Origin of the sequence: Hoeflea sp. 108, from assembly GCF_000372965.1 — a bacterium.
Taxonomy (GTDB): domain Bacteria; phylum Pseudomonadota; class Alphaproteobacteria; order Rhizobiales; family Rhizobiaceae; genus Aminobacter.
Genome location: NZ_KB890024.1, coordinates 3767089 through 3822391, shown reverse-complemented (window position 1 = coordinate 3822391; position 55303 = coordinate 3767089). Strand labels below are relative to the sequence as shown.

Below are 55303 nucleotides of genomic sequence, written 5' to 3'. Positions count from 1 at the left end.
GCGTCGTCGACCAGGTTCAGCTCGAGGGCGAAGAACAGAAGATGCGCGCTGGCATCGGTCATCTTCTCCTGGATATCGCCGTAGAGCTTGGCACGCTTGGGGTCGGAGGTGTCGCCGGCATAGACCAGCCCGGCGTAGGAGACGACCCGGCCGACCAGTTCTTCAAGCGCTTCGTAGGTCTGCATGGCTTCGCCGAGCTTGCCTGCAGCGCCGCGCCCGGCCTCGACAGCGAGCGTGCCCTTCCAGCGCGCCTCGAAGGCAACGGCATCGGCCGAAGCCTTTTCCAGATCGCGCGCCAGTTCAGGCGCATCCATGCCGGCATAGAGGTCGGCGAGGTCCCATTCGGGCAAGTCACCAAGCCCGGCCGCGGCCCCTGCGGCAGCGGTGGCCTGCATCTCCTGCCCGGAATTCCAACGCATCGCGCTTCCCTTTCACTTCCCAGCCGTCGACTCAAATCTAGTGCATGGCCCCGAAAATCGGAATCGATTTTCAGAAGGAACCATGCACCACCTTAAAGTCCCGGAGCATCCTTTGCGCGTCCAAAAAGGACGCTCTGCGCCGTAAGGGATTCGTTCACCGGCTTTTTTGAAACCTTATTTAGGACCCTGTGCCAGGATGATCCACATCCAAACGGTATCAACGGGCGTATTCCGGACATTCATGGCAGGTTCGATTCTCATAGTCGATGACGATCCCGTACAGCGACGCCTCGTCGACGCAGCGGTGACCAAGTTCGGTCATTCCGCAATCGCCGCCGATGGCGGGGAGGCGGCGCTGCAGGTGCTCGACGGTCCGCGTGGCGGCGACATCGGCGTCATCATCCTCGACCTGTCCATGCCCGGCCTCGACGGCATCGGCGTTCTCAAGGCAATGCGCGAGCGCGGCATCGACGTTCCTGTTATCGTCCAGACTGCGCAGGGCGGCATCGACACGGTGGTGTCGGCGATGCGCAACGGCGCCTTCGACTTCGTGGTCAAGCCGGCATCGCCGGACAAGTTGCAGGCAGCCATCACCAATGCGCTGAAAGTCGAAGCGGTCGAGGACACCGTGCGGCGCACGGTGCGCCGTGGCAGCGGACTCTTGACCTTCCGGGATCTCGTTACGCGCAGTCCAGCGATGGATCGCGTGATCCGGCTCGGTCAGAAAGCGGCGGCCTCGAACATCCCGATCCTGATCGAGGGGGAGTCAGGCGTCGGCAAGGAACTGGTGGCGCGCGCCATCCAGGGGTCCGGCGAGCGCCGTTCGAAGCCGTTCGTCACTGTCAATTGCGGGGCCATTCCCGACAATCTGGTCGAAAGCATCTTGTTCGGCCATGAAAAGGGCTCGTTCACCGGCGCGACCGAAAAACACACCGGCAAGTTCGTCGAGGCCAACAATGGCACGCTGTTTCTCGACGAGATCGGCGACCTGCCTCTCGACGTGCAGGTCAAGCTGCTCCGGGCCGTGCAGGAAGGCGAGGTCGATCCGGTGGGCGGCCGTTCGACGGTCAAGATAGACATCCGACTGATCTCGGCGACGCATCGCAACCTTCTGCAGCAGGTCAAGGACGGCAAGTTCCGCGAAGACCTGTTCTACCGCCTCAACGTCTATCCCATCTTCGTGCCGCCGTTGCGCGAGCGCCGCGACGACATTCCGCTGCTCGTCGGCCATTTCATCTCGCGTGTCGCACCTGCGAGTCCACGCGGCCGGGTGCCGGCGATCTCGGAGAATGCGCTGGCGCTGCTTCAGTCATATGACTGGCCGGGCAACATCCGACAGTTGGAAAATGCGGTGTTCCGCGCCTGCGTCCTGTCGGAAGGCGATGTGCTGACCGAAGACGAGTTTCCGCAGATCCGGGCACAGGTCGAAGGTGTTGTCGATCTCGGCGGTACGGACAGGGTTTTGCCGGCTGCACCAGCAAAAGCTGATGGCGCCGCGACTCAGGTTGCCCCGTCCGCTGTCGAGAAGGCGAGGCCGGGTACGCTTCGGGCGCTCGACGAGCGCGGCAATGTGCGGACGCTGGCCGATGTCGAGTTCGAGATGATCCGGCTCGCCATCGAGCACTATAACGGCCAGATGAGCGAGGTCGCGCGGCGACTGGGAATCGGTCGCTCGACGCTGTACCGTAAGCTTAAGGAATATGGAATCGATCCGGATACGGGTCGCGCCGAACGGCTTGCGTCCTGACGCGATTTTTCCGGTTTGTTCCGAATTAAAGCTTGCGTGTCGCTTGCGTGCCGCATTGCCTGCGGCGCGAAGCCCTTTTCTTTAGCGTTATTTTAGCTCTATAAACCAGCGGTTTACCAAGAAATGCGGCGATTCCATTTTGCTGGGATATCGCCACGGTGTTACCGCATTTCGCCTTCAATAAGCAGTGATTAACCATTAGGATCGATATTCGGACGCGAATCCAACAGCGTGTCCGGGCTTCAAATCCGGGGACAGATGGCAGCCTAACAGGGCCTTTTGATTTGAATAGGATCGAGAACACCGAAGGGCGTCACTCGAAATCGAATGCATGGCAAAAGTGGCTTACAGCCGCGATGCTGAGTTTTGGTTTCCTGACAGCTTCCCAGGCCACGGCCTCCGCCGAGACGCGGACACTCAAGCTTTTTTACACCCACACGGGTGAAAAGGCTGAGATCACGTTCAAGCGTAATGGCAAGTACGATCCGGCCGGCCTCAAGAAGCTCAATCAGTTCCTGCGCGACTGGCGTCGCAACGAGCCGACCAGGATGGATCCGCGTCTGTTCGACGTGGTCTGGGAGGCTTATCGTTCGGTCGGCGCCACCGACTACATCTACATCGTTTCCGCCTATCGCTCGCCGGCAACCAACTCGATGCTGCGCAGCCGCTCGGCCGGCGTGGCTGAGAAGAGCCAGCACATGCTGGGCAAGGCCATGGACTTCTTCATTCCCGGCGTGCCGCTGAAGAAGCTGCGCGACGCCGGCCTGCGCGTGCAGGCAGGCGGCGTCGGCTACTACCCGCGTTCGGGCTCGCCCTTCGTCCATATGGACGTCGGCAATGTGCGCCACTGGCCGCGCATGAGCCGCCAGGAACTGGTCTCCGTCTTCCCGAACGGCAAGACGCTGCACGTGCCGTCCGACGGCAAGCCGCTGCCCGGCTTCGAGCAGGCGCTTGCTTCCTACCAGGCCCGCAAGTCGAGCGGCGACCTGGTGCTCGCCAGTGCAGCTCCTGCCAAGCGCAGCGGCGGCCTGTTTGCAGCGCTCTTCGGCGGTGGTGCCGACGAGGACGAGGACAACGGCGATACCGCGGCGGCTCCGGCCCCGAAGACCAGGGCTCCGGCCACGCAGGTGGCGTCCGCGCAGCCGGCCAAGCCGCTTCCGGGCATTGCCATCGTCGCGCCTGAAAACGCCCAGCGTGCCGAACTGCCGCAAATGGCTGACCAGGCACCGGCGCAGGACGCGCCTGAGACCATCATCGCCGCATTGCCGTCGCGCAGCGTGCCGCTACCGCTCAGCGCACCGCGGCCGCAGGCCGAAGTGTCGACGGAAGTTGCCATGGCAGCGCCCGAGAACGTGCCGTTCGGCGCAGCCTCGGCACCGCTCGACGCTCAGGCAGGCCCGGTCGAACAGCAGATCGCAGCCAATGTGCCGCTGCCGAGCTGGCGTCCGAACTACACGCCGCCGGCCGAGCTCAAGCCCGCAGCCGAAGGCGGCGTATTGATGGCACTGGCAAGCGACGATGCTCCGGCCATGGCGGCCGATGCCAAGATGCCGCTGCCGTCCTCCCGTCCGCAGGGCATGTCGGTCGAGGCAGCACTTGCCGCCGCCAACGACATCCCGACCGAGGACGACACCGCACAGGGCGAATATTCGGTCGCGGCCCTGTCCGAGGCCCAGCCTGAGCCGCGTTCGGTGTTCAACGAGCCGGCGCCTGCTGCTGCTCCGGCTGCCGTGATGACGTCCGCGCCCGCCGCTGACGCGGTTGGCACCTCGGCCAAGACGACGCGCAAGGCATCGCGCCCTGTCGCCCAGGAAGCCAAGCCCGAACCGAAGCCGGTCGTGGTTGCCGCCGCCCCCGATGCCGCCCGCTGGGCGCTGCGCAGCGGCGAGCAGGTGGTGACGGTGACGACCAACACAAAGGCTCCGGGCTTTGCCTACAATCTGGTCCGCACTGCGCCGAAGGAAGTCTATACGGCTGGCTTCCAGCAGGGCAACGACCAGGCGAGCGCCGCCCATCGCTTCACCGGCAACGCCGTGAAGTTCCTCTCGGTGGCCCGCTTCCCGACCAACTGATCCGACGTTCCGGACACGCATGAAAAAGCCGCGCTGGATGCAGCGCGGCTTTTTCGTCTGGAACGTCCCGGTCTCCATTCCCAACGGGAGGAGAGGGGCTGGCCTCAGTTCTTGCGCAGCGTGTTCGCCTCGGCGGCAAGCGCCTCGATGCCGGCCCAATCACCTGCCTTGACCATGTCATCGGGGGCAACCCAGGAGCCGCCGACGCAGACGACGTTGGGCAGGCTGAGATAATCCCTGGCGTTCTTGGCCGAGATGCCGCCGGTGGGGCAGAACTTCACGTCCGATATCGGCGAGGACAGCGCCTTCAAGAAAGGCGCGCCGCCGGCCTGCTCTGCCGGGAAGAATTTCAGGAAATCGAGGCCGGCCTCAAGTGCACCCATGATCTCGCCGGGAGTGATGGTGCCTGGCAGCAGCGGCACGTCGCTCGGCGCTGCGGCCGCGATCAGCTCGCGGGTCAGGCCTGGGCTGACAATGAATTTCGAACCCGCCGCAACAGCCTCGTCGAACTGGCGGGCGTTGAGGATGGTGCCGGCGCCGACGATGCAGTCCTCGACTTCGGCGGCGACGCGGCGGATGCATTCCAGCGCCCCGGGGGTACGCAGCGTGATCTCGATGGCCCTCAGGCCGCCGCGGGCCAGGGCACGCGCCAGTGGAACGGCGTCGTCCACACGGTCGATCTTCAGCACCGGGATGACCGGCTGGCCATCCAGCAGCGAAAGCAGTTTCTGGGTCTTGCTGGTCATGGCAGTCTACCTCTGTGGATTTTTCAACCGATTTAACAGACGTGTTCCGACGAGTCCACGAGCACCGTAAGCGACACGATGATGCGGGCCGTATCAGCCGAAGAGCCAGGTGCGCAGCTTCGACCAGAGACCTCCGCCTTCGCCGCCCAGCGCCTTGCGGATGGCAGCCTGTGTGCGCTCGCCAGCGATGCCGTCAGCCGTTAATCCATGGTCCGTCTGGAATCTCTTGACCGCTGCTCCGGTTCCCGGGCCGAAGATGCCGTCGGTGTCGACGGGGTAGCCGAGCATCACCAGCGCCTCCTGCAACTCGGTGACGAGCTCGCCGCGCGAACCGACATTCATGGTCTGGTCGCCGGGGGCGGGACCGTCGATCTGCCGCCGATACGCCTCGGCCAACTTCACATGGTAGTTGTTCTTGCGGAAGCCGGGGCCGTTGTAGCCGTGACCGACGGCCTCCCAGTCGTGACCGTTCAATGCGTCCGTCAGCCCGGCCTTGTCGAGGTAACGCGCCATCAGCCGGGCCTGGCCCGCCGCGCCCGAGCGCGCCTCGGTCACCAATGCGTCGACATCGGCAAAACCCAGCCATTGCCAGTGCGCGCCCATCACCTGGCCGAGACCCCAGGAGGTCGATTCATAGGCGGCACCGTGATCGATGGCAGCGGCCCGGCCGAGCAATTGCCAGCGCGCCGCCTGTCCGCGCGGATTGGCGATATCGCCTGCGTTGGGAGAGGCGAGGCCGGCGGCGCGGGCGTGATCCTGCTTGTCACCGGTAAGGCGCCGGTCGAAATAGTGGCCCTCGAAGCGGATCAGCGGCTCGTTGCGACCTTCGACCTTGGCAAAGACCTGGCCGGCGCTCTCGATCTCGGCAATGGCGAGCAGCGCTGCCGGCTCGAGCCCGAATTCCTTCGCCGCCTTTTCGATTTCCGCCGCCGTATGCCTGCTGAACATGCGCCTTGCCTCCGTTGAGCCACTGCCATTCGGCCCGGTTTTGGCAGGCGTGGAAAAGCAGCGTGGCAATTTTTGCGGTCCGGCCATCCAGCGCGTGCGGAGCCGAATCATCAAGCGATTGTAATCCTTTCACTTTCCGTCTTGCGTTGAAAAAAGTGAGGCAAGGCGCTAGTGCCTGCCGCCATGACCCTTTCCACGCCCGCCCCCCTTTTTCGCGTCGCCGCCCTCTACCGCTTCTGCCGGCTGGAGCGCTACGAGGCGCTGCGCCAGCCGCTTGCCGCCTTCTGCTGCGCGCGCGGCATCAAGGGCACGCTGCTGCTGGCGTCGGAAGGCATCAACGGCACGGTTGCCGGCACCGAAGGCGCGATCGGGGAACTGATCGCCTTTCTCAACGAGCAGCCGGAATTCGTCGGGCTCGACGTCAAGTATTCGAGTGCGGCCGAGATGCCGTTCCATCGCATGAAGGTGCGGCTCAAGACCGAGATCGTCACCATGGGCGTAGAGGGCATCGACCCGCTCGGCAGTGTCGGCGCCTATGTCGCCGCTGCCGACTGGAACGCGCTGATCTCCGACCCCGATACCATCGTGATCGACACGCGCAACGACTATGAGGTGTCGATTGGTACCTTTGCCGGTGCCGTCGACCCGCAGACCAAGAGTTTTCGCGAGTTTCCAGCCTGGGTGGAGGGGCATCGCGGCGAGCTCGAAGGCAAGAAGGTGGCGATGTTCTGTACCGGCGGTATCCGCTGCGAGAAGGCGACGGCCTATGTGAAGTCACTCGGCATCGACGACGTGTTCCATCTCAAAGGCGGCATCCTTCGCTATCTCGAGGATGTGCCTGCCGAAGACAGCCTGTGGGAAGGCGAGTGCTTCGTCTTCGACGAGCGCGTGTCGGTGTCCCATGGCCTGGCAGAAGGCGAGGCGGAACTGTGCCGTGCCTGCCGCCATCCGCTGAAGCCCGAGGAACTGCTGTCGCCGAAGTTCCAGGCCGGCGTGTCCTGCCCGCATTGTTTCGAGGCGCGCAGTGACGAGGACCGCGCCCGCTATGCCGAGCGCCACAAGCAAGTAGAACTTGCAGAGAAACGCGGTCAGGGCCGCCACATCGGCAGTTGACCTGGAGCATCGTGCCCCGACGCTCGCCAATTCGGCCGGCGTCATTGTAATGTCGCGATCGTCCGCCTACCTCAACGCGACAGTCACAACCGGAGGCACACATGTTCGACCCTAAGAAGCTGCTCGACGATCTTCTCGGCTCCAAGATTCCCGGCACCGACTCCACCGTGCGCGACAAGGCCGGGCAGGCGACCCAGCTTGCCAAGGACAATCCGCTGGCCGCAGGCGCGCTGGTCGCCGTGCTGCTCGGAACCGGTGCTGGCCGGCAGGTCACTGGTACGGCGCTGAAGGTTGGCGGCTTGGCTGCCATCGGTGGCCTCGCCTACAAGGCCTACCAGAACTACAAGGCCGGCAATGCTCCCGAGCAGACCGCTGCCGCACCAGAAGCCGAGCCGCAGCTTCTGCCGCCGCCATCCAACGATTCTTTCCATCCCTCACAGGCACCGCAGGGCGAGACCGAGTTCGCGCTGACGCTGATCCGCGCCATGATTGCCGCCGCCAAGGCTGACGGCCATATCGACGAAGACGAGCGCAAGAAGATCGGCGACAAGCTCAGCCTTTCGGGCATCGGCTCCGATGCCGAGCAGTTCCTGATGCAGGAACTCAATTCGCCGCTCGATCTCGACGCCATCGTTGCTGCCGCCCAGACCGAGGCGCAGAAGGTCGAGCTTTACACAGCCTCGCGTCTTGCCATCGACCCCGACACCCGTGCCGAGCGCGGCTATCTCGATCTGCTCGCCGGCCGCCTGCAGTTGCCGGACGCGCTGGTCGACCACATCGAGGCGACGGTTTCGAGCGTCAAGGTGCCCGCTGCACCGGCTGCACCCAGCGCCAACCCGAGCGTCAATCCGCGCTGGTAGGCGCTTCAGGGGGGCGCCGGAATGTCCTTAGAAGGCGATTTTTCGCGTTAAGGATTTGTTAACCGAGCAGGCGCATCCTTTTCTTACTCGGATCGGCTCTCCTCCTCCCAAGCACGGTTCGATGAAAAACTGGGCGGTCGCCAATGACCGCCCTTTTTCTGTGAGCGACAAACTGCTCCAGTTCCCATTCCCGGCATATCGTCTTTCTCGGCCAAACTGGTTTGCTTCCGGCGGCGCGCTAAATTACTGACATCGTGACGGTCGTCGGGCCGGATGCGGGCAGGGGAGAAGGCAGCCATGTCGAGCAACAGGGTCGCGGTGGTCACCGGCGCGGGCAAGGGCATCGGCAAGGCGGTGGCGACTGCATTGCTCCGCGATGGCTGGAACACCGTGTTCTGCGGCCGCAACCGGCGCGCGCTCGATGACGCGATAACGGATGCCGGCAAGACCGACGCACGCGCGCTTGCGGTGGTCTGCGACGTGACCAAGCCTGATCAGGTTGACGACATGTTCGAGACCATCACCGAAGCCTTCGGCCGCGTCGACCTGCTCTTCAACAATGCCGGCATGGGCTACAAGGCTTCGACCATCGACGAGATCCCGGTCGAGGCCTGGAACGAGGTGGTGGCGGTCAATCTCACCGGTTCGTTCCTTTGCTCGAGAGCTGCATTCGCAGCGATGCGGCGGCAGGAGCCTATGGGCGGACGCATCATCAACAACGGGTCGGTCTCGGCCCATGCCCCGCGCCCCGGCTCGGTGCCCTACACCGCGACCAAGCATGCGATCACCGGCCTGACCAAGACGTTGGCGCTCGACGGCCGTCCCTTCGACATCGCCTGCGGCCAGATCGACATCGGCAATGCGCTGACCGAAATGGCTGTGCCGATGACCGTCGGCGTCCAGCAGGCCGACGGCTCGATCGCGGCGGAAGCGGTGATGGACGTTGCCCGCGTCGCCGAGGCCGTGGTCTACATGGCCGGTCTGCCGCTCGACGCCAATGTGCTGTTCATGACGGTCATGGCGACGAAGATGCCGTATGTCGGGCGGGGGTGAACAACTTCAGAGAGTCTGTCGTTCGTCCTTAACCTCTAGGTAGCGGTTTTCATGCCTAATCCCCCGGTCGATCACGGAGGTTGGGATGAGCTGGCAGTTCTCAGATCTTATCGATCTGAAGGCGCTCCTTGTCATTGCGCTCATCTTCATACCGCTTGAGGCGTTGATCCCGCACCGTCACGAGCAGAAGACGTTGCGCAGCCATTGGCTGAACGACGCCTTCTACATGTTTTTCAACGGCATTTTGATCAAGGCCGGCCTGCTCGTCGTGGTCGGTGGAGCGCTCGTCCTGATCGGATATCTGATCCCGGACAGTGTCGGCCAACTGGTCCAGTCGCAGCCGGTATGGCTGCAGGCGATCGAGGTGATCGTCATCGCCGACATCGGCTTCTACCTGGCGCACCGCGCCTTTCACGCATTCCCCTTCCTGTGGCGGTTCCACGCGGTCCACCACAGCATCGAGGAGATGGACTGGCTGGCGGCGCATCGGGTGCACCCGGTCGACCAGGTGTTGACCAAGTCTGCGTCCTACCTGCCGATCTTCGCGCTTGGCTTCTCACCGGCGGCCATCGGCATCTATGTCCTGATCTATCAATGGCAGGCGCTGCTGATTCATTCCAATGTGCGGATCAATTTCGGCCCGCTCAGATGGATCGTGGCGTCGCCGCAGTTCCATCACTGGCACCATGCCAACGAGCGGCAGGCCTATGACAAGAACTTCTCAGGACAGTTGTCCTTCCTGGATGCCATCGGCGGCACGCTCTACATGCCTGACAGGATGCCGTCCAAATATGGAACCAACGACCCGGTTCCGACAGTCTATCACGAACAGCTCGCCTATCCGTTCGTTGCGAACAGGCCGCGGCCGAAGGGCCTCGCCTCAGCCGTTGGAGATAACCAGCAATGACCAGTCGTCTGGAAGACCTGCTTGGCAAGAGCCTGATGATCGCGATTTTTCTCTATCTGGCGATCAAGCAGGCGCACACCATCGTTCAGACTGTCCTGCTTCGCGACCAGATCGATCTCTGGCCATTCCTGCTCGCAAGCCGGATTTCAGGTTTGGCTTTTCTGACGCTGATCGTCTTTCTGACGGTCATACGTCGCGCGCCGAAGAATGTATCGGCAGGCATAGAGCCAAGGGTTACGGCCATCGCAGGCACCTTCTGCCTGATGTTCCTCGCCGTGGTGCCGACAGGCGATCCGGCGCCGGAAATCATGATCGCCGCCGCCTGCCTCGCTACGCTCGGCACGATTTTGTCGATCTGGTGTGCGATCCATCTTGGCCGCTCGTTCTCGATCATGGCCGCGGCACGCCATCTGGTGGTGCAGGGACCCTATTCAATCGTCCGGCATCCGCTCTACGCTGCCGAGGCAGTGGCATCGCTGGGAGCAGCCCTCGGCGGCTGGTCCGTCTGGTCGGCACTGCTCTTTGCGGCCTGGTGTGGACTGCAATATCGCCGCATTCTGAATGAAGAAGCGATCCTGCGCGCAACCTTCCCGGAGTATGACGACTATGCCCGCCAGGTTCCGCGGATCATTCCGGGACTGGCGGCCTATCGACCCGGAAAACTCACTGCCTAGCCAGGAGCAGCGGCGAGGCTGCTGCCGTTACCTCGCCAGAAACGCTTCGATCCGCTCCAGCGCGCGCAGGATGTTCTCCTCCGAATTGGCGTAGGAGAGCCTGATGTAGCCTTCGCCAAGGATGCCGAAGTCGGGGCCGCCGATCAGCGCCACGCCGGCTTCCTCGAGCAGCGCCGACGCCAGCTCCTTGGCCTGCCAGCCGGTCCTTTCGATGTTGGGGAAGGCATAGAAAGCACCCTTGGGCGTAATGCAGGAAATGCCGTCGATGGCGTTGAGCCCTGCGACGACGATCTTCCGCCTGGCGTCGAAGGCGCGCATCATCGCGCCGACGTCGTCCTGCGGTCCGTCTATGGCGGCGATTCCGGCATATTGGCTCGGCGCGTTGACGCAGGACCAGCAATTGACCGCAAGCTTGCGCACCTTGTCGTAGAGCCGGCCGCTTTCGGGCCCGTTTGGCCAGATCGACCAGCCCATGCGCCAGCCGGTCATCGCCCAGGTCTTGGACCAGCCATTGAGCACGATCAGCCGGTCGCGGATTTCGGGGAAGGCAAGCAGCGAGGTGTGGCGCTCGCCGTCATACGTCATGACGTCGTAGATCTCGTCCGACATGATCGCGACGTGAGGGTGGGCTTCCAGTCCCCTGGCCAGCTTTTCGATCTCCTGGCGCGGGGTTACGCCGCCGGTCGGATTGGCGGGTGAATTGAGGATCAGAAGCCGCGTCCTGGGTGTGATCAGCGACAGCGTTTCCTCGGCCGAGAAAGCAAAACCATTGGCCTCGCGCATCGGCACCGGCACCGGCGTTGCCCCGGTGAACTCGATCATCGACCGGTAGATGGGGAAGCCCGGATCGGGATAGAGGATTTCGGTGCCTGGTTCGCCGAACATCAGGATGGCGGCGAACATGGTCGGCTTGCCGCCGGGCATGATCATGACGCTTTCGGGCGACACCTCGACGCCAGTGGTGGCCAGCGTTCGCCGCACGACGGCTTCGCGCGTCACCAGCAGGCCGTTGGCAGGTGTGTAGCCATGGTGACCATCGCGCAGCGCCTTGATCGCCGCCTCGACGATGTGCTCGGGCGTGCGGAAGTCGGGCTGGCCAATGCCGAGATTGACGATGTCGCGGCCCTGATGGGCAAGGGCCGTCGCACGCGCGAGTACGGCGAAGGCGTTCTCTTCGCCGAGGCGGTCGAAGGCGGCAATCGTTTGGAGCATTGCGGGCATCCGTCTGGTTCTGTCGATGTCTTTGGATTCTTGCGAGAGTGAGGCCCGAGATGTCAAACACATTGGAGGAATTCTTGTCCGGGAACCTTGAGGATTGGAAGCCACGGCCGCGCCCCGAGCGCGTTGCCCTTGATGGCCGCTATGTCCGGCTGGAGCCGCTGGATGCGGCAAAGCACGGCGAACGGCTGTTCGAGATGGCGACGGCCGAGGACGCAGAGGGCCGCTTCCGCTGGCTGTTCGACACGAAACCCGGCACGCGGGCCGATTTCCAGCCCTGGCTCGACAAGTCGGCGGCAAGCGAAGACCCGCTGTTCTTCGTCGTCATCGACAAGGCGAGCGGCAAGATGGCCGGCCGCCAGACACTGATGCGCATCGATCCGGCTCATGGCGCCATCGAGATCGGCAACATCTACTGGAGCGACATCGTCGCGCGAAAACCCGCTGCGACCGAAGCGCAGTTCCTGTTCGCCCGTTACATCTTCGACCTCGGCTATCGACGCTACGAATGGAAGTGCAACAACCGCAACGAGCCTTCCAAGCGTGCCGCCGAGCGTTTCGGCTTCAAATTCGAAGGCATTTTCCGTCAGCATATGGTTGCCAAGGGCGAGAACCGCGACACCGCCTGGTATTCGATCATCGACACGGAGTGGCCGGCACTCAAGCAGGCCTATGAAGCTTGGCTCGATCCCGCCAACTTCGATGCGGCAGGCCAGCAGAAACGCCGGCTCGAAGATTATCGCGCCGATTTCGGAGCCTGAGCCCAGGCCCTGTGCGACAACAGGCCCGCCGTCTGCTGTTGGCGGGCCTGACATTGGGCGCTATGAAGCGGACCTCAGCGGATCGTCCGCAGCACCACAGCCGAGGCACAGCCGATGGACACCAAGACCCGCAATGCCGCCGTGGCAGCAGCCTGGATCATGATCGTCTTTGGCCTCGCCGCCTTCTTCATGCCCAAGGTCATGCTGGCGGTTGGCAACTATTCGACCATTGCCGCTGGCGCCATCGCGGTGCTGTTCGTCATCGCCTTCTTCGGCGTGTTCTGGCTGCGCGGGCGCAACCAGCGCAACAGCGGCAACTGAGACCGGCGCGTTTTCGCGCCACGCTTCGTCTTTTGGTCCAGCGCAAATTCCTCGCGGAAAGTTGCGTCAAACCTTTCCTGAAATGATCCTACTCGGCGGCGCGTGCCTGTGCACCGCTGGCCATGGGCATGGCCAGCTCCGCCCTCAATCCGCCGCCGGGCCTGTTGCGCAGCGTCACCTCGCCGCCGAAGCGACGGGCGATGTTGCGGGCGATCGTCAGGCCCAGGCCGAAGCCGCCGGTCTGGCGGTTGCGCGACCCTTCGATGCGGGTAAACGGCCGGAACATCGTTTCCAGCTGCGCCTCGGGGATACCGGGGCCGTCGTCGTCGATGGCGAGCAGCACCCGGCTTTCGTCATGCGATAGCGACAGCCGCGCCTTGCCGCCGTATTTGACGGCATTCTCGACCAGGTTGGTAATGCATCGGCGCAGCGCGATTGTCTCGCCCATGCAGATCAGGCCGCGTGCATGCTTGCGGGCCCCGTCGAAGGTGACGTTGGGGTTGGCGTCCGCGATGGAATCGACGAGCGACCAGAAGTCGATGCGCTCCGGGGCCTCGCCTCTTGCCTCATAAGTGGCGAAGTCGAGCACGGACGACGAGATCGCCTCGATGTCGGCCAGGTTCTGCATGAGGGCTGCGCGCAACGGGGATTTGCGCAACAGTTCCAGGCGCAGGCGGATGCGCGTCAGCGGGGTCCTGAGGTCGTGGGCAAGGGCCGCGGCAAGCAGCTCGCGGTCCTCGACATATTCGCGCAGCCGCGCCTGCATCGTGTTCACTGCGCGGGCGGCGGAGGTGTATTCGCTGCTGCCATGTTCAGGCAGCGGCGGGCTCTTGAGATCGTCGCCGATGCGGCGGACAGCACGTTCGAGGGCGCGGTAAGGCGCTGTCAGCCGGCGCAGGGCCCAGATCGATAGAAGCACGACAAGGCCTGCGACCGAGCCATAAAGCGGCAGGCTGTCGATGTTGAGGAGCGGGCTAAGCGGCGTCGCCTTCAAGGTGAAGTTCAGCCACTGGCCGTCCTTGAACTCGATCGACACGATGAATGTGTCGGTGGTGGTGAAGTCGGAGGAGAGGTCGACGAGCTCGCGCTCGACATTGCCCATGTCGGGTTCCGGCTGGAACGTATGCTGGCCGGCATCGGCCTTGGCCTTCTCGCGGCGCACCCGCGCTTCCTCGACGCCATATTTGGACAGGCGGCCGACGATGATGTCCTCGAGCTCGGCCATCTCGTCGTCGACGGGTATGGACGAGGTGATGGCGGAGGAATCGGTGGTCGTCAGCACGTGCGGCGGCACCGACAGGCCGGCGGCGATGCGCGTTCGGTCCTCCGGCTTTTCCGCATACATCAGCTTGGTCAGCGACAGGGCCCGGTCGTTGAGCCGCAACAGATCGAGCATGTTGTTGGAGGTTGTGCGCTCGCGCGAGACGATCGAGAGCGTCGAGACCTGGATGGCGAGCAAGCCGGCAATGACGATCAGCAGGACCCATGCAGGCAGGGACCTAGGCAGAAGCCACTTCATTCGGCCGAGACCTCGGGCACGAACTGGTAGCCGCCGCCACGCACGGTCAGGATCAGCTTCGGCGAGCGCGGGTCGTCCTCCATCTTCCGCCTGAGGCGGCTGACGAGGATGTCGACGCTGCGGTCGTAGCTGTAATCGCCGTTCTGGTTGGACAATTCAACAAGCTGTTCGCGGCTCAACACGCGCTGGGCGCTGCGAACCAGCGTGTGCAGCAGGTTGAACTCGGCGGTGGTCAGCTCGACGCGGACCTCGTCTGGCCGCAGCAGCCGGCGGCGCGATGCGTCGAGCGCCCAGCCGGCAAACTTGAACAGCTGCGGGACCGGGCGATGGGTCGTGCCCGCAGCGCTGGGCCGGCGCAGGACGGCGCGGGTGCGGGCCAGAAGCTCCCGGGGATCGAAGGGTTTCGGCACATAGTCGTCGGCGCCCATCTCCAGGCCGACGACACGGTCGATTGTCTCGGTGACGGCGGTCAGCATGATGATAGGGATCTTGGAATGCATGCGCAGGTCGCGACAGATGTCGAGGCCGCTCTTGCCCGGCAGCATGACGTCGAGAATGATCAGGTCGACGGGCGCGCGGCGCAACGCCGCCTGCATCTCGTCGTCGTCGCGGGCCGTCGACACGCGCATGCCGTGCTTGAGGAAGAACTCCTGCAGCAGGTCGCGGATCTCCTTGTCGTCGTCGACGATGAGAATGTGGGCGTCGGCTTTCAATTCATCTGTTTCCGCATCTGCGCTGCACGGCATCCTTTCGGACATTGGCAAAATAAGGTCCGCAGCCCGAATTGACCAGTGAACTCGCGCCCGGGGCGCACAGAATTCCGGCTGTTACAATCCAGAAACAAAACTCTGCAAACCGGAAAAACAGCCGACAAGCCGGTCGGCGATAACAGCCTCACTGCTTCAGTGGTTGAGGAAATCGGAACCGAAATGCGGAAACTTGTGACCAGTTCGACGATCGTACTGCTCGCAGCGCTTTCGCTTGGTGCTGCCGATGCCGCGACGCAGACGAAAGGCACGATCACCCGGACCGATCGTTGCAACAAGCTGCAGCAGCAATTCGCTGACGAAATCACCGGACATGCCGAGGCGAAACGGGCCGCCGAAGCAAAAGCTCTTCAGAAAAAGGCGATGAAATTCTGTGCCGGCAACCAGCAGGCCCAGGGCATCCGCGCCTATGCGACAGCGCTGAAGATGCTTGGAGTGCAGCCGATCGAACCCTGATCGGCACTCTCCTGACAGCCCCCTTGTGCAAAAGGAAACTGGACATGACCACCAACAAGCCTCTCCTGACCGCCCTCGGCCTTGCCGTTGCCCTGGCCTTCTCGGCGCCCGTGCTGACCGCCAGCTCGGCAAACGCTGCTGGCGCGACCGCTGCTGCTCCCGCCGCCGGCCAGGCGACGACCGCGACCACCCCGATGGTGAAGAAGGTTGTCCATCACAAGAAGGCGCCGCATCACAAGAAGGCCAAGCACCACAAGAAGCACAAGAAGGCCGCTGCTCCGGCTGCAAAGAAGACCACGATGTAACAACCCGAGCCACGCGGTACGTGGCAAAAATTCCGCCCTGGCAGCCGCAACTCCAGGGCGGATTTTTCATGCCTTGATGACAGGATCGTTGCCGGCCGGCGTCACGCCATGGCCGGCATTTTCATGTGCGGCTCAGGCCTTGAGACTGGCCGCAAGCAGCACCAGGCCGAGCAGCATCACCAGGGCGGCGCCGCCGATCTCGATGGCATTGTGGATGCGGTTGCCGGCGCGGCCGTTGCCGGCAACGGCAACCGCCCAGTTCTTGGCGGTGACGGCCATGATGGCGAGTGCGGAGACGGTGATCGCCGTTCCCAGCGACATGGCAAGGACCGACAGGATGCCGCCGGCCCAGAGGCCGTTGAGGAAGGCGAAGCTGAGCACGATCAGCGCGCCGGTGCAGGGGCGGATGCCGACGGCGGCAACCGCCGACCATGCCGTCTTCCAGTCGAAATGCTTGCCTTCCAACATCCTGGGGTCAGGCGCATGGGAATGCCCGCAGGTCGAGCAGACTTCGCCCTCGACGTGAGCGTGGCCGTGGTGATCGTGGCCATGGTGAGCGTGCTCATGATGATCGTGCGAGTGGTCATGACCGCAAGTGGCGTGGTCGTGATCATGGCCATGCGCGTGGGCAGCCGACAGACTGTGAACAGGGGCAACACCTGCCAGGCCGAAGGCCATCGGCTTGAGCTTCTTCCACAGCAGCCAGGCGCCGAAGGCGGCGATCAGCGCGTAGCTCACCGTTTCCAGGAACCATGTCGCATTGGTCATCGACACCGAAGTGCCACGCAGTACCAGGAAGACGAGCGTCATCAGCACGATCGCCGTCAGGCCTTGGAGGAAGGCCGAGACGAAGGACAGCATGATGCCGCGGCGCAGAGCGACTTCGTTGGCCAGCATGTAGGACGAGATGACCGCTTTGCCATGGCCAGGCCCGGCGGCATGGAAGACGCCGTAGGCGAAGGACAGGCCGACCAGCACCCATACGCCGCCGCCGCCGTCGCGCATCGCCTTCAGCGCCCCCGTCAGCGACCGGTAGAATTGCTGCTGGTGGAGGTTGATCCAGTTGAGCAGTCCGGCGAACAGGCCGGTCGAGGGCACGGTCGCCTCGTTGGTGCCGATGCCGAGCGAGCTCTGCGCATGGGCAAGGCCGGAAAAATGGCTGAGCACGTAGCTGATGGCGAGAAGCGCGAAAATCACGCGGACGGTCGTCTTCTTCACTTGGTCACCCCTAGGCCTTGCAGTTCAATTCCAGTTTGGTGGCGAAGATCTTGCTCATGTCGGTGCCGGCCGGATCGTTGAAGAAGGCTTCGGTCAGGCTCGCCTGGTTCTGGGCGATGGCCTGGTCCGGATCGGGGCGGATCACCTGTCGCGTACAATTCGCAGGCAGGTCGGCGACCGTCATGTTGGCGTCGTCGGTGAAGTCGATTGCCGTATAGAAGGTCGGATCGTAGACGCCGAAGTCGAGCTTGCCGGAGAGCTTCAGCGGCTCCTTCGGCTCGGTCTCGAACAGGATGATGAGCTGCTGGTCCTCGAAGGTGGCCATGAGGTTGGCCGGGGGCTTCATCGCCACGTCCTTGCCGTCTGAAGTCACCACCTGGAAGTAATTGAATTCGCCGATGGATTCGAACACCGTCTTCGACACTTCGGCCAGTTCGGCGTCATCGAGCTTGAGGTCGGAGTTCTTGTCGAACTCCATCAGCACTGTGCTTGAGAACAGGTCGTCGAAGCGCCAGAGGTGGCGCAGCGACTTCACCGTCTTGTCGGGATTGAGCATGACATCCAGCCGCGCCTCGGCGAAGACGTGCGGGTGCACGCTGGCCGGTATCGTCATGGCCAGCAATGCCGCCGCAGAAGCGGCGAGCATCGCGGTTCGGGTGTTCAGAATCATCGCGCTGTCGGTCCGGAATTCGAGTGGTGCCGACAGTTACCAGAAAGCGGGCGAAAGTGGGACCGGGTGCCTCACTGCTTGAGATGGTCGCAAGGGTTGACCTTGAACCATTGCACCAGGAAGTCGACGAAAACGCGGATCTTGGCGGGCAGGTAGCGCCGGTGCGGGTAGACGGCGAATATGCCGCCGCCTGACAGACGGCGGTCGTCGAGAGCCGGCACCAGCCGCCCCGCCTCGATGTCGGGTGCGGCGATGAAGTCGGGCAGTATGGCGAAGCCGAGGCCGGCAACCGCGGCAGCACGCGCCGCCATGGGACTGTTGACTTCCATCGGTCCGCTTACCGAAACGGTCATGGTGTCGCCGGTATCGCTGGTGAACGGCCAGTTGGACAGCCAGCGGCCGTTGGTGTCGATGATGCAGGGGATGTTCGCGAGGTCGGTCGGGCGCTGCGGCATGCCGTATTTCGCGATCAGCTCAGGCGAGGCGCAGAGCCTGATGCCGAAGGGCGCCAGACGGCGGGCGATCAGCGACGAGTTCTCCAGCCTGGAAATGCGGATGGCGAGGTCGAAGCCTTCCTCCACCAGGTCGACAAAACGGTCATCGAGGTGGATTTCGAGCACGATGTCGGGGTGCTCCTTGGCGAAGTCGATCAGCGAATGGCCGATGGGTGCGTCGGCAAAGGTGCGCGGCGCAGACAGCTTGACGCGGCCACGCACGTCGCCTGAGGATTCGCGCACCGCATCGGCCAGGCTGTCGACCTCGCGGATGATCTCGGAGGCGCGGCGATAATAGGTGTGGCCGGCTTCGGTCAGCGAAAACTGCCTCGTCGTGCGGTTGAGCAGAAGCGCACCAAGCTCGTCTTCCAGTTCGCGCACATATTTGGACAGCAGCGCCTTGGAGCGGCCGATCTTGCGCGCCGCGGCAGAGAAGCCTTCGGCCTCGACCACGTCGATGAAGGCGCGCATCCGGGTGAGTGTGTCCATGGTGCCTGCGGTCTCGTTCAAAAATTGGCTACGACGACGCTAGGATTGTTCACACCTGGGGGTCAAGGGTCATGAGGTGGAGGCTGTCGTGCCAGGCGCGTTGGCGGGACGGTTCAGTTCGAGACCTGGGTCCTGACGGCGTCGAACCGGCCTGCCGCGAGATCCTTCTTGCTCATCGTCAGGACCAGGGTGTCGACATCGCCGAACATCCAGCCCATCAGGTTGCTGGTGGGCAGTTCGAGAAGGTCCACATCCTTGTCGAGGTCGAACTGGTGGACATAGCGGAACGGGATGTGGCCGATAGTTTGACCCGGATTTCTACTTGCCGGAAGCTTCCAGGATCTTGCGCGCCAGTTGCACGAGTGCGAGGTCGCTGCCGGCGGGGCCGAGCAGCGACAGGCCGAACGGGGCGCCATCGACCTTGCCGAACGGCAGTGTGATCTGCGGGAAGCCCGACAGGCCCGAAAGGCAGAGCAGCCGTAGCGCCCGCTCGCGATAGGCGAGAAGGTCGTCGTTGGTGCCGTCGGCCATGGGGGCTGCGCCCGGCACGGTGGGCATCACCAGGATGCCGTCGTCGCCGAGCAGGCCGGCAAGTTCCCGGCGGAACCGCCCGCGCTTTTCCGTCTCGGCGGCATAGGTCGCCAACTCGATCGTGCGGCCGAATTCGAAGCGATCCTTGACGCCCGGGCCGAGATGGCGGTCGCCGGACGCGATCCAGGCGCCATGCTCCTGCCAGGCCTCGTAGGCCTGGATCCGGCGGAAGCTCCAGTAGAGCTCGTCGGAGGACTGGCTGAGCGGAGCTGCGGTCGAGATCGTACCGACGGCCTTTTCGGCCAGCTTGCACATGCGGCCGTATTCGGAAGCTTCGGCTTCGTCCAACGGCAGGGCGTCGAGCGCCTCGAGCCTGATCGGCCGGGTGAGACTGCCGCCATGCGTGTCCTTGGCAACCAGAACCTTCGCAACAGTTTCATAGACGTCGATGTCGCGGGCAAACCAGCCGAACGTGTCGAGGCTTGGGGAGAGCTTCATCGTGCCGTCGAGCGAGATCAGCCCGTGGGTGGTGCGCAAGCCGATGAGGCCGCAGAAGCTGGCAGGTGCGCGGATCGAGCCGCCGGTGTCGGAGCCGATGGCGATGTCGGCAAGGCCGGCTGCGACGGCGGCGGCCGAGCCCGATGACGAGCCGCCGGTGACGCGGTCGGGAGCGGCAGGATTGATCGGGTGGGGGAAGTGCGCGTTCTGGCCCATCAGCGAGAAGGCAAGTTCGTCCGTCTGGGTCTTGCCGACGAATCGCGCGCCGGCTTCGAGAATCAACTGCACCGACGGGGCGGTCCTTTCGACGAGATGGCCCTTGGCCGCCCTATCCGGGTTGCCGCAACCGGTGACGAAGCCGGCGACGTCGTAGATGTCCTTCACCGCGAGGCGCAGGCCTGCGAGACTGCCGGATTCCTTATTGGGAACAGTGGTTTGCGGAACATCGAGGAAAGCGTTGAAAGGATCGGACGTCACGAGCATTGTTTGAAACCTGTGTACGATCCCGGCAGCATTGTTCGATGAACGTAATTTTTCAAGCCGGGGTCCGATTTTCGATTGATTGTGACGGACGAGGTGCATATATCCCCGCTTGCCCAAAGTCGCACGTGCCTGTGGGCGTCCCCCGAACCTCGAATGGCGAGGATTTCGGGACGGTACCCGGGAAGTAACGAGCCCGGTCGGTTCAGCGGCCAACCGCCGATCCGAGGACGTCTTGAAGCAACGACGGTGCGGGCCTTTCTGGTTCTCTTCCGGCTGTCCATAAGCCGGGGTTACTGAAGAGGCACACCTTCATTGCCGGCAGTGCGGACGGGTCTCCCATCCAAGCCAAGGCAGACAAAGCGAGCAGTCGCCGCAAGGCGTTCGCTCACCGCCGCGTGACAACGCGTTCATGGTTCCGGGATCTCCACAGGCCGGACTCGTGGGCAGTCGTCATGCACTTTGTCCACTGCGGGACAGACCGGTCGAGGGACGACCGCTCCCGCTGCTTGAGCTTTGCGCGGAGGCGTCCGCGCGAATGGAGAGACCTATGGCCACTCAGCGCATCCTCGACTTCCTCGCCACCCGCCGTCCGAACGGCCCCTGCCTCGTCGTCGACCTCGATGTCGTGCGTGACAATTTCCGCGCCTTCGAGAAGGCCCTGCCTGAATCCAAGATCTACTATGCCGTGAAGGCAAACCCTGCGCCGGAAATCCTGCGCATGCTTGCCGGCATGGGCTCGTCCTTCGACACCGCTTCGGTGGCCGAGATCGAGATGGCCATGGATGCCGGCGCGCCGGCCGAGCGCATCTCGTTCGGCAACACCATCAAGAAGGAGCGCGACATCGCGCGTGCCTTCGAACTCGGCATCCGCCTGTTTGCCGTCGACAGCGTCGAAGAGGTCGAGAAAGTCGCCCGCGCCGCGCCCGGCGCCCGCGTGTTCTGCCGCGTTCTGACCGATGGTGAAGGTGCCGAATGGCCGCTGTCGCGCAAGTTCGGCTGCGTGCCGGCGATGGCTGTCGACGTGCTGCGCCTTGCCAAGTCGCTCGGGCTCGACGCCTATGGCGTGTCGTTCCACGTCGGCTCGCAGCAGACCGATCTGACCGCCTGGGACCGTGCGCTGGCCGACGCCAAGATGGTGTTCGCCAAGCTCGCCGAGGAAGGCATCATGCTCGGCATGGTCAACATGGGCGGCGGTTTCCCGACGCGCTACCTCAAGGACGTGCCCGCGGCCCAGGCCTATGGCCAGGCGATCTTCGAGTATCTGAGCAAGCACTTCGGCAACAACATCCCGGAGACGATCATCGAGCCGGGTCGCGGCATGGTCGGCAACGCCGGCGTCATCAAGTCGGAAGTCGTTCTGATCTCGAAGAAGGCCGACAACGACAATGTGCGCTGGGTGTTCCTCGACATCGGCAAGTTCGGCGGCCTCGCCGAGACGATGGACGAGGCGATCCGCTACCCGATCGTGACGGCCCGCGACGCGGATGAAAAGAGCCCTTGCGTGCTCGCCGGCCCGACCTGTGACTCGGCCGACGTCATGTACGAGAAGGCGCCGTATCCGCTGCCGCTGTCGCTGACCATCGGCGACGAGGTGCTGATCGAAGGCACCGGCGCCTACACGACCACCTACTCGGCGGTCGCCTTCAACGGCTTCGAGCCTCTCCGATCCTACGTGATCTGACGGCTCGCAGCGGCCTCCGGGCCGGAGCCGATCAGATCACCCCGACGGGCGAGCCTATGGCGCGCCCGATCGGGTTCGCTTGTGGAACAGATCTCCGCTCGTGAAGGATCGCGGAAATGAACATCGAAGACGTCACCAAAACCTCGCCCGATATCGTGATCGTGGCTGAAACCATCCCAGACATCGCCGCGCGCGAAGCCCTGCTCGACCGGGCGATGGGCCCGAAGCGGCGCAAGAAGTCGTCGGAGAAGCTGCGGCGCGGCCGTCGACCGTCCGAGGGCCTTGCCTTCGTCGCACGCGACGAGGCGGGTACTGTGGTCGGCACCGTGCGCCTGTGGGACGTGCGCCTGGGCGAGGGCGGTCAGGCGGCGCTGCTGCTCGGCCCGCTGGCGGTCGATCCCATGGTCAAGAGCGCCGGCATCGGCTCGGCCTTGATGCGCCATGCGGTTGCCGAGGCCGCGCGGCTTGGCCATCATGCAGTGCTGCTGGTCGGCGATGCGCCCTATTATGCCCGCTTCGGCTTCACCGCCGACAAGACCGGCTCGCTCGCGATGCCGGGGCCCTACGAGCGCGAGCGCTTCCTGGCGCTCGAACTCATCGCAGGGACGCTCGACGATGCGAGAGGCGTCCTCAAGGCGGCCGGTCGCAAGGTCAAATCCGAGCGGACCCGCCTCGCTGCCTGAGCGGCAGCGCTAACCTCTATTCCAGGATCGGCTGCGCGTCGGAACGTCCGCCGCGCGGCCTTGGCCTGTCGATGCAGTCGGGCGAAGGTGTCGTCGCTGGGCCGCCGCGACAATCCAGCGGTTCGGGAAAGGTCGGGCGCGAGGGGCGGGGTTCGCTGCGCGGGTTGTCGATGCAGTCGGGCGATGGCGTTGTTGCCGGACCGCCCCGGCAATCTATCGGACCGGGATAGGTAGGGCGTGAAGGGCGAGGCTCGCCGCGCGGCCATTTGCGCGGAGGATCGCGCCAGTCGCGCGGGTGGTTGCGTGGATAGTCGCGCCAGTCGCGCGGTGAATCCCATGGTCTCGGTGTATGCCTTGGTCCGTCCCAGCCGCGCGGGCTGTGCCGCGGCCCGTCCCAGTCGCGAGGGCCGTAGCGGTCTTCGACGCAGCCGGCCAGCAAGGCCGCGCATGTCATCGCCGCGGCCACCATTGTCTTGCGCTTCATCGTCATCTTCCAGATCGGTCCCTTCAGGCCAAGGTCTGGCGCAATTTGATTGCGGGTGCATTGCGACGGATCGGTGGAAGCAATAGGCCCGGACGCCAGGTCACTGGTTGGATGCGCCGCTGCCGGGTGCAGATGGTGCTGGAACTCTCAGGGCAGAAGCGGCATCGCTTGCCCAGTGGTTCCTCGGGGCCGGTGGAAAGCAGGTCGGTCCGGGAGTCCGGTTGGGGGCCTTGGCACAGTCCTGCGAGCCGGCGACCGGCTGGTCCGCATTGCTGAGACGGATCTGGGGCTGAGCAGCCTCTTCATCTTCGGACCGCCCGATCCAGCTGGCGCAACCGCTTGATGCGGTGATTGAGATCAGCAGTGTCGCAAGCAGCACATGGCGACGGCCTGTTCCACGGCAAGGGCCGGTGGAGCGCTCATTCGCCAGTTTCGATGAATGTGAAAGGTATTTCCCGTTCATATGCGTCTCCGGCTCAACTCTGTCGAGCGGGGAGTGGACGCAAACGGTTATGCGGACATTACAGCGTTGCTGCCGGTGTCGGTAAATTCCGGCATGACCCTGATGTCAGGCCGAAGCGTGGCCGGTATGGCCTCAGCAGCTTCGGGGTGCTGCCGGGCAGGCGTTCTTGTCTGCTGCCCCGCGGACAGGTGTCGCGGGGCAGGGAACCATGCGGATGCCTGTCAGCCGAGCAACTTGCTCAGGCCCATGGCGACAGTCATGTCGCCCTCGACCTTGATCTTGCCGGTCATGAACGCCATCGTCGGGTTCAGGTCGCCCGAAATCAGCGACTCGAGATTGTCGAGCGACAGCTTGATGGTGCAGTCGGCCGGGCCGTCGGTGGTCGACAGCGTGCCGCCGTCGATGACGATGACGCCGTCGGAACCGGTGTCGAACTTGACCGAGCGGTCGAAGCCCGAGCTTTCCACCTTCGACTTGATCTGGTCTGCGACTGCCTGAATGCTCATGGAACTCTCCTGATTTCCTGAAATGGCGCTCGCGCGGCTTGCGGCGCGGCGCTCCGCGAAACGCTCTATCTCCTGAGGCAATCCTGACGGAAAGGCGTTTTGCGCCTTTTTCCCGCAATTGCTTCACCTCCCCGGACAAACCCGGACAGGCCGGCCGCGTCACAGGACTGGATAAACCTATAGCGTTCGATTGACGTTTACGTCAACGTAGTTTTGACGATGAAAGCATCGACCCGTCCTCGACACAGCTGTCGAGGACGGGTCGCAAAAAAAGCCGACTTGATATCAGTGGGCAGGTGCGGGGGCTGCTTCGCCGTGGCCCGACGGTGCTGCCGCTTCGGCGGACTTGGCGGCCTCCGCGGCTGCAGAGCGCTTGCGCACTGCGTTGTCGCGAACGTCGTCGGGGGTCAGGAAATCGATCTGCTCGACCAGCACTTCCTGCACCATCTTGTCGCCGATGCGCTGGTTGATGCTGTCGCGGATGCCATTGCGGAAGGCATCGAGATCGATCTTGTCGTACTGGGTGAAGTCGATCTGCGGGTTGCCGTAGAGATAGCTGTAGACCTGGTCGGTCAGGAGCGACGCCACCGGAATGGACATCTTGGCGACCTGCTTGGGCTCGACCGTGTAGACGAGCCGCGTCAGGAAATATCCCTCGACGCGCTCGCCCTTCAGAAGCGGCACCGAAATCACGTCGGTCTTGACGTAGTCGAGGCCGCCCAGCATCGGCTTCTTGTCCTCGGCGGGGGGCAGGCTGGCTGCCGCCTGGAAGGAATAGAAGACCGCGCCGAGCGTCGCGGCGACGATCCAGAGCGCCGCAACGATGAATTTGATCACCGCGCCCACCCGAATTCATTGGCCGAGTAGGTACCGTCAGCTTCGGAACGCTGGATGGCGTCCTTGAGCAGGCCGGCGACTTCGCTTACGGCACTGAGATGGGCGAGGATGGCGCGTTCGTTGGCCACCAGCTTGTCGCGCAGGCGTTCGACGCCGGTCCTCAGCTCGATCGGGAATTCGCCCTCGACGACGCCCTTGGTGGCGCGGGTGAGCTCATAGAGATAGCGGCTCTTGCGTGCGTTGGACGCCTTGATGTCGAAGCGCACGTCGGTGCGGATCGCAGCGGTCTCTTCCTCGACGGCATCTTCGATGCGGCTGAGGATGACGCTGATGTTGCCGGGCCGGACCGCCGCTTCGGCGACGTCGGTGTTTGCAGGCATGCTTGCCCTGTAGTCGGCGAAATCCGTCATTTGTTACCCTCTACGATCTGTGTCAGTTGCGGAGCCGGCCTCGCCGCCTCCGAGCGACTGGACCATCTTCCGTTGCATTTCCTGGAGCATGGCGGTCGTCTGGCTCGCCTGCTGATCGAGCGCGGCCTGGTCGGGACCACCGGTCACGACGCCGACGGAAACCGCCTTGTCGTTCTTCATATAGTGGTCACGCATGAGCGACCTGGCGATGCCGATGCCACCGGCGTCGGCGGTGGCATTGGCCATCTGCTCGGCCATCATCGACTTCCACATGTCGCCAGCCATGCCCTTGCCGTAAACACTCTCGGTGTTCTTCGGCATCATGTTCTCGATGAAGGTCTGAAGCACCATCGCTTCGAAACGCTTCATGCCGGCATCAGGAGCTGCCTTGTCCGGCTGGCGCGAGGCGCCCGCGCCGAAAGCCGCCTCGCCGAGCGAGAAGGCGCCAGCGACGTTGTTGGTACGGTTGACCAAAGCGGCGCGCGCGGCCTGGACGCCCGACGGCTCTACGGCCTTGGCAACGTCCAGAACAATGTCGCTTGGGGGGGAGATGGCCAAAGCTGGCTCGCCTTTCCGGTTTCGTTACTGTTGATTGTGGAGGGTCAAGCTTGCCGCAACCTTACTTGCCGTCACCACGGCGACGTGGGGCCATCCATGTGCGCAGGGGACGCCGTAAGGCGTTGAAACCGTGAACAATCTCTTCCGAAAACCGGTTCCGATCCCCAGGGTCATTCGCTCGACTTTCTCTCGATGATTTCAAGGCGTTCGCGGTCGGCGCTGTCGCGTTCGTCCTGGCGGCGGACGTCGCGATAGGCACGTTCGACCATGTTGGTGCGGGCGGTCGCTGTGGCGACCTTGCCGGCCTCGTGGCTCGCCAGGCCGAGATTGATCTGCTTGCGGGCAAGCGCTGCCGAAATGCGCCGATGATAGAGATCGGGGAACAGCTCGGCCATGTCCTGGGCGTTGCCGAAGCTTTCGGTCAGCGCCTGGGCTTCGGCCTCGGCCGCCACCGCCTGGGCGACATAGCCGGCGTGGCGCGTCTCATGCAGCGCCTTCAGCTGTTCCTGCACCACCACCAGCTTCTTCAGCCTGTCCTTGCGCGAGGTCATGGCTATCTCCCCAGGGTGATGTCGCCGAAGCCGTCGGCGAACAGGCTGAGCATGGTGCCAATGCCGAAATAGACCAGGATCAGGCCGCCGGTGACGACGAAGGGCAGCGAGATGAAGTAGACCGGGATCTGTGGCGTCAGCTTGTTGACGAAGCCGATCGTCAGGTTGATCAGGATGGCATAGGCGATGAACGGACTGCCGAGCCTGAGCACCACCATGAAGCTTTCCGACAGCGTGTCGGTGACGTCGACGAGGGCCGCCTGCGGATTGAAGAACAGGTTGATCGGGGCGACCTTGTAGGAGGCGACGAGCGCCCGGATGATCTCGTGGTGGAAATTGAGGGTGAACAGCAGCAGCAGCGCCGCGATCGAGATGATCGAGGCGAGCGGTCCTTGCGGCTCGTTTTCCTCGATGGCGTGGCCACCGACGCTGTTGAAGCCGATCAGCATGGCGACGCCGTTTCCCATGAACATCAGCGCCAGGATGTAGAGCCTGGCCATCAGGCCGATCAGCCCGCCGATCAGGAGCTCGGAAGCGATCATCGGCATCAGGATGCCGGGACGGGCGTCGACGAAGGGAAAGATCTGGTCCCACAGATGCACCAAAAGGCCGCCGGTCGCGGCAACCGCGACGAACAGCCTGATGTGGGTGGGCACGCGCACGCTCGACAGGCCGGGCATCAGCATGAAGCAGGCGCCGATGCGGCAGAAGGCGAGGAAGGCCGCAAGGACGAGCCCTTGCGCTGACGCATTCATGAGATGGTTCCGAGCACGCGCAGTTCGACGCCCTTGGCGATCTCGACATGGCTGAGCACCGGAAGGGTGGGGAACAGGCGCTCGATGATCATGCGGACGTAAGGACGCGCGTCGGGCGCGGTGACGAGGACGAAGCGTTCGCCCGCCTCGAGATGGGTGCGGATCGCCTTCGAGGCGTCCTGGCCAAACTCCTCGAGCTGGCGCGGGTCGATGTCGAACTCGCGCACCTCGCCCTTGGCGTCGCGCTTGAGGCTCTGGTGGAAAGCGAGGTCCCAGCGGTTGCCGAGACGCAGCACCTTGAGCGCGCCGCCTTCGCTGAGGTCGCCGCAGATCTGCTGGGCCATGCGGATGCGGACATGTTCGACGATCTGCTCGGTGCGGCGCACATGCGGCGAGATTTCGGCGATCGCCTCGATGATGAGGTGGAGGTTGCGGATCGAGACGCGCTCGGCGAGCAGCAGCTTGAGCACCGCCTGGAGCCCCGGATAGGTGATGTGCGATGAGCAGATCTCGTCGGCGAGCTTGCGGTATTCGGGATCCTGGCGCTCGAGCAGCGCCTTCATGTCCTTGTAGGACAGCAGCTGCGGCAGGTTGTTGCGGATCACCTCGGACAGGTGAGTGAGCAGCACCGACATGTTGTCGGCGAAGGTGAACTGTTCGCGCTTGAGATCCTCGGAGAAGGAGTCGAGCACCGAGAACGCGCGCATGCCGAAAGCCGGCTCGCGCACTTCCTCGCCCGGAATGTCGGGCAAGTCGCGTGAACCGAGCAGCACCATGATCTCGCCGACGCGCATCTGGTATTCGGCGACGACGGTGCCGTGGATCTTGATCTGATAGCTCTTGGGCGGGATCGAGAAGTCGTCGGTAAGGCGCACCTCCGGCACGACGAAGCCGTATTGGGTGGCGAACTTCTTGCGCATCTTGGCCATGCGGAAGGCGAGTTCCTGGTGGGTGGCGAGCAGGCGCGTCGACAGCTGCTTGCCGATCAGGAGCTCGATCTCGGCGGTGGCGAGCGATGCCTTCACCGAATTCTTCTCTTCCTCGACTTTCTCGGCCTCGACCATCTGCTTTTCGGCCTCGGCCTCGGCCAGGCGGCGCTTGTGCTGCATCGGGATGACGTAGGCCAGTGCCGCCATGCAACCGGCGAGCGTGATGAAGGGAAACATCGGCAGGCCGGGCATCAGGGCCAGCATGACCAGCAGGAAGGCCGCGACATACAGGGCGCGGGGATAGGCGCCGAGCTGACCGAACACAGCCTGGTCGGCCGAGCCGCGGGTGCCACCCTTGGAGACGAGCAGGCCGGCGGCGAGCGAGACGATGAGGGCCGGGATCTGGGTGACGAGACCGTCGCCGACCGACAGCTTGATGAACACGTCAGCGGCTTCGCCCATGCCCATGTCGTGACGGAAGTAGCCGATGGCGATGCCGCCGACGATGTTGATGGCGGTGATCATCAGGCCGGCGATGGCGTCGCCGCGGACGAATTTCGAGGCACCGTCCATGGAGCCGAAGAAGGAGCTTTCCTCCTCGAGTTCGCGGCGGCGCAGCTGCGCCGTCTTGTCGTCGATCATGCCGGCCGACAGGTCGGCGTCGATCGACATCTGCTTGCCGGGGATGGCGTCGAGGGTGAAGCGCGCGCCGACTTCGGCGATACGCGTCGCACCCTTGGTGATGACGATGAAGTTCACCACGATGAGGATCAGGAAGACGATCAGACCGATGACGAAGTCGCCGGACATCACCAGGTTGGAGAAACCCGAGATGACGTAGCCGGCGGCGTGGGTGCCCTCGTTGCCGTGCGACAGGATCATGCGCGTGGTGGCGATGTTGAGCGACAGGCGCAGCATCGTCGCGATCAGCAGGACAGTCGGGAACGACGAGAAGTCGAGTGGTCGCTGGATCCACAGCGCCACCATCAGGATCAGGACCGAGATGGCGATGGAGAAGGCGAGGCCGATATCGATCAGGAAGGCCGGGATTGGCAGGAACAGCACCGCCAGGATGACGATGATGCCAAGGGCGAAGAAGACGTCGCGACCGCTCTTGGTCGCGCTGCCAGTGCCCGAGATGGTTTCGCTGATCGCCATGCTTTACCCGATCGAATCCTGCCGCGAGCCAATGCCACGGCTGGCTGACCTTATTGCGTCAAGCTTGCGCGAGGGTGGGAGGCCGGGAGGTGGCTGTTGGCTTGGCGCCAAACCTCACCGCCACGCTCGTTTTCGCGCCGGGAGAATGCCGTCACACTTGTTACTCTCCGCTGCCGATTTCCGGTGCCAAGGTTGGCCAGCATCCAACAGCGGCGGCACGCGAGGCGGAAAGCTGCGCAACCAGGGAGTTTCAGAACCATGAGCACATCAGGGAACGGCCAGAATGGCGCACGAAGCGGGATGGCCAAGCCGTCAATCGTGTCGCGCGAGGCATGGGAAGACGCGCGCAAGCAGTTGCTGGTGAAGGAAAAGCTGCATACCCGCGCGGGCGATGCGCTTGCCGCCGAGCGCCGGCGGATGCCGTGGATGGCTGTCGAGAAAAACTACACCTTCGAAGCGCCGGGCGGAAAGGTCAGCCTGCTCGACCTTTTCGCCGGCCGGCGCCAGCTGATCGTCTACCGCGCCTTCTACGAACCCGGCGTCTATGGCTGGCCCGACCATGCCTGCCGTGGCTGCTCGATGGTGGCCGACCAGATCGCCCATGTCGCCCACCTGAATGCCCGCGACACCACGCTGGTCCTGGCCTCGCGCGCGCCGCAGGCCGACATTGCGGGGCTCAAGGCACGCATGGGCTGGAAGATGCCGTGGGTGACGATCACCGACGGCTTCGACGCGGATTTCGGCGTCGACGAGTGGCACGGCACCAACGTCTTCTACCGCGATGAGGACGGCCGGATATTCCGCACCTACTTCCTCAACAACCGTGGCGACGAACAGATGGGCGGGACCTGGAGCTATCTCGACGTCACCCCGCTCGGGCGGCAGGAGCTGTGGGAGGACTCGCCCGAAGGTTATCCGCAGACGCCGACCTACAAATGGTGGAACTGGCACGACAGCTATGTCGCCGATGCGGCGCCCGACCAGAGATGGGTCGAGATTTCGGATGCCGGAGAGGCGGCCTTTCGCGAGCAGAGCGCCAAGTCATGAGCCGGGCTTGCTGCGACAGGTTCGGCGAGCAGCCGGCCAGCAAGGACGTCGCCCCTCTCGGGGCGGCGGACTGGCTGGCGCTGGCGGCGTCGCCGGTTTTCGCCGCGATGGCGCTGGTGAGCGCTGTGATGGACGGTGGTCCGGCCGGGATGATCTGCTCTTCCGGGATGTCGCCGATCGGCGGCATGGCCGCGATGTACCTGCTGATGAGCGTCTTCCACGTGACCCCTTGGCTGCGGCTGATTTCCGCGCGCAGCCAAAGGTCGGCATGAAGCGGTTGCCGTCCCTCAATGCAGGTCGATGGGCCCCTTGGGGGTGACGAGGGTCGCTGCAAGGCTGGTCGGGCGTTCGATGGTGCGGCGGACGCGTGGCGGCTGGGCGCCGCTGTGGAGCGCCCGCAGCGTGTCGCCGATCTCGGCGTCGGCATGAGTGGCGCGATGATTGTGCCGGACATATTCGAGCCAGGTCGGGGTGTGGTAGGTCTCGATCCAGATTTCCGGATTTTCCAGGTCGCGTGACAATGTCCAGTGGCGAGCGCCGTCGCGGCGACGGACGCGGCGGCGCTCGGCCATCGCCTGCAGGAAGGCCGGAACATCCTCTTCGCGGATGATGAACTCGATAGTGATGGTGACGGGGCCGCTGCGCGGCTGGACGTCAAGCGCCAGATGCGGCTCGCGGAAGCGGTTGAGCGGGTCGAGATTGAGTACGGTGTGCTCGGGCAGCGGCAGGAGGAAGCCGATGGCCGCACCGATGAGCATGGTCAGGCCGGCAATGACCAGCGCCGTCGATGCACCATGGCCGTCGGCGATGACACCCCAGACCCAGGCGCCGAAGGCCATGCCGCCGAAGGTCGCCATCTGGTAGATCGACAGCGCCCGGCCGACGACCCAGCGTGGCGTCGACATCTGTACCGAGATGTTGAAATGCGACAGCGCCAGAACCCAGCAGGCGCCGCCGATGAGCAGGCCGGCGCTGGTGAGCCAGGCATAGGTGCTCCAGGCGGCGATCCAGCTCGACAAGGCGAAGCCGAGGAAGGCGGAGCGCACGATCGCCTCGCTGCTCATGCTGCGACGGATGCGGCCGCTGATGAGCGCGCCGCCGACGGCGCCGATGCCGAAGGCGCCGAGCATGATGCCGTAGGTCAGTGGCCCGCCGGCGACGAGGTCGCGGGCAACGAGCGGCAGCAGCGCCTGGATGGCGACGGCTGTGAAGCCGAAGGTGAAGCTCCGCAGCAGCACCTTGCCGATGTTCGGCGACATGATGACATAGCGCAGCCCGGCGCCCATCGCCTGGCCGAGGGTTTCGCGCGGCAGCGTGCTCTTGGGGTACTGCGGACGCCAGCGGAACAGGACGAAGATGAGGGCGAAGTAGCTCAGCGTGTTGACGGCGAAGGCCGCCGCCGCACCGGCCGTTGCGACGATGATGCCGCCGATGGCCGGGCCGACGCTGCGCGTCATGTTGAAGCCCATCGAGTTGAGTGCCACCGCCGCCGGCATGACCGGGCGGGGCACCATGTCGCCGACGGATGCCTGCCAGGAGGGGTTGTTGAGGGCGGTGCCGCAGCCGATGAGGAAGGTGAAGCCGAGCAGCAGCCACGGGGTGATCAGGCCGAGATAGGCAACCAAGGTCAGCAGCGCCGAAACGGCAAGCATGAAGCACTGGGCCGTCAGCATGACGCGGCGCCGGTCGTAGCTGTCGGCGAGCGCTCCTGAGACGAGCGAAAACATCATGATCGGCAAGGTGATCGATGCCTGGACCAGCGCCACCATGTCGGAGGAGCTGGAAATCGAGGTCATCAGCCAGGCAGCACCCACCGACTGGATGAGGCCGCCGAAATTCGAGGCGAGGCTTGCAAACCAGACCGAGCGGAAGATGCCGTGCTTGAATGGCTCGAGGGCCGAACCCTGCTCGATCTTGTGGTCGTCCATGCGCCGCGGCCGGTGGAGCCGGCTGTCCTGGTGAATCGTCTGCGGCGACTAGACCACGATCAGGGGACGGGGTGAACCCATTTGTCGGGCGCCGGTATGGGCCAGCTTCGGCGCGGCGGCGGGCCAGAGCCGAATGCTGGCGAAACGAGACAAGTCGCGACGGGTCAGAAGCCCGTCTGGATGCGCTCGAAGATGACGTTGGTGAATGAGGAGATCTGGGCGCCGATGAAGGGACCGGTCACGGCCGTCACCAAAAGGATGGCGACGATCTTGGGCACGAAGGTCAGCGTGATTTCCTGGATCTGGGTCAGCGCCTGGATGAGGGCGATGCCGACGCCGATCAGCATCGCGGCGGCCACCGCAGGGCCGGACGCGGTCAGCACCGTCCAGATGGCATACTGGACCAGATCGAGGGCATCGGCCTCGTTCACGCCGGCGTGTCCTTGATGGTGACGCCGGGATTGATGACGATCTGCTTGCCGTCCTTGAGCACGGCGACGATGCCGTCCTTGTAAAGCTTGACCTCGGCGACCACGCCAGTCGTCTTGCCGTCGGGCGACGTCACGGTCTTGCCAATGATGGCGTCGGCCTGGGCGAGGGCGGAACCCTGCAGGATCTGGTCGAGGCGCGAGTTCATCTGCACCGACTGCTCGACCTGGGAGAAGGTGGCGAGCTGGGCGACATACTCGGTCGAGTCCATCGGCTTGGTCGGGTCCTGGTTCTTCATCTGCGCGACGAGCAGTTTGAGGAACGAGTTGTAGTCGACCTGGTTCTTGGTCGCGGCCGTCTTGGTGTCCGTGGCGGTCTTGGTGTTGGTGCCGACAGGAAGGGTGGTGGTGTAGTCGATGGCCATCAGAAGGTGCCTCCGGCGATGGCGCGTGACGGCTCCGGCTGGTCATTGCCCGCCATGACGCGCTTTTCGATTGGGTAGAGCGAACGGATGGTCTTGAGCGCCTCGTAGACGTGGTCTTCGGCGACGAGGCGGTCGACCTGCTTGAGGTTCGCGAGGATCTCGGGATCCTCGAAGGTGGCGAGCAGCAGCGGCAGCGAGCGTCGGAACATTTCGCGCGCATCTGCAGCGCCGATCGGATCCATCAGCATGATCTGCAAGATGAAGTAGAGCTGGCGCAGCGGCGTCGAGGCCTGCTCGGGCTGGATGACGTGGCTTTCGAGCAGGAACTGCACGTCGTTGAGCAATTCGAGCGAGACCTTGCGGTCGGCCCGGATGACTGCGCCGTTCAGGTAGATCTTCTCGTTGGCCTTCAAGGAAATCTTCAGCGTGTTTTTCATTGGATGCCGTCGCGAATGATCTGCGAAACCTCGATCAGGCCTTCGAAACTTTCAGTGCGGCCCTGGCGCAGGTCTTCGGCCTCGCGCAGGATCCACAGGCCGATCGAGATGAGGTTGGCGCGCAGCTCCTTGGGGAGCGCATTGTCGGGATTGCCCAGATCGTCGAGCAGCGAGGTCCAGACGCGGTTGGTGAAGTTGAGCGCCTCGATGGCGTCCATGGAATTGACGCCGCCGGCACTTGCCCGGGTCAGCAGATCGATCGAGCGGCTGAGCAACTGGCGTTCGCGGTCCTTCGCATCGGCGACGGAGTCGGTCTGAATATCGGCATAGGAAAATTGATACATATGCGTCCCGTTTGATTGCCGTTCAGAGGAATTTCATGAGGCTCAGTTGCTGGATGCGGGCGGTGATAGCGTAGGACTTCTCGATCTGGGAGAGAAGGTCCGTAACGCGGGTCGATGCCTTGTAGGGATCAACGCCCTCGGTGTTCAGGATGTGCCTTTCAAACAGGTCAATCTGCGTCTTGATGCGGTCGGTGGCGTTGGTGATCCGCTGCTCGATGATGCCGGTCTGCGCCTCGAGCTGGCCGATGTCGGAGATGGCAACGCCGATCGTCTGCACGCCCTTGGTCACCAGCGCCTTGCGGGCCGCGTCGCTGACATTGCTGCCCAGCAGGTCGCTCAGCACGGCAGCCGTCATGGCGATCTTGCGCAGGCCCTGGTTGTTGGCGCTGATCGAGCTCTCCGAGGTCTCATTGAGCGTGATGCGGCTGGTGATGCCCTGGTCGGTGGCGTTCGACCATGGGCTGCCGGGGGCCGACCAGCCGGCGCCGAGGAATGTCGGCTCGACGACCGTCGTCATGAAGCTGTCCATCTGGGCAGCCGTGATGCCCTGGGCGGCAGGGTCATTCTGGGAGAAGCCGAAGAAGCCGGCAAATGCCGCGTCGAAGGCTACCTTGGTCGGCGAGCCGGCGCTGAAGTCGTTGATCGGCTTGACGTCGGTGTTGGTGCCGGCGAACAGATATTCGCCGTTCAGGCTCGTGTTGAGCACCGAGGTCAGCGTGTCGAGCGTGCTGCGCGCGCTCTTCTGGGTGAGCGCGTAGGCGGCATCGCCCGACGATGAACTGGTGAGGCTCGACAGGAAGGACTGAGCGGCGTCGCCGATCTGGTTCAGGCCCTTTTGGGTGGCCGACAGCCGCGACGTGATCAGCCCGTTGGAATCGACGATCCCCGACAGACGCTCGAGGTCGCGGTTGAGGGTGACCGACTGGGCGGTGCGCGCGCCGAGCGCCAGACCGCGGTCGGCGACGAAGCCCGATGTCGCTTCCTTCTGCGCCTTGGTCAGCTCGGCCTGCTGGCGCAGGATCGAATAGCGCAGGGCGTTGGAAACTGCGGAGGAGGAGACAAAGGTGGTTTTCATCGACTACCTCACCGCCGCGAGCAGCGACTGTAGCATCTCGTCGACCGCCTTTATGAGGCGCGCCGAGGCCTGGTAGGCGTGCTCGAGATCGAGCAGCAGCGACATCTCGACGTCGACATTGACAGATGTTTCGTTGGACAGCGCCTCGCCGGTGCGGACCGCGAGCGCTTCCTTGGTTTCGGTCGCCGTTGCCGCCTGCTTGCGCATGCCTTCGAACCAGCCGATCGAGTTGGTGGTGAAGGAGCTCAGGCTGGAGGTCGCGGTGATGCCGGCCGCCGGATCGAAGGCCATGTTTTCGTCGATGCGATTGCCATAGGCGATCAGCAGGTCGGCGTAGGAAGCGTTGTTGGCCGGGTTCTTGTCGTAGGCCGCGCCGTTCATGCCGCCGTCGCGCAGCAGCGTCGGGTCGCCGCCGACGAGCGGATCGGCGGCCGGGTTCAAGCGGATCGAGCGGGCGAGGCCGTTGATCAGCGTGCCTGCCGGAGGCACGCCGGGACCGCCGGACCAGGTGAACAGGCCAGCCTGGTCGGCCAGAGCAGGCGCCGTCTCGCGGAAGGCGGTGATGAGGCCGCGCGCCGTTTCATCCAGCTGGGACTGCATGGTGTTTGCGACGCTGTCGCGCAGCTGGACAAGGCCGGCGAGTTTGCCCGCGGCATCGGTGTTGGCGCCGGTGCCTGCCTTGAGCGGCACGCCGTCGATGAAGATCTTGTTGCCGGGGACGCCGGCGGCATAGCCGGACGAGGGCTGGAAGCTGACGGTGCGCGGTTCGGTCTCGAACAGCGTGACGCCGTCGGCCGTGGTGAGCACCATGTCGTTGTCGCCGCGCTTCATGATCGAGACGGGCACGATCTCGGCGATCTTCTTCAGGATGGCGTCGCGCTGATCGAGCGCGTCGTTGACGTCGCGTCCGGAGCGTGTGCCCTGAATGATCGTCTTGTTGGCTATTTCGAAGTCACCCAGCAGCCGGTTCAGGTCGTCGACTGCGGTGGCAATCTCGCCGTCGGCTTGGGTTCGGATGCTCTGGATGGCCTCGCTGCCGTCGTTGAGCGTGCGCACGACCTGGCGGGCGGCGTCGATTGCTGCGACGCCGAGGTTCTTGTTGGAGGGCGCTGCCGAATAGAGCTGGAGCGCTTCCTGGAACTTGCCGAGCGCGGTGGCCGGCGAGTTCGCATTGTCCGAGCCGTTGACGTCGAGCGCGAGCTTCTGCAGACCCTCGAAAAGAGTGCTCTGCCCGGAGAAGGAAGCGAGCGACGACAGGTTCTGCCGGAACAGAAGCTCGTTGGTCGCCCGCTGGATCTCGACGACGCGAGCTCCGGGAGCAATGCTGCTAAGCATCGCCGTGCGGCGTGCGTAGTCTGGGTTCTGCGCTTCCTGGACGTTGCGGGAAACGGTGCTGGTCTGGCGCGACGTGTTCTGAAGCGCAGATTGGGCGATGCTAAGTGCAGACGTCAGGGACATGCGCAGTCTTTCGCGGGTTAGGTCGTGAACTCAGAAACCTGGGTGAGAAGGTGTGAGACCACGACCTGCTCCGTCAGTTCTATCTCTTCAGGTTGACGAGGATATCCATGAGGTCCGCTCCGGTTTGGAAGACCTTGGAATTGGCGGTGTAGTTGCGCTGCGACTCGATCATGTCGGTGAGCTCGGTCGCGATATCGACGTTCGAGTTCTCGACGGCGCCGGAGACGATCTTGCCGTTCTTGCCCTCGGTCGGCCAGCCGATCATGATGCCGCCTGACTCCGCGCTTTGTGCGAAGACGTTGCCCGAGATGACGGACAGCTTGTCGGCGCTCGGTACGTTGGCCATCGGGATCGAGAAGATCGCCTTCATCGAGCCGTCGGCATATTGCGCGTAGACGGTGCCGTCCTTGTCGATGTCGATGCTTTCGATCTTGCTGGGCGGGCTGCCGTCGAGCTGGGCCTTGGTGACGTTGTAGGCGGAGTCGCCCTGGGTCATGCCCGACATGTCGATGGTCAGCGCTGAGCCACCCGGAACGGTCAGCGTCAGGTTGGCCGGAGTGGTGGTCAATTGGCCGGAGCCATTGAAATTGAGGGTCTGGGTTGCCAGTGCGGGGCCACTGTAGGGGAACCCGCCGCCAGCGGCAGCCTGCGCCTGGTTGTAGGCCGCCACTTCCCACTGTCCTGTCGCCGTCTTGGAGACGTAGACATCGATGATGACCTTGCCGCCGAGATTGTCATAGGCGATCAGCGACGACTTGTTCGTGTAAGTGGCGCCGGCGGCATTGGTCGAAGGCAGGTTGGCGGCCGGCACGATCGCGGCATCGCTCGGGAAGTTCGCGGCGAACTTGCCGGTCGTGCTCGGCGTCCAGCTGATGGCGGTGTCGTCGATCTGGATCGGCTGGAGGCTGTTCTGGTCGACCGGCGCCGCAGGACGCGGACCCTGGCTCAGGTCCCAGCCCTTGAGGCGGTAACCGGCGGTGTTGACGAGGTAGCCGTCCTTGTCCGGCACGAAGGCGCCGGCGCGCGTCAGGAACGAGGTGCCGCTCGGGTCTTCGACCACGAAGAAGCCGTCGCCATCGATGGCAAGGTCGGTCACCGAGGTTGTGTACTGGAGCGCACCCTGCTTGCTGATGGAGTTGACCACCGTGGTGGTAACGCCGCCGGAGTTATAGCTGCCGGCGGTGCTGGGCAGGACCAGCGAAGAAAATTCCGTCGAAGCACGCTTGTAACCGGTCGTGCTCGAATTCGCGATGTTGTCGGCGACTGTCGAGAGCCGGTTTGCCTGGGAGTTCATCCCCGACACGCCAGTCCGCATCATTCCATAGAGGCTCATCGAAGGTCTCCCCAAATCTCATGCCACGCATGGAAGCTACGCGGCATGTCTTGCGCGAAGCTGATCAGACGATCAGGCGGTAGCCAAGGAAACGCTTGGAATCGATCGGATCGTGGCCGAGGCGCTCGCGCAGCTTCTTGCGAAGCTTGCTGATGTGGCTCTCGACGACGTTTTCTTCGACTTCTTCGTCGAAGACGCCGTAGATGGCGTTGAAGACTTGCGTTTTAGTGACGCGGCGGCCGCTGTTGGACGCCAGATATTCAAGGATACGGCGCTCGCGGCGCGGCAACGGCATCGGTTCGCCGTCGATCTCGGGATCGCGGCCGTCCATGAAGATGCGCATGGCGCCAATCTCGGTGAAGCCGGTGTCCTCCTGGGCACGCCGGCGGATCGCCGTGATGCGCGCCAGGATCTCGCGGATGTGGACCGGTTTGCGGATGACGTCGTCGACGCCGGACTCGAAAAGCTTGAGCGTGTTTTCGAGATTGTTCTGCTCGCTGAGCGCAATGACCGGCGCCTTGGAGCGGTCGCGCAGCTGGCGAGGGGAGATGGAACCCTCATGGCAGTCGCCGATGAGGAACGCGCGGACAGAGCGCAGGTCCTCTTCAGGCGCGCTCGTAACCCATTCGCCGAATTCGCTCGAACGGAAGCCGGCGCAAGCCACGCCTTCCCGGTCAAAAAGTGAGTTATATCCCTTGGTGACGAGCTCGCGCTCGTCGACAACTACTATCATCGGCCCCGCCTCCGAATCGAAAAGTTAATGCCCCGTTAACCAATCGGTATCGGGTGCAACGGGCTGTAACCAATCGTGAGATTTTGCCTGTAGTTTTTGGGGAGTCTGGAATCGCATGGGTTGAACCGATTGCACGATATGCGTGCAATCGTTGCCAAATTCCAGGAGACGGGAATGTCGCGGCTGACTGCCGGTTTCAGAACGCCGAAAAGACGCTCATGGGTTGCAGAAGGTTCGGGCGTTGTCGGTCCAGCGGCCGAAGCCGGTGGCGACCATGTTGGCGATGACGCGACAGACATATCGCTTCTGTGCGGGGTCGTTGTTGGGACCTGCGTGATAGCGGGCGACGGCCATGGACCAGGACTCGTGGCGGCCGTGCAGGCTGACCAGAAAGCGCGCCGCATAGTCGACATTGCGCCTCGGGTCGAGCATGTCGCTGACACTGCGGAATTCGTTGCCGTGATAGCGATGGTTGATCTGCATGCAGCCGAGGTCGATCAGCGTCTTGCCTTCGGCCCGGGCGGCCTCGAAGGCGGCGATCGCTTCAGCCTGGCTGCGCGGAAAGACCGCTTTTCCCTCAATATTCAAGGCGTTGGGCTGCAGGCTGCCCTTCTTGCCTGTCTCGGTCAGGCCGACCGCATAAAGGATGCCGACCGGCACGCCGTAGCGATCGGCGGCCCTGACGATCTCAGGCTCGCACGGGTTGGCGGCGGCCGAAGCATCGACGGCAGCGGCGCTAGATGTAGCGGCTGCCGCCAGGACCATCAGTGCGAGCCGACGAGATGTTGCGTGTACTGCCTTCATCATTTGTCGCCCCTCCTGTCGTTCTGCCGTTGCCTGATTGCCTGCCTTCGCTACCCGTTCCTCCCGATTGGAAGGCTTGCTGGTCGCGGCCTCCGGAGCCTGGCGAAAGCGCACCGCCATCCGTGCGCGCCTGGCTGTTCGATGCTGCCTGAGGTTGCTGGATGGTGACGCGGTCGACGTCGAAACCCAGGCCGCGCAGGGCGCTGTTGATGGCGTCACGATCGGTCGACAGGCGATTGTAGGCTTCAGTGTTCTCGACCTGGATTTCAACCGACAGTTGATCTCCCGACAGGTGCAAGCTTGCCGTCACCATGCCAAGTTCGACGGGGCGCAGCTGGATCTTCAAAACCTGCGTTCCAGGCGTGCTTGAACTGTTGGCCTGCAGCTGCTGAACGGCCGATACAGCGGCCGTTTGACGCGGCGCTCCCGACGCGATCGCGAGCGCAAGGGCGCCTGCCGTCGAGCCGGTGGATGGGGTCGCGGGCGCGGGGATCATCTGCTCGGAAATGACGGTGACGCGATTGGTTGCCGCCGCCTGTTCGGGCTGCCGCGCAGGCGTGGGCCGAGCCGGCTTGTCGGCTGGCGCCGCGGCTTCGCCGGTCGCATCGCCAGCCGGTTTTGCCTGCGCTGCCGCTTCCCCTGTGGTCGCCGCGTCAGTTGCGCCCGCCAGTGCCGGCGGAAGTGCGGAGCCGCCATTCGGGCGCGCCGCCGACTTGCCTGATGCGAATGGCTGGCCTTCGGCCAGAGCGGCATCGGTGCCTTCGGTCGGGACAGCGGCATCGCCTGCTTCGCCCGAGGTCGCCTGTGCGCCGCCGGAGGTTGCCGGCTGGCTGGCCGCCTTGCGCAACTCGCTCAATGCAAGCACCAGCGGCATGGCAGCTTCGACGTTCTGATCGTTGGCGGCTGGCTCCTTGGCGACGGGGGCGGGCAGGGTTGTTTCCGCGTCTTCGATCTTTGCGTCGTCCTTGGCCGCGACGTCGCGCTCGACGGTGCCTTCGACGTCGCCGGCATCCTTGGCGGCAAGCCGCTCGGCAAATTTCTGCCAGCGCTTCTCGTGCTGTGCGCCGCCATCGACACGCGGCTCCTTGGCGGTGCGTTCGCCACCCTTCTTCGGGTCGAGCAAGGCCTGGCCGAAATCGGCCTGCTCGTCGCCACCCTGCAGGGAGGAACGATCGTTGGCGAAAGCCTGCCTGGTGGGCGTGCTCACAATCGCCGAACCGATGCCGTCGGTCATTTGGGGGAGGCTCCTAGTAGTTCGTCAATGGCTTCGAGCGTGCGTCGCGCTTCGATGATCTTGGGATCTTCAGGCTCGGCGGCCGGCTGCTGTGGCGTCGGGTGCGATGCCGTCTGCTGGGGGGACGACGACGGGGCATGCTGTTCCGGCGCCGGGGCTGCCGCTGTTGCGGGCGCAGGCACTGGAACCGGCGAGGGCACCACCTCGCGGACCGTCGTTCTTGCCGGCGCAGCGGTCGGGGCCTGTGCCGGTGTCGATGCCGCTGGAGCCGGCGTGGCCGGCACTGGCGCAGCCGCGTCCGGGATCATGGGGTCGCTTGGCCCGGGCTGCGTATCGAGCGGGACTGGAGGCAGGTTGGCGATATCGACCGGCTTCTGCGCCCGTTCGACGGGCGTCGGCACGGCAGAGGTGACTTCGGAAGCGATGGCTTCGACGGCTTCGAGAAGTGCGCGGTCGCCCTTGGAAAGCTTGCTGCGGTCGATGCTGCCGAGCTTGTCGAGCATGTCGCCAGACGTGCCCGAGGTGACGCCGGACAGACCGGAATAGAGCTGGGCACGCGGGTCGTTGTCGTTGCGCTGGCCGTCGCGGCCTTGCTCGGCCTTGCGGGCGGCGAAGGTGGACAGTTCGGCAAGACCGTCGATGGCGGCGCGGCGGGCGATGCGCAGGTAGACGACCTTCTCCTGCTCGGCGTCCATCATGGCGGTGACTTCGGCCAGCGCGTCGAGATTGATCTGACCATTCAGGGCGACCACACCGGTCACGAAGGCGTCGGCGAACTGGCTGGCATAGGGCGAGCGCAGATAGTTGCGTACATATTGCAGCGAGTTGTGAAGGAAGCGGCCGCCGTCGCCGATGCGCGGCGCAAGCGCCACCGAGCGGCGCAAGGCGGCTTCCTCGACAAGTGTGCCGGGGCTCATCAGCCGCGCCTGGTCGAACAGCTTGACCGCCTGCTCGGGCTGGTCGGCGACGCTGACGGACCCCTTGACCAGCGCTAGGAACGCGCCGAGCTCGGAAGTCTCGGTCAGCGGGTTGATGGATGCGAGGGCGTCGATCGTGCCCTTGGGCTTGCCGCGGAGATAATCGATGACGCCCTGGGCCATCTGCTTGTCGGCGTCCTCGAGCGTGAGGCGCGAGACGACCTGCTCGATGGTCAGCGGGTTGCCGCCGCTCATGGCGTAGATGAGCAGGGCGCGGAAATTCTTGGGATCCTTGAACGACGCGGGATCGGCGGTGCGCATGCGCTCGTCGGTCATTTCGAGCAGGCGACGCTGCATTGGCAGCGATGCCTGGTCGCCCGCGGCGATACGATCCTGGACCAGCTGCAGGCAGCGGACCATCTGGTAAGGTTCCAGCCCCGGCGCCTCGCTGGCGCGCGCATGGTCGGGCGCTGTCGCCGCGATGAGGGCGATCAGGCCGGCACCAGCGAAGGTCGCCGCGAGCCTCATTCAGGCTTCTCCAGCAGGATTTCGATGCGGCGGTTGACTGGCGAGAACGGCTCGGACGGATCCTTGAGCTTGCGATCGGCGAAACCACCGACCTCGACGACACGCTTTTCGTCCAGGCCGGCACGTACCAGCATGTAATAGGCGGAGTGCGCACGGGCGGTGGACAGACGCCAGTTGTCGTAGCTGGCGTTGCGGAAGGGGCGGGCGTCAGTGTGGCCGTTGATCGAGACGTTGCCTGGATGAGTGGCAATGGTCTTGGCGATCTTTTCCATCGCCAGGATCAGTTCGCGGCGCGGCACGGCGGAGCCGATCTCGAACATGCCAAAGTCGAGCTGCTCGGTGACCGAGATGACCACGCCCTTGTCGGTGGCGACGACCGAGAGGCCGTCGGGCAGGTTCTGGCCCGGCTTGATCGCCGCGGCAAGTTCCTGGCGGATGGCGTCGGCGTCCTGGACCGTTTCCTTGGTGGGGGCTGGCTCCTTGGGCTGCTCGGCCATTGCCTCAGCCTCGGCCTTCTCGCTCTTGGGAGCGTCGCCGGATTTCGTCGCGTCGTTCGGCTTCGCCGCTTCGGCAGGCTTGACTGCGTCTCGCGGCAGCGGGGGCGTTGCCGCGTCGGCGGCCGAAGCCTGCTCGGTCGTCGGCTGCTCTTCGACATGCTTGACCGGAGCGGAAGGCGTGGACCGCGCGGTCGGCTCGCCGGGCTTGGCCGGTTCGCCCTCGATGGCCGCGCGCTCGGCACTGGCTTCGGCCGCGGGGGTTGCCACCTGCTCGGTCCAGAAATCGGGTGCGAACGGATCGCGATAGGCTTCGCCACCGGTGGCGCCGCTCGACGGGCCAGACAGTTGCGCGCCGCCGTCGCCGCGCTCGGAGATGTTGGCCTTGGCGCCGGTCTCCTGCGCGATCTCGGCCAGCACGGCGTAGGGATCGGCGAAGAGGTGGTCGTCGGATTTCTTGGCCGCGTCGGCGGTGTCGATCGAGTTCTTCTCGGTCGAGGGACCGGCACTGCTGCGTCCGTCGGTGCCTGCCTTGGCTTCGGGCTGCTGAGGATCCTCGGCGGTCAGGCCGACGGAGTTGGGACCGTCGCCCATTTCCTCAAGACCTTTGCGGCTCGCCTGGCGGTCGACCAGTTTGACCGGGTTGAAGTAGCTCGCAACCGCTGCCTTGGTCTGCTCGTTGGCGGCGCTGATCAGCCACATGACGAGGAAGAAGCACATCATCGCCGTCATGAAGTCGGCGAAGGCGATCTTCCAGGCGCCGCCATGGTGGCCGTCGTCGTGGTCGGCATGACGCCTGACGATGATGATCTGCTGGTGATGGGGATCGCTGTTGTCGGCGGCGCTCATGGCAAGGTCTCGGAAAGGGCCGAAGACCATTCGCCAAGGCGGGTCTCGAACAGATTGTCGTCGATCGACACACTCAGATCGAAGCCAGTGGCTTCGGTGAAGTCGACATTGCCCGCCCGTTCCCCCAAGGCGGTCGCCAAGGCGTCGAACATGAATTGCGGACCACTGACGCGAATGCGTACCGCTTCACGGTCTTCCATGGCCGACAGCACTGCGGCTGCGAGGGCGTCGATGGAGCGCTTGCGAATGTCGTCGCTGACAAGACCGGCGATGATGCGGGCGGCAGCATCGGTGGCAAGATGAACGACACGCGCCTCCATGTCCCGCAGACCAGCGGCCATGGCCGTGCCGGTCTCGGTGCCCATGTGGATGCCAAACGCGCTCAGCTCGGCCGCATGCTGCTGGCGCTCGGCTTCGAGGGCTGCCTCATGTTCGGCCACGAGGCGGGCAGTGAGCGCCTCTTCGGCCTCGGTGACTGCGATCGCAATCAGTGTGGGAAGGTCGGGTTCGGGCACCGCCTGCGGGTAGGTCGGGGCGGGGAAAGGCTTGTCGTCATCCGCACGCGACGCATGCGGCGCGAAGTCGGTCAGCCGTTCGAACAGTGCTGCGATCGACATCAGGCGGCGACCTCCTGGCCGGCCCATTTGCGCAGGATCAGTGCGGTGCGCTCTTCATTGATGTCGACCATGCGAGCGAGGCGGTCCTGGGGGGCGGGACGCAGCTTGTTGCGCAGATCGTCCATGGCATGTGACCGCTGGTCGGACAGGGCGACAGGCTCCTCCTCAAAGGAAGCCATTCCTTCGGCGTTGGGCAGCGCCCGCTGCATCTCCTCGAAGCTCGGGCCGGCAAAGGTCGGCAGGGCCGGGGCACCGGACTGGGTGAGCGCGGCCGCCATCGGGCGTAGGCCGAAGAAGGCGATGAGGAAGACGACGACGATGAAGGCAGCGGCGTTGATCAGCGTCCCGGTGTGCTGGCCGATCGAATCGAGGACACCGGGGCTTGCGACCTGCACTCCATCGAGGCCGTCGATGAACTCGACCGCCGAGACGTTGATGATGTCGCCGCGCTTTTCGTCGAGGCCGGTGGCGGAAGCGACCATCTTCTGGATATCGGCGACGCGGGCGGCAATCGCCTCCGGGGTGGCGTTCTGGCCGAGGATGGCGGCGAGGCGCTGCTGGTTGACGACGACGGCGATCGACATCTTGGTCACCGAATAGCCGTTCGAGACCGTGGCGATGCGCTTGGAGTTCATCTCGTAGTTGGTGATTTCTTCCTTGCGGTCGCTGGCCGACGTCGACTGCGGGCCGTCGGTAGCAGCCGCGCCGGCGTCGGGCAGGTTCTGCTCGACGGTTGCGGGCGTCGCCGACTGCTTCTGGTTTGAGTTCTCGTTGGCGCGGACGACCTGGACCGAACGCTCGACGCGCGATTCGGGATCGAAGATGGTCTCTTCGGTCTGGCGCGTGTCGGTGTTGACATCGGCCTTCACGCTGGCGCGGAAATTGTCGGGGCCGAGATAGGCTGTGAGCGCGCGGCGGATGTTGTCTTCGATCTGGGTTTCGACGGTGCGCTCGACGCCGATGGAGCGGGCGGCGCTGGAATTGGCGGGATCATCGCCCGAGGCGAGCAGGTTGCCCGAAGCGTCGAGCACGGTGACGCGCTCGGAATCGAGGCCGGGAACTGCCGCGGCGACGAGGTGACGGATGGACATCGCCGCCTTGTCGGCGTCGGCGCTGGAGGCGCGGATCACGACGGATGCGGAGGGCTTCTGCTCGTCGCGGCGGAAGTTGGCGCGCTCGGACATGACGATGTGAACGCGGGCGGACTTGATGCCCTGGATGGACTGGATCGTGCGGGCGATCTCGCCTTCCAGTGCGCGGACGCGGGTGACCTGCTGCATGAAAGAGGTGAGGCCGAGCGAACCGACATTGTCGAACAGCTCGTAACCGGCGTTGGAACTGGTGGGCAGGCCCTTTTCGGCGAGCAGCATGCGCGCCTTGGCGGTGCTGCCGGCAGGAACCAGGACCGTCGTGCCGTCGGAGGCGACGTCGAAGCCGATGCCGGCTTCGCCAAGCACCATGCCGATCTGGTTCACGTCGGAGCGTTCGAGCCCGACATAGAGCGTCTCGTAGGCCGGACGATTGAGATAGATGGAGGCAACGCCGACCACGGCGATGACGAGCGCCGCGATGCCGCCGAGGATCGCCAGCTTGCGCGGGCCGAAACTCTGCAGATTGGCGACGATGGTCCTGAGCTGTTCGGGCACGTGCGTAGGTTCCCCGCAATATCTTCCGCAGAGACCCTAGACGTCGAAGCTTGTGCAAAAATGGAAAGGGCCGCGCCCGAGGCGCGGCCCTTTTCGATAATCTGCCGGTTGCGTGGCCAGGTCAGCCCTTGAACAGGGCCAGGATCGCCTGCGAGTTGGAATTGGCGATGGAGAGCGCCTGGATACCGAGCTGCTGCTGGACCTGGAGTGCCTGCAGGCGGGTCGATTCCTTGTTCATGTCGGCGTCGACGAGCTGGCCGACACCACGGTCGATGGAATCCATCAGTTTGGAGACAAAATCTTTCTGCAGGTCGATATGCGACTTCGCGGCGCCGAGCTCGGATGCCGCCAGGGTGAACCCTGTCAGCGCCGTTTCGATGTCGGCGAGGAAGCCGTCGATGTCAGCATCGGTGCCGTTGGTTTCGACGTTGATCGCCATGATGTCGGCGGTGATCGGCCTGGCGGTGCCGTTGGCGGCAAAGAGGGTGATGTTCGAGATGTCGATCGAGATCTTGCCCAGGGAGACGGTGCCGTTGGCGGCGCGGTTGTAAGAAGAGACGATTTCGACCGGACCAGGATCATCGGTGGCCAGCATGTTGGAGCCGGCATAGCTGGCGCCGATCGCAGCGCTCTTCAGGTGGCCCAGCAGCGGCGCGATTTCGCCCTGGACCTGCTTGCGCGTGTCCAGTCCCTGGCCACGCGCGGTGATCAGCTTCTGCTTGATGTTGTCGATGACGCCGATGATGTCCTTCAGTGCGGTGTAGGCCGTGTCAACCTTGCCGGCGCCGAGACCGAGCGCGTCCTGCACCGACGAGTTTGCGCCGTTGTCGGAGCGCATCGTCGTGGCGATGGACCAATATGCGGCGTTGTCGGAAGCCTCGGCCACGCGAAAGCCGGTCGAGATGCGCCCCTGGGCAACCTGGAGCGCCTTGTTGGTGGAGCTCAGGCTCTGCAGCGCAGTCATCGCTGATGCGTTGGTCATGATGCTGGACATCGGATAAGGCCCCCACTGTCGTTTCGCGCCACCTTCGGTAGCGCTTCCGCTGCATACGCGGCTGGTTAACCATAGCTAAACAAGTATGGTTAATAGCTGATTAATGGCGCTTGATCAGAGCCTGCCGGCGCTGTCGGTGACGCGGCGGAATGATCTGCCCGGAAGCTTGCGCGGGGCTATCCGCGAATGTGCCAGCTGGACGTTCAGACGTAGAAATATGCCATTTTATTCAGCCGGTTACGTAATTCGACCCGCCCGAGTGGAAGCCCCGGTGCGCAATGCAATCTGCTGCTTGCATTAGACAAAACGAAACCGGGCCGTACCTTGCGGTACGACCCGGCGTCCTTGTTGCCGAGATGGCTCGGATCGATCTTAGTTGCGGAACAGCGACAGCAGCGACTGCGAGCTCGAATTGGCGATCGAAAGCGCCTGGATGCCGAGCTGCTGCTGGGTCTGGAGGGCGGCGAGACGTGCCGACTCCTTGTTCATGTCGGCGTCGACCAGCTGGCCGATACCGCGGTCGATCGAGTCGATCAGCTTGCTGGTGAATGACATCTGCGAGTCGACGCGGGTCTTGGCGGCGCCGATGGTGGCGGCATTCGACTTCATCGCCGTCAGGGCGGTTTCAGTCAGTGCCGCGTCGGTGGCAGCCGTCAGGGCGGCCTCGAGGTCGTAGGCGGCGACGGTCATCGTCGTCGGAGCGGCGCCCGGCTGGTAGCCGGTCACGATGTTGGCGGCCGTGCCACCTGTCTCGAGCATGTTGACGCCCTGGAAATTGGCGTTCTGGGCGATCGAAACGACCTGGGCCTTCAGCTGGGTGATTTCAGCGTCGATGGCGGCGGTGTCGGTGCCGGGCGTTGCGCGGGCAACGTACTTCTTGACGATTTCCTTGGTCTTCTCGATGGCCTCTTCCAGAGCGGAGGAAGCGGTGTCGAGGACAGCGGCGCCGAGACCGAGAGCATCCTGAACGGCGCTCAGAGCGCCCGTCTGGGTGCGCATCGAGGTCGCGATCGACCAGTAGGCGGCGTTGTCCGAGGCGGTCGAAACGCGCTGGCCGGTGGCGATGCGATTTTGAGTGGTGGCCAGATTCTTGTTGGTGCTCGACAGCGTCTGGAGAGCCGTCATTGCAGACGCGTTGGTGAGAAGGCTGGTCATGAGCCCTGTTCCTTGTATTCAGTTTTTTCGAGGAACATGCCGGCGAACAGCCGGCTCAGGCGAAGCGGCATCATACCTATGGCCAACTGTCTGGGCCAACTCGCGCTGTATCGCGATCTAACCGCGGACTTCCTGCCAAAGGGCTAAAAATCATGGTTAATCAACTCTAAATAGCTGATTTTTTTAACCTTAATGCGAATTTGCGGGAACTTCCAACGCCTGGTCGTGACTTGTTTTGGCACGGAAGCTCAAGCGCCGCAGTCGACAGTCTGCCAACCGGCGTTTGCAAGTTCCTTCGACGGGCACGACGAGCAGGATCCCCGATGAGGCGCCGCTGTCGGCGACAGCCTCATAACGAAACCGGGCCGTACCTTGCGGTACGACCCGGTCTGCGATCCTTGTGCCTGAGACGGCCGGGATCGGTATCGATGCGGGCGCGGCGAGCCGCGCCCCTCCGATCTATTAGCCGCGGAACAGCGACAGGAGCGACTGCGAGCTCGAGTTGGCGATCGAGAGCGCCTGGATGCCGAGCTGCTGCTGGGTCTGGAGGGCGGCGAGACGTGCCGACTCCTTGTTCATGTCGGCGTCGACCAGCTGGCCGATGCCGCGGTCGATCGAGTCGATCAGCTTGCTGGTGAACGACTTCTGCGAGTCGACGCGGGTCTTGGCAGCGCCGATGGTGGAAGCGGCCGTCTTCATAGCGGTCAGCGCCGTGTCCACAGCCGTTGCGGTGGTGGCGCCGGTCAGGGCAGCTTCCAGGTCGTAGGCGGCGACGGTCATCGTCGTCGGAGCGGCGCCCGGCTGGTAGCCGGTCACGATGTTGGCGGCCGAACCGCCGGTGCTCTTGAGCATGTTGACGCCCTGGAAGTCGGCGTTCTGGGCGATCGAAACGACCTGGGCCTTCAGCTGGGTGATTTCAGCGTCGATGGCGGCGGTGTCGGTGCCAGGCGTTGCACGGGCAACGTACTTGTTGACGATTTCCTTGGTCTTATCGATGGCCTCTTCCAGAGCGGAGGAAGCGGTGTCGAGGATGGCGGCGCCGAGGCCGAGAGCATCCTGAACGGCGCTCAGAGCGCCCGTCTGGGTGCGCATCGAGGTCGCGATCGACCAGTAGGCGGCGTTGTCCGAAGCGGTGGCAACGCGCTGGCCGGTGGCGATACGGCCCTGCGTGACGCCCAGGTTCTTGTTGGTGCTCGACAGCGTCTGGAGAGCGGTCATTGCAGACGCGTTGGTGAGAAGGCTGGTCATGAGCCCTGTTCCTTGTATTCGAATTTTTTGAGGAACATGCCGGCAATCAGCCGGCTCAGGCGAAGCGGCATCATGCCTATGGCCAACTGTTCCGGCCAACTCGCGCTGTATCGCGATCTAACCGGGCACTTCCTGCCAAACGTCTAAGCAATGTAGTTAATCAACCGTAAATAGCTGATTTTTCTCAGTTTTATGCAAAATGACCGAAGCTTGCGCTCCGGCCATTCGTTGCATTTCCGAAGTAGGCGACGCGCTTTCCGGGTCGCTACGTGAAGGATCGCACGAGGGAACCCACCAGCAGGTTCCAGCCGTCGATGAGCACGAAGAACAGTATCTTGAAGGGCAGCGACACCACTGTCGGCGGCAGCATCATCATGCCCATGGCCATCGTGATGGTGGCGACGATGAGGTCGATGACGAGGAACGGCAGCACGATCAGGAAGCCGATCTCGAAGCCGCGGCGAATTTCGGAGATCATGAAGGCGGGAACGAGGATGCGCAGGTCGACCTTGTCTTCCGAGACGGTCTGGCCGCGCTCGCGGGCGAGGTCGGCGAACAGGTTGAAATCCTTGTCGCGGACATTGTGCATCATGAAGGTGCGGAACGGATCGGAGATGCGCTCGACGGCCTCGGTCTGGGTGATCTGGTTGTCCATCAGCGGCTTGACGCCGTTGTTCCACGCCTGGTCGAACGTCGGCGCCATGACGTAGAAGGTCATGAACAGCGACAGCGAGATCAGGATCAGGTTGGCGGGCGTCGACTGCAGGCCGATACCGGTGCGCAGGATCGAGAAGGCGATGACGAAGCGGGTGAAGCTCGTCACCATGATCAGCAGGCCCGGCGCCACCGACAGCACGGTGAGCAGGCCGAACATCTGGATGATATAGCCGACGGTGGCGCCATCGGGGTTGCCGAGGGCGTTGAGGTTCAACTGCTGGGCACCGGCGGGCAGGATGCCTGCGGCGAGGATGGCAACGGTGGCCAGGAACTTTTTCATTCGAACAGCAACGTTCTGATCAGCACTTCCTTGACATGGCCGTCGCTGCGGATGGCGGCGCGTTCGTCGAGGTCGGTCTTGAGATGACGGAAAGCGCTGGCGCCCTGGACCTGGTGGATCCGGAGCGTGCGCACATAGGCGAGCAGGTCCTGGTGGACCCGCTCGGTGAGTTCGGCCGGCTGCGGCGCGTCGAGCACGAGCGACACCTCGAGGCGTATCCACATGGTGTCGGGTGCGGCCAGATTGGAGGTGATCGGCGCAAGCTGGACCAGCGTGCCGGCCGCGGCAGGATCTTCAGAGGCTGCAGCGCCTTCCTTGCCGCCATGCGGCTTGGCCTTTGCCTCGGTCTTTTCGACCGGCTTGGCTTCGCCGTAGAGATACCCGCCCGCCATCCAGCCCATGCCGATGGCGGCCGCCGTCATCAACAGCAGGGCGCCGAGCTGGACGACCATCGACGGGCCTGACTTCTGGGTGATGGGCAGTTCGATCACTGACATGGCCGGACCTAGAAGGGGAGGACCTGGTCGAGGACCTGCTGGCCGTAGGGCGGCTGCTGGACCTCGGTGATGCGGCCGCGGCCGCCATAGGAGATGCGAGCTTCGGCGATGCGCTCGTAAGGAATGGTGTTGTTCGGGCCGATGTCGGACGGACGGACGATGCCTGCAATGGTCAGCACGCGCAGCTCGGCGTTGACGCGGACTTCCTGCGAGCCGCGGATCATCATGTTGCCGTTGGGCAGGACATCGGTGACGACGGCTGCCACCAGAAGGTCGAGCTTTTCGGAGCGCGAGGTCGCGCCGTCGCCCGAATAGATCGACTTCGAACCGGCATTGCCGTCCAGCTTGCCGCCGGTTCCGACGCCGTCCCATTCCGCATTGAGGCCGCCACCGATGGTGCGGTTGCTGGTGCGGTTGCGCTCGGACTCGTTCTTGAAGCGCGCCCGGTCGTCGATCGAGATCTTGACGGTCAGGATGTCGCCCGGCTGGAGGGCGCGCGGGTCGGTGAACATGCGGCTCTGCTTGTCCTGCCACAGCGAGAACCGCTTGGTCGGGGTCGCAGGCGCCTCGGGATAGCGGTACATCGACGAGCTGCCGTCCTCGATGCCCGAGCCGACGGCGGACATGGTCGGCTCCTTGCCGACCTCCTTGAGGTTGGCAGCGCAGCCGGAGAGGCCGGCGAGCATGGCGACGAGGAGGACTTTTCTGGTCATGAAGGATCTTCCCGGCGGGCGGCGCTCGCCATGATACGGGTCAGCTCGGCGGCCGACTTCTTTTCCATTTCGTTGAGAATGACGCTGGCCTTGCGGGCGTCGAGCTTCATCAGAATGGCAGACGCCAGTTCGACGTCGAGCGCGGCAAGCCGCTCGGCGGCAGCGTCGGGCTTCATCTTGGCGTAGATCTGGACGACGCCTTCCTCGGCGCGGGCGAGGAACAGTTCGCGGCGCTTGAGCCAGGTCTCGTATTCGGTCTTGCGTTCCTCAAGCAGCGCGATGCGCTTGTCGACCTCGGCCTGGAGCTTCTTCAGCTCCTCGGCCTGAAGTGCGTAGCGGCGGTCGCGTGCGGCGTCGGCGATGTTGGAGCAGAAGCGCTCTACTTCGCTCGGCTCCACCGTGGCCGGCTGGACGACGTTGGCCGTGGGCATCGGCCGCTCGATGAACTGGGCCGGCGCGCCCTGCTCCTGGGGCTGCGCGGGGGCAGTGGCCTCGGTGCGGGCCGGGCCGACACCGACCACGAGCACGGCGAGTGCTGCGAGCGGGTAGACGCTGGAGCGGAACTTGGCGGAGAGCTCTTGGATCACGGCCATGCCTTACTGGACCACCAGGTCGGCTTGCAGCGCGCCGGCCGACTTGATGCCCTGGAGGATTGCAATGATGCCGTCCGGCTTGACGCCGAGGCGGTTAAGACCCGCGACCAGCGTTTGCAGGTCGGGGCCGTCGAGCATCGCGAGCTTGGAACCGGGGCGGGCGGCGTCGATGACGGTGAAGTCCTCGACCGCCGTCTGGCCGCGCGAGAACGGCTCGGGCTGGACGACACGCGGCTGCTCGGTGATGCGGACGGTGAGCGTGCCGTGGCTGATGGCGACCCTCGAGATCTTGACCTCGTTGCCGATGACGATGGTGCCGGTGCGTTCGTCGACGACGACGCGGGCAGGGCTGTCGGACAGCACCAGCAGGTTTTCCAGCTCGGCATAGAAGCGGGCTGTGGAGATACCCTCCGGCTTGCGGATGACGATGGTGCGCGAATCCTGCTCGCCGGCGACGCGCTTATTGAAGCGGTGGCGGGCGTAGTCGTTGATGGCGTCGGCGACGCGGACTGCGGTCGAGAAATCCGGGTTGAACAGCTGAAGCGTCAGCATGTTCTCTTCGGCGAAGCGTGCGGTGACCTCGCGCTCTACGATGGCGCCGTTGGGCACGCGGCCGGCGGTCGGGATGCCCTGGGTGACCTTTTCGGCAGCACCCTGCGCGTTGAAGCCGCCGACGAGCACCGAACCCTGGGCGACGGCGTAGATGTCGCCGTTCGGCGCCTTGAGCGGGGTCATGACCAGCGTGCCGCCGGCGAGCGAGGTGGCGTCGCCAAGCGACGAAACGTTGACGTCGATGCGCGCACCGGCCTGCACGAAGGCGGGCAGGTTGGCGGTGACGATGACGGCGGCGACATTCTTGACGCGGGCGCGGCCGTCCTCGGAGGCGATGCCGAGATTTTCGAGCATGGCGCGGATCGACTGTTCGGTGAAAGGCGCGTTGCGCAGGCTGTCGCCCGAACCGTTGAGGCCGATGACGAGGCCGTAGCCGACGAGCTGGTTGTCGCGCGATTCCTGCAGCGAGGCGATGTCCTTGATGCGAACATTGACCAGATGCGTGCCGATGCCGCCATTGAGCGACGTCAGCCGGTTGCCGCTGTCGCCGAATTTGCCGGTGTCGAAGGAGCCTTCGCCAGCATTGCCGCCGGCGGCCTGGCCGGCGCGTGCGTTGAACTGCGCTGCCGGCACACCGTCGGGGCCGTCGGCATAAGCTGTCTGGAGGCCGAGGACGGCGACTGCCGCGAGCACTAACCTGCGCATCATGTCGCACCCACGTGGATGGAACCGTCGGCCATGACGGTGCCGGTCAGGATCTTGCCGCTGTCGATGTTGCGCACCTTGACGACGTCGCCGGCAGCACCGGGCTCCAGGGTGACGCCCGAGGCCGAGATCATCAGCGCTCCGGCGGCGAAGACGACTTGGACGGCCGCGCCGCGCTCGACCAGCCACGCTTCGCGCAGGGCGTTGACGGGAACATACCGGCCCGGCAGCAGCGTGCGCTTGGCAACGCGGCCGTCGAGCTCGGCGGGAAGGGTCGCCACGCCATCGGGGCGCACCTTGCCCGGCCTGAGGGCAACTTCCTTGAGTGAGGAAAGCGCAATCGCCTCGCCGGGATAGATGACGCGGTTGGGAACGAGCACCACCTCCTGCTCGGCAGCCATCGCTGCGCCGCCAAGCATGGCGAACGCAAGAAGTGCCGCACGAATCCTGGGTAGGGCGTTGCCTCGCCGCATGATGCTCACCTGATGTTCTTGGAGACGACAGCGGCCATTTCGTCGGCCGCCTGGATGACCTTCGAGTTCATCTCGTAGGCACGCTGCGCCGAGATCAGCTCGGTGATTTCCTTGACGGGGTCGACGTTGGAGTTTTCCAGGTAGCCCTGCTTGACGGTGGCGAAGCCTGGATCGCCGGGCGCGCCGACATTGGCGGCGCCCGACGCTTCGGTTTCTGCGAACAGGTTGTCGCCGAGCGGCGCCAGGCCGGCCTCGTTGGCGAAATTGGCGAGCTGGAGCTGGCCGATCGGCTGGAGCGCGGTCTGGCCGGCAACGCGGGCGAAGACTTCGCCGGTGTTGTTGACGATGACTTCCAGCGCGTTCTGCGGCACCGTGATCGCCGGGATGACGTTGTAGCCGTCGATGGTGACGAGCTGGCCGGTGGCGCTTGTGTTGAAGGAGCCGGCGCGGGTGTAGAGGGTCTGGCCCTCTGGTCCCTCGATCTCGAACCAGCCGCGGCCGGTCAGCGCCAGGTCGTATTCGTTGCCGGTGTTGGTCAGTCCGCCCTGGATGTGGACGTTGCGGACGGCCGCCGTCTTGACGCCGAGGCCGATGCTGACGCCCTCGGGCACGATGGCCGAGTTGGCGCGGTTGGGAACGCCCTGCATGCGGTCGACCTGGTAGAGCAGGTCGGAGAATTCGGCGCGAGCGCGCTTGTAGCCTGTCGTGTTGATGTTCGCGATGTTGTTCGCGATCACCTCGAGGTTGGTCTGCTGGGCGTTCATGCCCGTGGCGGCAATGGCAAGCGCTTTCATCGCGGCGGTCCTCAGATGCCCATACGGCTGACTTCGAGATAAGCCGTGACGATCTTGTCACGGATGGCGATTGCCGCCTGAAGAGCCTGTTCGGCGCTCATGACGGCGTCGACCACCTCGCGGGTGTTGGTCTGGCCCTGGATGCCGGCTGCCGACAGCTGTTCGGCCTTGCGCATGGTGGCGGCCGTCTGCGCGGCGACGTCGGCAAGAGCGGCGGAGAAGGAGGTGCCAACTGCGCCGGTCGCGGCCGGTGCGATTTCGGGAAGGCCGGTCGGCTTGGTCAGGACCTGTTGGCCGAGCGGGCTGATGCTGCCGATCATTACTGGCTCCTCATAAGATCAATGGTCATGGAAATGAGATCGCGCGCCTGCTTAACGACCTGCAGGTTGGCTTCGTAGGACCGGTTGGCCTCGTTCATGTCGGCCATTTCGATCAGAACGTTGACGTTCGGCATCTTGACGTAGCCATTGGCGTCGGCCGCCTCGTTGCCCGGCTGGAACTCCAGCGGGAAGGCCGACTGGTCGTTGCCGATATTGGCGATCTCGACGGTCGAGCCACCGGTGGCGCGATCGAGCTCGGCGGCAAAGCTGATGGTCTTGCGGCGATAGGGATCGGCGCCCGGCGTGTTGCCGGTCGACTGGGCATTGGCCAGGTTTTCGGAGACGACGCGGAGGCGTTCGGACTGGGCGCCGAGGCCGGAGCCGGCGACCTTGAGGGCTGCGACAAGCGGATCCATCGGCGTCAGGCCTTGCTGCTCAGCATGATCATGCGGTGGAAGGCCTTGACGATGGCCGTGTTGAGCTCGAAGGAGCGGCGGACTTCGCCGGCCTTCATCAGCTCATCTTCGAGCGCCACCGTGTTCTGGGACGGCAGCACCGCATGCTTGGGCTCTTCCTGCTTGACCGCGTAGCCCGCTTCGGTGGCGCCGCCGGTGAGGTGGCCCGTCTGCGTTGCGGTCATGGCGACGCGCGAACGGTCGAGCACTTTCTCGAACGGTTCGA

At 64.3% G+C, this 55303-nt stretch carries 61 protein-coding genes (2 of these 61 running past the window's edge); 15 read left to right on the top strand and 46 right to left on the bottom strand.

Going from position 1 to position 55303, the window contains the following annotated elements; all coding sequences use genetic code 11:
- A protein-coding gene (locus B015_RS0119000; RefSeq protein ID WP_026227476.1) for a M3 family oligoendopeptidase crosses the window boundary here: on the bottom strand, positions 1-419 show its beginning. The gene continues 1417 nt to the left of window position 1, outside the view; only the first 419 of its 1836 coding nucleotides appear in the window; the start codon lies at positions 417-419; its stop codon lies off the left edge, out of view.
- Positions 420-660: 241 nt separating this feature from the next.
- Between B015_RS0119000 and B015_RS0118995 the strand changes: the two genes are divergently transcribed.
- Together B015_RS0118995 and B015_RS0118990 are read left to right on the top strand one after the other, a co-directional pair.
- Positions 661-2166, top strand: coding sequence for a sigma-54 dependent transcriptional regulator (locus tag B015_RS0118995; RefSeq protein WP_018429321.1), 1506 nt, complete (start codon positions 661-663; stop codon positions 2164-2166).
- A gap of 356 nt (positions 2167-2522) precedes the next feature.
- The gene (locus B015_RS0118990; RefSeq protein ID WP_018429320.1) at positions 2523-4238 is read left to right on the top strand and encodes a DUF882 domain-containing protein; all 1716 of its coding nucleotides are present in this window, start codon (positions 2523-2525) and stop codon (positions 4236-4238) included.
- Between the two features lie 104 nt (positions 4239-4342).
- Here B015_RS0118990 and B015_RS0118985 read toward each other — a convergent pair whose 3' ends face one another.
- Both B015_RS0118985 and B015_RS31220 read right to left on the bottom strand, forming a co-directional pair.
- Positions 4343-4984 carry a 2-dehydro-3-deoxy-phosphogluconate aldolase gene (locus B015_RS0118985; RefSeq protein WP_018429319.1) on the bottom strand — a complete coding sequence of 214 codons (642 nt, stop codon included), beginning with the start codon at positions 4982-4984 and terminating at the stop codon, positions 4343-4345.
- 93 nt (positions 4985-5077) lie between these two features.
- On the bottom strand, positions 5078-5932 hold the full coding sequence (locus B015_RS31220) for an N-acetylmuramidase domain-containing protein (protein ID WP_018429318.1): 855 nt from the start codon (positions 5930-5932) through the stop codon (positions 5078-5080).
- 183 nt (positions 5933-6115) lie between these two features.
- Here B015_RS31220 and B015_RS0118970 point away from each other — a divergent pair, with 183 nt between their 5' ends.
- The 5 genes from B015_RS0118970 to B015_RS31215 all read left to right on the top strand — a co-directional run bounded on the left by B015_RS0118970 (position 6116) and on the right by B015_RS31215 (position 10539).
- Positions 6116-7045: a rhodanese-related sulfurtransferase gene (locus B015_RS0118970; protein ID WP_026227475.1), complete on the top strand. Its 930-nt coding sequence runs from the start codon at positions 6116-6118 to the stop codon at positions 7043-7045.
- Positions 7046-7146: 101 nt separating this feature from the next.
- Positions 7147-7905 (top strand): tellurite resistance TerB family protein, encoded by a 759-nt coding sequence (locus B015_RS0118965; protein ID WP_018429315.1) that lies wholly within the window; start codon positions 7147-7149, stop codon positions 7903-7905.
- A 297-nt stretch (positions 7906-8202) separates the two neighbouring features.
- On the top strand, positions 8203-8958 hold the full coding sequence (locus B015_RS0118960) for an SDR family oxidoreductase (RefSeq protein WP_026227474.1): 756 nt from the start codon (positions 8203-8205) through the stop codon (positions 8956-8958).
- Between the two features lie 85 nt (positions 8959-9043).
- A complete protein-coding gene (locus B015_RS0118955; protein WP_018429313.1) occupies positions 9044-9865 on the top strand; it encodes a sterol desaturase family protein in 822 nt (273 codons plus the stop codon).
- A complete protein-coding gene (locus B015_RS31215; RefSeq protein ID WP_018429312.1) occupies positions 9862-10539 on the top strand; it encodes an isoprenylcysteine carboxylmethyltransferase family protein in 678 nt (225 codons plus the stop codon). Before B015_RS0118955 ends, B015_RS31215 begins: the two co-directional genes overlap by 4 nt.
- A gap of 27 nt (positions 10540-10566) precedes the next feature.
- Here the strand turns inward: B015_RS31215 and B015_RS0118945 are convergent, their stop codons facing one another.
- Positions 10567-11751: a pyridoxal phosphate-dependent aminotransferase gene (locus B015_RS0118945; RefSeq protein WP_018429311.1), complete on the bottom strand. Its 1185-nt coding sequence runs from the start codon at positions 11749-11751 to the stop codon at positions 10567-10569.
- An 83-nt stretch (positions 11752-11834) separates the two neighbouring features.
- Between B015_RS0118945 and B015_RS0118940 the strand changes: the two genes are divergently transcribed.
- Both B015_RS0118940 and B015_RS0118935 read left to right on the top strand, forming a co-directional pair.
- Positions 11835-12518 (top strand): GNAT family protein, encoded by a 684-nt coding sequence (locus B015_RS0118940; RefSeq protein WP_026227473.1) that lies wholly within the window; start codon positions 11835-11837, stop codon positions 12516-12518.
- Between the two features lie 114 nt (positions 12519-12632).
- Positions 12633-12839 (top strand): hypothetical protein, encoded by a 207-nt coding sequence (locus B015_RS0118935; RefSeq protein WP_018429309.1) that lies wholly within the window; start codon positions 12633-12635, stop codon positions 12837-12839.
- 88 nt (positions 12840-12927) lie between these two features.
- On the opposite strand, the gene B015_RS0118930 is transcribed toward B015_RS0118935, so the two are convergent.
- On the bottom strand, positions 12928-14358 hold the full coding sequence (locus B015_RS0118930) for an ATP-binding protein (RefSeq protein WP_018429308.1): 1431 nt from the start codon (positions 14356-14358) through the stop codon (positions 12928-12930).
- Complete coding sequence (locus B015_RS0118925; protein ID WP_026227472.1) at positions 14355-15071, bottom strand: response regulator transcription factor; 717 nt, start codon at positions 15069-15071, stop codon at positions 14355-14357. Before B015_RS0118925 ends, B015_RS0118930 begins: the two co-directional genes overlap by 4 nt.
- A gap of 78 nt (positions 15072-15149) precedes the next feature.
- Between B015_RS0118925 and B015_RS0118920 the strand changes: the two genes are divergently transcribed.
- Together B015_RS0118920 and B015_RS0118915 are read left to right on the top strand one after the other, a co-directional pair.
- On the top strand, positions 15150-15581 hold the full coding sequence (locus B015_RS0118920) for a hypothetical protein (RefSeq protein WP_245262212.1): 432 nt from the start codon (positions 15150-15152) through the stop codon (positions 15579-15581).
- 44 nt (positions 15582-15625) lie between these two features.
- Complete coding sequence (locus tag B015_RS0118915) at positions 15626-15886, top strand: hypothetical protein (RefSeq protein WP_018429305.1); 261 nt, start codon at positions 15626-15628, stop codon at positions 15884-15886.
- A gap of 132 nt (positions 15887-16018) precedes the next feature.
- On the opposite strand, the gene B015_RS0118910 is transcribed toward B015_RS0118915, so the two are convergent.
- The 5 genes from B015_RS0118910 to B015_RS0118890 all read right to left on the bottom strand — a co-directional run bounded on the left by B015_RS0118910 (position 16019) and on the right by B015_RS0118890 (position 20269).
- The gene (locus tag B015_RS0118910) at positions 16019-17104 is read right to left on the bottom strand and encodes a nickel/cobalt transporter (protein ID WP_018429304.1); all 1086 of its coding nucleotides are present in this window, start codon (positions 17102-17104) and stop codon (positions 16019-16021) included.
- Between the two features lie 10 nt (positions 17105-17114).
- Positions 17115-17774: a DUF1007 family protein gene (locus B015_RS0118905; RefSeq protein ID WP_018429303.1), complete on the bottom strand. Its 660-nt coding sequence runs from the start codon at positions 17772-17774 to the stop codon at positions 17115-17117.
- A gap of 71 nt (positions 17775-17845) precedes the next feature.
- Positions 17846-18757: a LysR family transcriptional regulator gene (locus B015_RS0118900; RefSeq protein WP_026227470.1), complete on the bottom strand. Its 912-nt coding sequence runs from the start codon at positions 18755-18757 to the stop codon at positions 17846-17848.
- Positions 18758-18870: 113 nt separating this feature from the next.
- Entirely contained in the window at positions 18871-19008 is a 138-nt protein-coding gene (locus B015_RS33360; RefSeq protein WP_018429301.1) for a DUF1963 domain-containing protein, read from the bottom strand.
- Positions 19009-19075: 67 nt separating this feature from the next.
- The gene (locus B015_RS0118890) at positions 19076-20269 is read right to left on the bottom strand and encodes an amidase (protein WP_018429300.1); all 1194 of its coding nucleotides are present in this window, start codon (positions 20267-20269) and stop codon (positions 19076-19078) included.
- A gap of 547 nt (positions 20270-20816) precedes the next feature.
- Here B015_RS0118890 and odc2 point away from each other — a divergent pair.
- Both odc2 and B015_RS0118880 read left to right on the top strand, forming a co-directional pair.
- Positions 20817-21950 carry an ornithine/lysine decarboxylase gene (gene odc2 / locus B015_RS0118885; RefSeq protein ID WP_018429299.1) on the top strand — a complete coding sequence of 378 codons (1134 nt, stop codon included), beginning with the start codon at positions 20817-20819 and terminating at the stop codon, positions 21948-21950.
- Between the two features lie 116 nt (positions 21951-22066).
- Positions 22067-22633, top strand: coding sequence for an N-acetyltransferase (locus tag B015_RS0118880; RefSeq protein WP_018429298.1), 567 nt, complete (start codon positions 22067-22069; stop codon positions 22631-22633).
- A gap of 1168 nt (positions 22634-23801) precedes the next feature.
- Here B015_RS0118880 and B015_RS0118870 read toward each other — a convergent pair.
- From B015_RS0118870 to flhA, 7 genes are all read right to left on the bottom strand, one after another.
- A complete protein-coding gene (locus tag B015_RS0118870; protein WP_018429297.1) occupies positions 23802-24086 on the bottom strand; it encodes an SCP2 sterol-binding domain-containing protein in 285 nt (94 codons plus the stop codon).
- A gap of 285 nt (positions 24087-24371) precedes the next feature.
- Complete coding sequence (locus B015_RS0118865; RefSeq protein WP_040456924.1) at positions 24372-24923, bottom strand: hypothetical protein; 552 nt, start codon at positions 24921-24923, stop codon at positions 24372-24374.
- Entirely contained in the window at positions 24920-25333 is a 414-nt protein-coding gene (locus tag B015_RS0118860) for a hypothetical protein (protein WP_018429295.1), read from the bottom strand. Before B015_RS0118860 ends, B015_RS0118865 begins: the two co-directional genes overlap by 4 nt.
- 3 nt (positions 25334-25336) lie before the next feature.
- Positions 25337-25891: a rod-binding protein gene (locus B015_RS0118855; RefSeq protein ID WP_018429294.1), complete on the bottom strand. Its 555-nt coding sequence runs from the start codon at positions 25889-25891 to the stop codon at positions 25337-25339.
- A gap of 170 nt (positions 25892-26061) precedes the next feature.
- A complete protein-coding gene (locus B015_RS0118850; RefSeq protein ID WP_018429293.1) occupies positions 26062-26442 on the bottom strand; it encodes a hypothetical protein in 381 nt (126 codons plus the stop codon).
- A 2-nt stretch (positions 26443-26444) separates the two neighbouring features.
- Entirely contained in the window at positions 26445-27197 is a 753-nt protein-coding gene (gene fliR, locus B015_RS0118845; RefSeq protein ID WP_018429292.1) for a flagellar biosynthetic protein FliR, read from the bottom strand.
- Positions 27194-29284 (bottom strand): flagellar biosynthesis protein FlhA, encoded by a 2091-nt coding sequence (gene flhA / locus B015_RS0118840; protein ID WP_018429291.1) that lies wholly within the window; start codon positions 29282-29284, stop codon positions 27194-27196. Before flhA ends, fliR begins: the two co-directional genes overlap by 4 nt.
- Positions 29285-29542: 258 nt before the next feature.
- Here flhA and B015_RS0118835 point away from each other — a divergent pair, with 258 nt between their 5' ends.
- Positions 29543-30331, top strand: a complete 789-nt coding sequence (locus B015_RS0118835) for a thioredoxin family protein (RefSeq protein ID WP_026227468.1) — start codon at positions 29543-29545, stop codon at positions 30329-30331.
- Positions 30328-30603 carry a hypothetical protein gene (locus B015_RS0118830; RefSeq protein WP_018429289.1) on the top strand — a complete coding sequence of 92 codons (276 nt, stop codon included), beginning with the start codon at positions 30328-30330 and terminating at the stop codon, positions 30601-30603. The genes B015_RS0118835 and B015_RS0118830 overlap by 4 nt, the downstream gene beginning before the upstream one ends.
- A gap of 15 nt (positions 30604-30618) precedes the next feature.
- Here B015_RS0118830 and B015_RS0118825 read toward each other — a convergent pair whose 3' ends face one another.
- The 28 genes from B015_RS0118825 to flgB form a co-directional block, all read right to left on the bottom strand.
- Positions 30619-32259, bottom strand: a complete 1641-nt coding sequence (locus B015_RS0118825; RefSeq protein ID WP_018429288.1) for an MFS transporter — start codon at positions 32257-32259, stop codon at positions 30619-30621.
- 164 nt (positions 32260-32423) lie between these two features.
- Positions 32424-32690 (bottom strand): flagellar biosynthesis protein FliQ, encoded by a 267-nt coding sequence (gene fliQ, locus B015_RS0118820; protein ID WP_020565944.1) that lies wholly within the window; start codon positions 32688-32690, stop codon positions 32424-32426.
- Positions 32687-33112: a flagellar hook assembly protein FlgD gene (flgD, locus tag B015_RS0118815; protein ID WP_018429286.1), complete on the bottom strand. Its 426-nt coding sequence runs from the start codon at positions 33110-33112 to the stop codon at positions 32687-32689. The genes fliQ and flgD overlap by 4 nt, the downstream gene beginning before the upstream one ends.
- A complete protein-coding gene (gene flbT / locus B015_RS0118810; RefSeq protein ID WP_018429285.1) occupies positions 33112-33549 on the bottom strand; it encodes a flagellar biosynthesis repressor FlbT in 438 nt (145 codons plus the stop codon). Before flbT ends, flgD begins: the two co-directional genes overlap by 1 nt.
- The gene (gene flaF, locus B015_RS0118805) at positions 33546-33893 is read right to left on the bottom strand and encodes a flagellar biosynthesis regulator FlaF (protein ID WP_018429284.1); all 348 of its coding nucleotides are present in this window, start codon (positions 33891-33893) and stop codon (positions 33546-33548) included. Before flaF ends, flbT begins: the two co-directional genes overlap by 4 nt.
- A 22-nt stretch (positions 33894-33915) precedes the next feature.
- Entirely contained in the window at positions 33916-34968 is a 1053-nt protein-coding gene (locus B015_RS0118800) for a flagellar hook-associated family protein (RefSeq protein WP_018429283.1), read from the bottom strand.
- Positions 34969-34971: 3 nt separating this feature from the next.
- The gene (gene flgK / locus B015_RS0118795) at positions 34972-36426 is read right to left on the bottom strand and encodes a flagellar hook-associated protein FlgK (protein ID WP_018429282.1); all 1455 of its coding nucleotides are present in this window, start codon (positions 36424-36426) and stop codon (positions 34972-34974) included.
- A 79-nt stretch (positions 36427-36505) separates the two neighbouring features.
- Positions 36506-37759, bottom strand: coding sequence for a flagellar hook protein FlgE (locus tag B015_RS0118790; protein ID WP_026227467.1), 1254 nt, complete (start codon positions 37757-37759; stop codon positions 36506-36508).
- 64 nt (positions 37760-37823) lie between these two features.
- A complete protein-coding gene (locus B015_RS0118785) occupies positions 37824-38492 on the bottom strand; it encodes a response regulator transcription factor (protein WP_018429280.1) in 669 nt (222 codons plus the stop codon).
- A gap of 216 nt (positions 38493-38708) precedes the next feature.
- The gene (locus B015_RS0118780) at positions 38709-39257 is read right to left on the bottom strand and encodes a transglycosylase SLT domain-containing protein (protein WP_018429279.1); all 549 of its coding nucleotides are present in this window, start codon (positions 39255-39257) and stop codon (positions 38709-38711) included.
- A complete protein-coding gene (locus B015_RS0118775) occupies positions 39229-40530 on the bottom strand; it encodes a flagellar hook-length control protein FliK (protein WP_018429278.1) in 1302 nt (433 codons plus the stop codon). Before B015_RS0118775 ends, B015_RS0118780 begins: the two co-directional genes overlap by 29 nt.
- Entirely contained in the window at positions 40527-41975 is a 1449-nt protein-coding gene (locus B015_RS0118770) for a hypothetical protein (protein ID WP_018429277.1), read from the bottom strand. The genes B015_RS0118775 and B015_RS0118770 overlap by 4 nt, the downstream gene beginning before the upstream one ends.
- Positions 41972-43318 (bottom strand): MotB family protein, encoded by a 1347-nt coding sequence (locus B015_RS0118765; RefSeq protein ID WP_040456923.1) that lies wholly within the window; start codon positions 43316-43318, stop codon positions 41972-41974. The genes B015_RS0118770 and B015_RS0118765 overlap by 4 nt, the downstream gene beginning before the upstream one ends.
- Positions 43315-43935 (bottom strand): hypothetical protein, encoded by a 621-nt coding sequence (locus B015_RS0118760; protein WP_026227466.1) that lies wholly within the window; start codon positions 43933-43935, stop codon positions 43315-43317. Before B015_RS0118760 ends, B015_RS0118765 begins: the two co-directional genes overlap by 4 nt.
- Positions 43935-45581 (bottom strand): flagellar basal-body MS-ring/collar protein FliF, encoded by a 1647-nt coding sequence (gene fliF / locus B015_RS0118755; protein WP_018429274.1) that lies wholly within the window; start codon positions 45579-45581, stop codon positions 43935-43937. Before fliF ends, B015_RS0118760 begins: the two co-directional genes overlap by 1 nt.
- 121 nt (positions 45582-45702) lie before the next feature.
- Complete coding sequence (locus B015_RS0118750; RefSeq protein WP_018429273.1) at positions 45703-46575, bottom strand: flagellin; 873 nt, start codon at positions 46573-46575, stop codon at positions 45703-45705.
- A 372-nt stretch (positions 46576-46947) separates the two neighbouring features.
- A complete protein-coding gene (locus tag B015_RS0118745; protein WP_026227465.1) occupies positions 46948-47730 on the bottom strand; it encodes a flagellin in 783 nt (260 codons plus the stop codon).
- 462 nt (positions 47731-48192) lie between these two features.
- Positions 48193-48978 (bottom strand): flagellin, encoded by a 786-nt coding sequence (locus B015_RS0118735; protein WP_018429271.1) that lies wholly within the window; start codon positions 48976-48978, stop codon positions 48193-48195.
- 265 nt (positions 48979-49243) lie between these two features.
- Positions 49244-49975, bottom strand: coding sequence for a flagellar type III secretion system pore protein FliP (gene fliP, locus B015_RS0118725; RefSeq protein WP_018429269.1), 732 nt, complete (start codon positions 49973-49975; stop codon positions 49244-49246).
- A complete protein-coding gene (locus tag B015_RS0118720) occupies positions 49972-50472 on the bottom strand; it encodes a flagellar basal body-associated FliL family protein (RefSeq protein WP_018429268.1) in 501 nt (166 codons plus the stop codon). The genes fliP and B015_RS0118720 overlap by 4 nt, the downstream gene beginning before the upstream one ends.
- An 8-nt stretch (positions 50473-50480) precedes the next feature.
- Positions 50481-51185, bottom strand: coding sequence for a flagellar basal body L-ring protein FlgH (gene flgH / locus B015_RS0118715; protein ID WP_018429267.1), 705 nt, complete (start codon positions 51183-51185; stop codon positions 50481-50483).
- Entirely contained in the window at positions 51182-51616 is a 435-nt protein-coding gene (locus B015_RS0118710) for a MotE family protein (RefSeq protein ID WP_245262343.1), read from the bottom strand. Before B015_RS0118710 ends, flgH begins: the two co-directional genes overlap by 4 nt.
- Before the next feature lie 165 nt (positions 51617-51781).
- On the bottom strand, positions 51782-53038 hold the full coding sequence (locus tag B015_RS0118705) for a flagellar basal body P-ring protein FlgI (RefSeq protein ID WP_026227464.1): 1257 nt from the start codon (positions 53036-53038) through the stop codon (positions 51782-51784).
- On the bottom strand, positions 53035-53454 hold the full coding sequence (gene flgA, locus B015_RS0118700) for a flagellar basal body P-ring formation chaperone FlgA (RefSeq protein WP_018429264.1): 420 nt from the start codon (positions 53452-53454) through the stop codon (positions 53035-53037). The genes B015_RS0118705 and flgA overlap by 4 nt, the downstream gene beginning before the upstream one ends.
- Positions 53455-53513: 59 nt before the next feature.
- Complete coding sequence (gene flgG / locus B015_RS0118695; protein ID WP_018429263.1) at positions 53514-54302, bottom strand: flagellar basal-body rod protein FlgG; 789 nt, start codon at positions 54300-54302, stop codon at positions 53514-53516.
- Positions 54303-54313: 11 nt separating this feature from the next.
- Entirely contained in the window at positions 54314-54622 is a 309-nt protein-coding gene (locus tag B015_RS0118690; protein WP_018429262.1) for a flagellar hook-basal body complex protein FliE, read from the bottom strand.
- Positions 54622-55038, bottom strand: a complete 417-nt coding sequence (gene flgC, locus B015_RS0118685) for a flagellar basal body rod protein FlgC (RefSeq protein WP_018429261.1) — start codon at positions 55036-55038, stop codon at positions 54622-54624. The genes B015_RS0118690 and flgC overlap by 1 nt, the downstream gene beginning before the upstream one ends.
- A 5-nt stretch (positions 55039-55043) precedes the next feature.
- Positions 55044-55303, bottom strand: the 3' portion of a protein-coding gene (gene flgB / locus B015_RS0118680; protein WP_018429260.1) for a flagellar basal body rod protein FlgB. 121 nt of this gene lie beyond the right edge of the window; 260 of the gene's 381 nt are visible here — the last part of the coding sequence; its start codon lies beyond the right edge, outside the window; its stop codon occupies positions 55044-55046.

Coding starts and splice junctions, on each gene's coding strand:
- B015_RS0118775 (WP_018429278.1), bottom strand. CDS start 40,530: ATGACCGACGGCATCGGTTCGGCGATTGTGAGCACGCCCACCAGGCAG.
- flaF (WP_018429284.1), bottom strand. CDS start 33,893: ATGTATCAATTTTCCTATGCCGATATTCAGACCGACTCCGTCGCCGAT.
- B015_RS0118880 (WP_018429298.1), top strand. CDS start 22,067: ATGAACATCGAAGACGTCACCAAAACCTCGCCCGATATCGTGATCGTG.
- B015_RS0118935 (WP_018429309.1), top strand. CDS start 12,633: ATGGACACCAAGACCCGCAATGCCGCCGTGGCAGCAGCCTGGATCATG.
- B015_RS0118690 (WP_018429262.1), bottom strand. CDS start 54,622: ATGATCGGCAGCATCAGCCCGCTCGGCCAACAGGTCCTGACCAAGCCG.
- B015_RS0118705 (WP_026227464.1), bottom strand. CDS start 53,038: ATGATGCGCAGGTTAGTGCTCGCGGCAGTCGCCGTCCTCGGCCTCCAG.
- B015_RS0118850 (WP_018429293.1), bottom strand. CDS start 26,442: ATGACCTCGCGCAAGGACAGGCTGAAGAAGCTGGTGGTGGTGCAGGAA.
- flgH (WP_018429267.1), bottom strand. CDS start 51,185: ATGACCAGAAAAGTCCTCCTCGTCGCCATGCTCGCCGGCCTCTCCGGC.
- B015_RS0118995 (WP_018429321.1), top strand. CDS start 661: ATGGCAGGTTCGATTCTCATAGTCGATGACGATCCCGTACAGCGACGC.
- B015_RS0118710 (WP_245262343.1), bottom strand. CDS start 51,616: ATGCCCACGGCCAACGTCGTCCAGCCGGCCACGGTGGAGCCGAGCGAA.
- B015_RS0118915 (WP_018429305.1), top strand. CDS start 15,626: ATGACCACCAACAAGCCTCTCCTGACCGCCCTCGGCCTTGCCGTTGCC.
- flgC (WP_018429261.1), bottom strand. CDS start 55,038: ATGGATCCGCTTGTCGCAGCCCTCAAGGTCGCCGGCTCCGGCCTCGGC.
- B015_RS0118990 (WP_018429320.1), top strand. CDS start 2,523: ATGCTGAGTTTTGGTTTCCTGACAGCTTCCCAGGCCACGGCCTCCGCC.
- B015_RS0118745 (WP_026227465.1), bottom strand. CDS start 47,730: ATGACCAGCCTTCTCACCAACGCGTCTGCAATGACGGCTCTCCAGACG.
- odc2 (WP_018429299.1), top strand. CDS start 20,817: ATGGCCACTCAGCGCATCCTCGACTTCCTCGCCACCCGCCGTCCGAAC.
- B015_RS0118900 (WP_026227470.1), bottom strand. CDS start 18,757: ATGGACACACTCACCCGGATGCGCGCCTTCATCGACGTGGTCGAGGCC.
- B015_RS0118970 (WP_026227475.1), top strand. CDS start 6,116: ATGACCCTTTCCACGCCCGCCCCCCTTTTTCGCGTCGCCGCCCTCTAC.
- B015_RS0118800 (WP_018429283.1), bottom strand. CDS start 34,968: ATGAAAACCACCTTTGTCTCCTCCTCCGCAGTTTCCAACGCCCTGCGC.
- fliR (WP_018429292.1), bottom strand. CDS start 27,197: ATGAATGCGTCAGCGCAAGGGCTCGTCCTTGCGGCCTTCCTCGCCTTC.
- B015_RS0118905 (WP_018429303.1), bottom strand. CDS start 17,774: ATGATTCTGAACACCCGAACCGCGATGCTCGCCGCTTCTGCGGCGGCA.
- B015_RS0118860 (WP_018429295.1), bottom strand. CDS start 25,333: ATGACGGATTTCGCCGACTACAGGGCAAGCATGCCTGCAAACACCGAC.
- B015_RS0118955 (WP_018429313.1), top strand. CDS start 9,044: ATGAGCTGGCAGTTCTCAGATCTTATCGATCTGAAGGCGCTCCTTGTC.
- B015_RS0118890 (WP_018429300.1), bottom strand. CDS start 20,269: ATGCTCGTGACGTCCGATCCTTTCAACGCTTTCCTCGATGTTCCGCAA.
- B015_RS0118825 (WP_018429288.1), bottom strand. CDS start 32,259: ATGGACGACCACAAGATCGAGCAGGGTTCGGCCCTCGAGCCATTCAAG.
- B015_RS0118770 (WP_018429277.1), bottom strand. CDS start 41,975: ATGAGGCTCGCGGCGACCTTCGCTGGTGCCGGCCTGATCGCCCTCATC.
- B015_RS0118945 (WP_018429311.1), bottom strand. CDS start 11,751: ATGCTCCAAACGATTGCCGCCTTCGACCGCCTCGGCGAAGAGAACGCC.
- B015_RS0118780 (WP_018429279.1), bottom strand. CDS start 39,257: ATGGTCCTGGCGGCAGCCGCTACATCTAGCGCCGCTGCCGTCGATGCT.
- flhA (WP_018429291.1), bottom strand. CDS start 29,284: ATGGCGATCAGCGAAACCATCTCGGGCACTGGCAGCGCGACCAAGAGC.
- B015_RS0118965 (WP_018429315.1), top strand. CDS start 7,147: ATGTTCGACCCTAAGAAGCTGCTCGACGATCTTCTCGGCTCCAAGATT.
- B015_RS0118720 (WP_018429268.1), bottom strand. CDS start 50,472: ATGTCAGTGATCGAACTGCCCATCACCCAGAAGTCAGGCCCGTCGATG.
- B015_RS0118985 (WP_018429319.1), bottom strand. CDS start 4,984: ATGACCAGCAAGACCCAGAAACTGCTTTCGCTGCTGGATGGCCAGCCG.
- B015_RS0118870 (WP_018429297.1), bottom strand. CDS start 24,086: ATGAGCATTCAGGCAGTCGCAGACCAGATCAAGTCGAAGGTGGAAAGC.
- B015_RS0118960 (WP_026227474.1), top strand. CDS start 8,203: ATGTCGAGCAACAGGGTCGCGGTGGTCACCGGCGCGGGCAAGGGCATC.
- fliP (WP_018429269.1), bottom strand. CDS start 49,975: ATGAAAAAGTTCCTGGCCACCGTTGCCATCCTCGCCGCAGGCATCCTG.
- B015_RS0118735 (WP_018429271.1), bottom strand. CDS start 48,978: ATGACCAGCCTTCTCACCAACGCGTCTGCAATGACCGCTCTCCAGACG.
- B015_RS0118930 (WP_018429308.1), bottom strand. CDS start 14,358: ATGAAGTGGCTTCTGCCTAGGTCCCTGCCTGCATGGGTCCTGCTGATC.
- B015_RS31220 (WP_018429318.1), bottom strand. CDS start 5,932: ATGTTCAGCAGGCATACGGCGGCGGAAATCGAAAAGGCGGCGAAGGAA.
- flgG (WP_018429263.1), bottom strand. CDS start 54,302: ATGAAAGCGCTTGCCATTGCCGCCACGGGCATGAACGCCCAGCAGACC.
- flgK (WP_018429282.1), bottom strand. CDS start 36,426: ATGTCCCTGACGTCTGCACTTAGCATCGCCCAATCTGCGCTTCAGAAC.
- B015_RS0118765 (WP_040456923.1), bottom strand. CDS start 43,318: ATGAGCGCCGCCGACAACAGCGATCCCCATCACCAGCAGATCATCATC.
- flbT (WP_018429285.1), bottom strand. CDS start 33,549: ATGAAAAACACGCTGAAGATTTCCTTGAAGGCCAACGAGAAGATCTAC.
- B015_RS0118760 (WP_026227466.1), bottom strand. CDS start 43,935: ATGTCGATCGCAGCACTGTTCGAACGGCTGACCGACTTCGCGCCGCAT.
- B015_RS0118750 (WP_018429273.1), bottom strand. CDS start 46,575: ATGTCCAGCATCATGACCAACGCATCAGCGATGACTGCGCTGCAGAGC.
- flgA (WP_018429264.1), bottom strand. CDS start 53,454: ATGCTTGGCGGCGCAGCGATGGCTGCCGAGCAGGAGGTGGTGCTCGTT.
- B015_RS0118785 (WP_018429280.1), bottom strand. CDS start 38,492: ATGATAGTAGTTGTCGACGAGCGCGAGCTCGTCACCAAGGGATATAAC.
- B015_RS31215 (WP_018429312.1), top strand. CDS start 9,862: ATGACCAGTCGTCTGGAAGACCTGCTTGGCAAGAGCCTGATGATCGCG.
- B015_RS0118830 (WP_018429289.1), top strand. CDS start 30,328: ATGAGCCGGGCTTGCTGCGACAGGTTCGGCGAGCAGCCGGCCAGCAAG.
- B015_RS0118790 (WP_026227467.1), bottom strand. CDS start 37,759: ATGAGCCTCTATGGAATGATGCGGACTGGCGTGTCGGGGATGAACTCC.
- flgD (WP_018429286.1), bottom strand. CDS start 33,112: ATGGCCATCGACTACACCACCACCCTTCCTGTCGGCACCAACACCAAG.
- B015_RS0118835 (WP_026227468.1), top strand. CDS start 29,543: ATGAGCACATCAGGGAACGGCCAGAATGGCGCACGAAGCGGGATGGCC.